We start from the raw sequence: 57671 nt of genomic DNA, 5'->3' as shown, positions 1-57671 counted from the left end.
ATCCCCAAATCTCTCGATTTAACCATAGTTTCTCGAATTGGATCAAGTTGACGTTTAAAAATATAATCAGCAATGGTTGAGGTATTTAACATTATTTCTATTGCTGCCGCCCTACCCTTACCTGTTTGTAAAGGAATCAAGCGCTGCCCAATAATTGCTTTTAGGTTTAAGGATAGATTCATATATACCTGATGATGTTTTTCTGCCGGAAATAGATTAACTATCCGCTCAATCGCTTGAATAGTATTTGTGGCATGGATGGTTGCTACACACAAATGACCAGTTTCGGCAAATTGTAATGCATATTCCATAGCCTCATGATCACGAATTTCTCCTATCAATACCACATTAGGAGCCTGACGCAAGGCTGATTTAATTGCATTTTGCCAAGAATCAGTATCCACACCCACTTCCCGTTGGGAAACAATACAGTTTTGGTGAAAATGGACAAACTCAACCGGATCTTCAATTGACAATATATGTCCATGAGAATTTTTATTGCGATAGTCAATCATCGCCGCGAGCGTAGTTGATTTTCCTGAACCAGTTTGACCAACCACCAAAACCAAACCTTTACGCTCCATTGCGATATCTGCCAACACTTGTGGCAATTTCAAATCGGTTAGAGTTGGAACTTTAGTATTAATCTTACGCAAGACCATCGCTGGCTTACCCTGCTCAAGATAGGCATTTACCCGAAATCGCCCCCCATCAGGATGAGCAATTGCAAAATTACACTCTTTTTCAGCTTCATATTGGCGTTTCTGCTTATCATTCATTATTGCATAAACGAGTAATTTAGCCTGATCAGGATTTAAGCGATCATTAAATTGGGGAGTTAATTTACCATCTACCTTAAATGCAGGTGGAAAACTAGAGATTATAAAAGTATCATCAGCACCAACTGCTATTGCCTGCTTTAATAAGTAAAGCATAAAAATCTTTGCGCTTTCCGCTTCTTTAATCATTCCAACTTCAACAGCCATAATTAACCTTTATATCTTATAAGTCAACAAATAAATCTTTTTGTACTGCATATGCAACAGCCGCATCGGTTGATACATCACCATTTTTCACTAGCCGAATTAATGACTGATCCATCGTCTGCATCCCATATTGCTGCCCAGTCTGAATTGCTGCATTTATCTGGGAAACCTTATTTTCACGAATCAGATTTTTGATTGCCGAATTAACGATCATAATCTCATGTGCTGCTACTCGCCCTGAGTCATCTTTTTTCTTAATCAGTAATTGCGATATAACAGCCTTTAGACTTTCAGACAACATCACACGAACCATCTCCTTTTCACCCGCCGGGAATACATCCACTACCCGATCAATAGTTTTTGCCGCTGATGAAGTATGTAATGTCCCAAAAACTAAATGCCCTGTTTCTGCGGCAGTTAACGCCAGTCGGATAGTTTCAAGATCACGCATTTCCCCAACGAGAACGCTATCTGGATCCTCACGCAGAGCAGATTTTAACGCATTGGCAAAACTATGAGTATGGGTGTTTAATTCGCGCTGATTAACTAAGCTACGCTTACTGGTATGGACAAACTCGACAGGATCTTCAACCGTCAAAATATGCTGATAGTCGGTTTCATTGATGTAATCAATCATCGCCGCAAGCGTAGTAGATTTACCCGATCCGGTAGGTCCTGTCACGAGTACTAGCCCTTTATTATAAGAAGCAATTTCCCGGAATATTTTAGGTGCATTCAGTTTTTCAAGAGAGAGTATTTTAGAAGGAATAGTCCTAAATACTGCACCAATCCCACGTGTTTGCATGAAAATATTTGCCCGGAACCGCGAAACATTAGGAATCTCAAAAGCAAAATCGACCTCCATATTCTGTTCAAATATCTTTCTGATATTATCATTCATAATATCATAAACCATATTTTTAACCTCATTTGCTTCAAGTGGTGGTAAGTTAACCTTGCGAATCTCACCATTGACCCGGAGCATTGGCGGTAACCCGCTACTCAAATGTAAGTCTGATGCCTTATTGCTAACACCAAATGTCAGTAACTCTGTAATGTCCATATAGATAATTCCCGAATCAAATAAACTAAACTATTATTACACATTATAAATCTTAAAAAACTTAATCTCTCCAATCGGGAAAGACTAACTCTCAGAAAAAATTGAATTGATTTTCATGAATGAAAAAACTGATTTGAATTATGAGGTATCCGCTCAAGATTATTATTTTTCAAGCACTCATTAATAAACTTCACAAACACAACATACCTTGGATCATTATCAGCAATATTCCGCATGAGATAATAATTAATTACCCCCGCATGCCAGTCCGGGATTAACCGTATAACCCTGCCCATTTCAAGCTCTTTTTGAATCATACTATATGGGATTCCTGCTATACCATTATTCTCAAGCACAAAGCTTTTGCATTCATTAAAATTAGCAAAAAATATTTTGGGTTTTAATTTAACAAAATATGTTTCTGCGGTTTTTTCATTATATATAGGAATATCCTGCACTACTACACCATCAGGAGCAATTTTGCCAACGATTATATGCTGATCATGGTCTTCAATATTACTCCATATTCCATATTTATCAGCATACTCTCGGGTACACACTACAATCACCTTATCTGATGCCAAAGATTTAAATCGCTGATTTTGCTGTTTTGGCTGATAATTGATTATAGCAATATCATAAAATTCTTTTTGCATATTAAACACTTGAAAACTATGCATAATATTTAGTTGTAATTCTGGGTACTCACTAAGAAAAGCACCAACTTTAGGTAATACCACGTCTGTGGTTAAAGCAAATGGTAACAAGACATTTAGCCTACCGCGCACCTGTTTATTATTACTTGAAACAGAAGCTAGCATTTCTGAAAGTCTGGCCTCATAATCCTTAAACTGGGCATAAATATTATGTCCAAGCATGGTTAAACCTATTTTATGCGTGCTCCGATTAAATAAGGCATCACCAAACTCTTCTTCAAGTGCTTGCATTTTTCTTGAAATAGTTGATTTTGGGATATTCAATACTTTTTCAGCAGCAAGGATACTACCTGCATCGACAACTTTTATAAATAACAAGATATCATCAATCATGGCAATTAGCTCTCAAATGTATTCTTTATCAATTCCAATACCGCTTTATTGCGTACATCTTCAGAATCAAACTTTGAAACAAGGTAGTAATTCATATAGCCAAGATGATAGTCAGGTAAAAGCCTTACCAATTCGCCACTTGCTAGTTCATCTTTAATATCATTTTCCATAAGCCCACTAATTGCCATATCTGCCAGCACCAAGTTTTTTGCTTCAATGAAGCTATTTAGATATAATTTATATTCAACTGGTAATTTGATCGTTGATCCTTCATTTTCGCGATATAGAAGTGGTATAAGATTATCTTCAAGAATCCTGACATTTCCAATCACCATATGATTGGCAAAATCATCTATCGATGAACACAAACCATTGACTTCTATATAACGCCGACTGCAAACAAGAATAACTTTACTGCTATAAACAAGAACGGCCGACTGATATTCTTTCTTATTGCCAAGACTAACAATTGCCATATCATAATTATAACGGTCTATATCAACATTACCAGCATAGTAGGTTAAATTAAGCTCCATTCCAGCCAGCTTATTTCCAAGCGTTGCCAGCTTGTGACTAAATTTAAAACTCACCATTCCAACGGGCAAAACAACGTTAATAATATTGTTATATCTTTTATTCTTGATCAGGCATTGTGCAATCATATCGCCAACTTCAGCCTCAACACTCTTGAAAACTAAAGTTAAATTACGCCCTTCATCAGTTAATTCAAGATTCCGTGAATCACGTTTGATTAGACGTAGCCGTAGCATTTCTTCTAACGCATTAATTTTCCGGGAAATTGTAGATGGAGAAGTCCCCAAGTTTTCAGCAGCTACCGAAACCTTGGTATATTCTGCTACTTTTAGAAAAAACAGAATGTCATCATACATGAGTAAAGAACCAAATAAATTAAATTATCCGTATATTCTAGCATAAAACCTTATTAAAAAAAGTACTTAGCTGCTAAAGTTTGGGTTTTTAATTAAATTTGGGAATAACTTTTGCAGATATGGGAAACAAGATTGATTTTTTATATGATAGTATAGTGTTTGGAAAATCTTTAATAGGAATTGGAAAATGAAAAATATCGTAAAATTCTATAACTCTATGATTAAATATTTTAGGCGGAAAGAACTAAGTCAGTTAGGAATAATGGAATACGACAATTAAAAAATAGAGTAAAAAATGAAAGCAATTACTACAGCTGCCATAGCGGAAGTTTATAACTGTCACATTCTTATAGAAGAATGGTTTAATGGCAGCAAAAATGCAACACCAGAACTATTGAATGAGCTTCTTGCCAAATTTTCAAATGATTTTTCAATGATAAATCCAAATGGGAGTCAGCTAACTTATAAAGACCTTGAATCATTTTTATCCCAAATGTATGGAGCAAGAGTTGGAGTAAAAATTGAGGTTACGGAGCCAATCATAATTCACGAAACTGAAAACATATGTATTTTACAATATGCTGAGATACAACATCTGCCAGATAAGGTATTACATCGCTTATCAACAGCGATTTTTATTAATGATGGTAAGAATAATGCACTATGGCGCCATTTACATGAAACATGGCACCATGCATAACTAAAAAACTACTTGGATGAATACTAAACCCTTTTGATAATTCCAATAGAAATAGTCCAGCTTAAAAGCCAGACTATTAATTATTGTAAATTGTAAGAATAAGCCGAAACTCTATTAATAAATACGTAATGGAAATTCGCCATAGAATTTATGATTTCTGTAATTCAGAATCTCCCTTTATTGCCCTTGGTGATGTTGAATTAGATGAAAGTTACTTTGGAGCAAGACGAGTACGTGGGAAACGTGGGCGTGGTGCCTACGGTAAAACAATAGTATTTGGATTACTAAAACGTGGTGGTAAAGTCTATACCGAAATAGTTCCTGATTGTAAAAGCAAGACACTACAGGATATTGTTAGAGGTAAGGTGTCGGCTGAATCGGTAATCCACACAGATGGCTGGCGTGGTTATGATGGCTTAGTAGATATAGGCTATGATAAACACTTCCGTGTTAATCATGGTAACAATGAGTTTGCTAATAAACAAACTCATATTAACGGTATAGAGAGCTTTTGGTCATTTGCCAAAACTAGGTTAGTAAAGTTTCACGGTATTACTAAAAGTACATTTAACTTACATCTAAAAGAGTGTGAGTTTAGGTTCAATTATCGAAATGATAATCTCTATGCTATAATACTAAAATTGGTTAGAAATAATCCGCTTTGATTGTCTAGCCCCTAATTATTTAATCCAAGATTAACCGAGGTGATTGTCTAGGCTAGAGTCATTCTCAGGCTTTTTTTCGTCTTAGCCAGTAGATGGTTGCAAGCCCACCAAATAATAATTGCATACTAAAGTCATCACCACCGCCAACAAAGCTACAGCCGCCACTACCTGAAGATGTGGACTGATTAGGCATGGTATATGATAATGGTATAGTAGCAATCGTTTGCCCAGCTTGATTGGTAACAGCCAAATCAGCAAAATAGGTATTTCCCGGCTGCATTGAATTAGTTAAAATAGTTACTGCACAGCTTAAACCAGTATTTAGGGCTAAACCACTAATACACGTTGAATTACTGCTAACGGAATAGTTTGTCGAGTTTACACCAGAGATCTGAATAGATCCTATAGCTACAGATTCACTATTATTATTTACCAGTGTTACAGAACTGCTTCCTAAACTAAAATTATCAAGCGCAGCAGGATTAGCAGTTAGCATCAGAACACTTTCATTAATGTATTGAAGTGCTGCAGCAGCATTTAACCTACCACTTGAAATACAGCCTGCAGCATTACAGCTATCAAAGGAGCTTGCCGAATTCTGTAGTATTTCCGTTATTTGTGCCGGAGCTAAACCAGGCTCAACCGCAAGCAAATCAGCTATAGCAGCAGCTACATGTGGTGCTGCCATCGAAGTTCCCTGTTTCCAACCATAGGTAAAACACGAGTTTCCGCTACAACCAACCGCATTTGAGCCATAACCTTCAGTTGAATCGTATGTAGTTGATAGAATTGCTTTTACTGGGTATTGCGTGGTGTAATTGCTATACTCTTCACCACCTGATGCAGCAATAGTTACATTACCCCAGTTACTATAAGAAGCCAGCTTCTGATTTGGTCCATTAGCTGCAACTGAAATCACATTTGCACAATTAGCTGGTACAGCACCACTAACGTTTAAAGAATCATTCCCAGCAGAAACAACCACGGATACACCAGCAGCAACTAATTGATTAATTACCTCCTGATAACTGTTTGGACACGTCCCATAGCCACCTAGGCTCAGATTAATAACTTTAGCTGGATGCGAATTAGTAATAGTAGGATGTAATCCACCTGCCCAGAGCATTCCATCTTGAATATCTACAGAACTTCCACCACATTTACCTAGGACACGTACCGGGACGACCTTGGCACTATACGCTCCACCTAGAATGCCCGTATTTACAAGGGCTGGATTTATTGGACCTTCAGCAACAACAGTTCCTGTAACGTGAGTACCATGCCAAGATGAATTGGTGATAGCCGGCAAACCATCAATACCCCGGCATTGCTGTTGCCAAGATGGAACGGCAGAATTATACTCAGTTAAAGTCATCCAGTCGCCCAAATCAAGTCCATTTGGAAATGGCGCTATCTGGGCCAGATTATCCGGGGTGCTAAACGGACATGTCCCCGCCCGGCGACAATCCGTAATAAAGGTATACCCATATGACTCACTAATTGAACTCAATGTAAGGAGGTTATTTATGATATTTGGATGAGGTACATAACCAGTATCAATAACTGCAACCACTACACCGTTACCGGAACTAGAAATAAAATTACTTCCATTATAAAAACTATCACCATAATAAGTAGTCAACGCACCAGGTACATTATTAGTACTCGTATACATATCCCATTGATAAATATTCGGTACACTAACCGTAGGGTGCATAATGAGATTTTCTTCAGCATATTCTACGTCAGACTGCTTATTAAGAATAGACAATAGATTATCTAACTTATCCTTAGAAAGTACTGTCCCAGTATCAAGAACCCGCCCACCAACAGCTGCTGCACGGATATCCTTTAATTCAAGACCAGTCAATAAATCAAGTTTTTGAATAGTTTTTGAGGTTAGCGGTTGCATCTGCAATCTTTGTAGTTGTTGCTTACTAATATTACCACTTTGAAAGCTTTTCTGGATGCTCTCACTCGGCTTAAATTTTATTATTATCTGAGTCCCAGCAAAAACAGGAAATATCGTAAAAGACCCTACAAGAGCAAGCAAAAATTTTTTCATTAAATACACCTCATACTTTATTACCATTTGGCTTAATTATTATTGCTAAAGCCCCAAGTTGGTCCCGCACCCATTGAAGTTTGAGAGCCAATAAAACCAAGATAAACTGTTTTACCATAATAAAAAGGCAGTCCATAAAGTCCGGAGCCTAGAGAAGACTGAATTCCCCAAAATGGCATTATTGAACTATATCCAGTTGGACTAGCAATATCAGCAGAAATTGCTATTGGTGTCCCACTACCATTGTAACTACTTGCTATAGACTGCCATTGGGTTGCAGCTGCTGGACAATAGACTAAATTATCAGGTTGACAAGTAGGAATGGCTGTGTCGTAAAATAACCAATGATTCGTACCGCTATCAAACATTGAGTCATATGTAACCCCCTGGGCTGTAACTGTAAACTTACCAATAAAATTGTTCGGATCCCCCAAAATACTATTAACACTTCCGGGTATGGCATTGTTACTTTCGGTATTCAAACCAAAAGTAAGAGTTCCAATAAGATTAGTATTACCATTTGCTGTTGCTGCTGGTAGTGAGATAATTTCACCATTATTATCATTCGCAAAATAACCAACTGGATTAACATTAAGATATTGTACTGGGATACCTTCAGTTATTGGAGTACAGTTGCCGTTATTACATACATAATCAGTATTGCTATCATTAGCAATATTGACTATTGGGTTTATCCCGATAATGCCTCTTGCTCCAGTATCAGAAAATATGACCTGTTGCCCTTCATTGCTACAACTAGCAGGCACACCAGACTGATCAGCACTATCATTTATTATCTGAACTGGAATATTTCCAGCTTTTTCCCCGGCAATATAAACATCTGCATAATTAGCAGTTGCAAAAGCATAACCGCTACCATAAAGATTACAGACTGATATCGGCAAGCCAGTTCCATTTTGCGTAATAGCTGGCAGATTAAGATTATTCATTTGTGAAGCATCAATTTTGAGCCCAACAGAACCAGTATCCATCAGGATATAATCCAATTTTTGACAGGTTGTGGTATTAGGAATACAAACAGTAACTGTAATATATGGTACATTTATACCTCTTCCATTATAGCCACTACCAGCTTTTACGGTTGTAACATTTGATGCTGTCGGAGTTGGTGCTGGAGTGGGACTGGAAGAACTAGTCCCACTATTACATGAAGATAGGTTAAGTGCTGTTGTTAGCGCCATAAGTAATTGTAAAAGCTTTTGCATAACAACTCCTATTTCAATAAGTCTTGAGGATTAAGCCCAGTTGGCAACAAAGATGGAATATATGCCAAGCCATGAAAATCACCGGTAACACCATATATATTAACTATAAGATCTTTGGCAGAAACATGACTACTCCGTAATCCCGACCCTGTTGATTTTGTTGTTTTAAATTCTGGAAAGTATTTACCAAATAACTGCTGTAAATCTGGGTTACGCATACCGACCCAACTAACAGCAAATACCTTTCCATTAGAAACATACTCTTTAACAGTAATACCGCCTGTAGCCTTAATTGTTGAAACTTGATATTTAAGTGGTTTACTTTCCCCATCCATTCCCTGACTAATCATTTTGGTGCTTGGGGTAGAAATTGAAGATGCCAAAGCTTTGTTATCGCTTTCTATACTGCCGGGATTTTCACCCAAAGTTGCATGAGCGGATAGTGGCACAATTGCCACCATTAGGATTACGAAAAACTGTTTCATATAATATACCCCTGAATTTAACATTACACATACTCAACCCGACTGAGAACCGATAAAAACACTTTTATAAGTTCTTTTAAATCTATGGAAGACACTTATGCTACCATAAACTCTCATTCTATTTGAGTATGCACAATAAAAAGTTAAAATATTAATTCAAGAGTCTCTATATCTAAACTAGGGTTTATAGGTAACTGAATATAAACCACGCGTTGTATTTGAATTATGCATATTCCAAGTTTCACCATTCGTAGAAGTCAAGACAAGTCCTTGCATTCCTACGATTACAAATTGATTACCCGCATAAATAATCGAACGCAAATTGGCAGACACTTCTGGTTTCATAACTTGTTGCCAATTTACTGCATCATTGGAAATCAAAATAGTACCACGCTCTCCTACAACAATATACTTCCCTGCCCCATAAGTAAAATCATATAGCCAGCTTTTAGTATTTGAGTTTTGAACATTCCATTTATGTCCATCGGCGGAACTGTAGATAGCCCCTTTAGACCCTACAGCGAGAAATTGATTATTTAGATAACGGACAGCACTAAACCACTGGGTCGTACCAGAACTTTCAGAATTCCAGTTAGACAGATCATTTGAACTTGCAATTACTCCATTTGCACCAGCAACAATATATTTCCCCGCACCGTAACAGATACTATTTAACCAATCTTTACCAGCAACTAAAGTTTTTTGCCAGTTATTTAGATCATTTGAATACATCACAGTACCGTTCATACCTGCTATAAGATACTTATTATTACCAAAATTTATATCATATAGCCAAGCCTTACTTGGGCTAGCAATATTTTGCCAGTTTATACCATCTGTAGAATATGCAATCTTACCGTCAATACCAACGGCAACGAGTTTTCCATTGATATAATCTACGGCATTATAAACATTAGCAGTACTAACTTTATCGCTAGTCCAAAACGTAGCATCGGCATCAGAAAGCTTTATAATACCGTTATCGCCGACTGCAACATAGTGTGGACCCTGACCAGATACATTTTCGATAGAAGCCGTAGTAAACCAGCCACAGGAGCTTATTGCCAGCATACTACCAGCAATAATTCCATATTTATAGAGATTTCGCTGCTTAAGCATGATCCAGATAGCGTTCCGCATCTAATGCTGCCATACAGCCTGAAGCTGCTGAAGTAACAGCCTGTTTATAAATCATATCCTGAACATCACCTGCCGCAAATACACCTTCAACAGAAGTAGAAGTTGCAAATCCATTACGTCCAGCTTTAGTTACGATATAACCATGATCAAGTTCAAGCTGACCAACAAATATGTCACTATTCGGATGATGTCCAATCGCGATAAATACTCCACTAAGAGCTATATCTTCGGTAGTTCCAGAGTTATGCTTAATCCTTACACCAGTAACGCCTTTACCATCACCAAGAACTTCATCTAATGTAGAATTAAGTTTTAATTCGATCTTACCGCTACTTACTCTTTCCATCAAGCGATCAATCAAGATTTTTTCTGACTTAAATGTATCGCGACGATGAATTAGAGTAACCTTATTACAAATATTTGCCAGATAAAGCGCTTCTTCAACTGCAGTATTACCGCCACCAACTACAGCCACTTCCTGATTTTTATAGAAAAAACCATCGCAAGTAGCACAGCCAGACACACCTTTGCCCATGAATTTCTGCTCAGACTCAAGCCCAAGATATTTGGCAGAAGCTCCGGTTGCAATAATCAAGGCATCACAAGTATATTCACCCATATCACCAATCAATCTGAATGGCTTATTCTTCAATTCTACAGTATGAATCTGATCAAAAATAATTTCAGTACCAAATTTGGTAGCATGATCAAGAAAACGCTGCATTAATTCTGGTCCCTGACACTCACCACCAACTTCAGCAGGCCAATTTTCAACTTCAGTGGTCGTCATTAATTGCCCACCTTGCTGCATCCCGGTAATAATAACTGGCTTTAAATTTGCCCGGGCCGCATAAATTGCTGCGGTATAGCCAGCAGGCCCCGAACCTAAGATAATTAGTGAGTGATGTATAACTGTCATTCCGTGTCTCCTTCTTTTTCCGGTAACGTAACATTAATTTCTAATAACTCAAGATTTTCACGCTTTTCAATATTAACCGACAATGCATCTTGATCTATCTTGATATATTTTGCAATTACAGCAACCAGCTCTTTTTGTAACTCTGGCAACCATTCAGGAGCCTCTGTCTGCTCATTACCATTAATAGTCGCTCGCTCGTGCGCCAAAATAATTTGTAAGCGTTCTTTAGCTACCGATGCCGACTGCTTCTTTTTACCAAAAATTAAATCCAGTAATGACATATCAGTTACCTCCAAAAAGACGTTTTAACAGCCCTTTCTTCTCGGCAGTCGTATAGCGCATTGGCTTATCTTCACCCAAAAAGCGCGCTACCAGATCAGTATAAGCTTCTGAAACATTAGTTCCTTTGAGGTTAATTGCTGGAGTGCCTGTATTTGACGCTTGCAAAACATCTTTTGACTCAGGAATAACACCAAGCACAGGAATACGTAAAATATCCTGAATATCCTGAATTGAAAGCATATCACCAGCTTCCACCCGATCCGGGTTATATCGGGTTATAACCAAATGTTCTTTAACTTTTTCTTTACCCTCAACTGCGCGCCTTGATTTTGAAGATAGAATCCCAAGAATCCGATCAGAATCACGCACTGAAGAAACTTCAGGATTAGTAACCACTAATGCCTCATCCGCAAAGTATAGTGCCATAAATGCACCTTTTTCAATCCCTGCCGGTGAATCACATACGATATAGTCAAAATCTTTGGCAAGATCATCAAGAACTTTTTGTACCCCTTCTTCAGTCAAGGCATCTTTATCTTTGGTTTGCGATGCAGCAAGAATAAATAAATTATCACAGTTCTTGTCTTTGATGAGTGCTTGATGCAGCGTCGCATCACCACTAATCACATTCACAAAATCATAAACTACACGGCGCTCACAACCCATAATCAAATCAAGGTTACGTAGCCCAATATCAAAATCAATCACAACCGTTTTGTAGCCACGTAATGCCAAGCCAGTTGCAAAGCTGGCTGACGTGGTAGTTTTACCAACGCCACCTTTTCCCGATGTTACCACAACAATTTTAGCCATAAATACTCCTGCCAAATAGCCTTTATTAATTTATGAAAAATCCAATGATTTTTCAACGAAGTTTCTTTCACCCAAAAAAATAAAATAACAATCTTATAAGGCCACTACATTTAACCGATCTTTATCATCAAGAAAAACTTGCGCCGGCTTATTTAATAAATGTTCTGGCAACTTTTCATCTAATGCCTTATATATTCCAGCAATAGATATAAGTTCCGGGTTAAATTTCTGTACAAAAATTCTAGCACTTTTATCGCCATAACGCCCTGCGACTAATCTACCCCTGGCATCTCCATAAACATGAATATTCCCACCAGAGATTATTTCTGCATTATGTGATACCAAGTTTAAAATAACAATATCACCATCATTTTCAATTTTTATCCCACTACGGATAGGTTCTTCAATCCGAAGTACCGGATTACTAACCGGGGTTGATTTTAAATTAAGTGAGAGCTCAACTACTGGAATATCTGCAATATTTTTCATTAATGCAAACTCATTTGCCAGAATAAATTTTAGCTCAAACATTAATTTCTCTGCATTTACCTTAATTAATCTTATTATCTCAGTTTGTTTTTCCGGACTAATTTTCCCATCAAACTCAATAACTAGATAACGACCAAAGGCATCAAGTTTACGTAAGTGTACCAACTTATCGTAGATTTGTTCTGCTGTAGCATCAGGAGATAATTTAAGAATGTAATAATCAAAACTGGCGAGATTTATTTTAACTGGTGGTGTCATGGGCATATTTTTTTAAGCGTCAGTTACAAAATATAAGTTATAATACATTCATGATTTTATCACACAATAACTTCCAGTCTATATTATTTCATTGTGCACAATAAAGAGTTTGACATTATTATAATTGGTGCGGGGGCCGCTGGTATGATGTGCGCCCACATAGCAGCATCAAAACACAAAAAAGTCCTGCTACTTGACCATAGCTCTAGACTTGCGGAAAAAATACGCATTTCTGGTGGTGGCAGGTGTAATTTTACCAATGTAAATACTAATCCCGAGTGTTACCTTTCACAAAATAAACATTTTGCCACCTCAGCCTTATCTAGATATACCCCATTTCACTTTACCGAAATACTTGATAAATACAATATTGGCTATCATGAAAAGACTCTTGGACAATTATTCTGTAATGAAAAATCTCAGGCGATTATAGACCTACTTGATCAACTATGTCAGGAAAATAACGTTACCAGACTAATGGAAACCTCAATTATCTCCCTAGATAAAATAAACGGCAGATTCAAACTTGAAACGAATAGAGGAATATTTAACTCTGAAACCCTAGTAGTTGCCTGTGGTGGTTTATCGATTCCACAAATAGGTGCAAGCGGGTTTGGCTATCAAATAGCAAAACAGTTTGGTCTAAAAATAATCGATACCAGACCAGCATTGGTTCCATTAACCCTAAATCAAGAAACGTTGGCATCATTTAGTCCCTTATCCGGTATTTCTTTTGATAGCATAACCAGCATTGGAAAAGTCAGCTTTCGCGAAAATAGTTTATTTACGCATAGAGGTCTTAGCGGTCCAGCAATTTTACAAATATCTTCTTATTGGCAACACGGAGAATCAATAAAGATAAATTTACTACCAGATAAAGCCATAAAATCTGAAATATTGGATAATCGCAGCAGTAACAAATTATTAAGAAACTTCCTGCATGATTTCTTTTCTGAACGCCTAACCGAGCGCATCTGCGAACTTTTAGGCATTAATAGGCAGTTAAGTCAACTAAGCAATAAGGATATTGATAAAATAACGTCTTTCATACATAATTTTGAAATCCTTCCAAATGGTAGCGAAGGATATAAAAAGGCTGAAGTAACCAAAGGTGGTGTAGATACCAAATTCCTTGATTCAAAATCAATGATGGCAAAAAATATTGATGGATTATATTTCATTGGTGAAGTGGTTGATGTGACAGGCTGGCTTGGTGGCTACAATTTTCAGTGGGCATGGTCATCTGCGCATGCAGCGGCCACGAGCATTTAAAATGATTATTTGAGGTAAATATGAAAATAATAACCGCCAACGTAAATGGCATCCGCTCAGCGCACAATAAAGGCTTTTTTGAATGGTTATCCACTGAGGATGCAGATATTATCTGCCTGCAAGAAATAAAAGCCGACATTGACTCCATTCCCAAAGAATTAATTAACTATAACAATTATATTTGCGAATTCTATCCAGCACAAAAAAAAGGATATAGTGGAGTTGCTATTCTCGCACGTACTAAACCAGACAATATCATCACAGGATTGGCGAACCAGGAAATTGATGATGAAGGTCGTTATCTAGAGTTTCAATATGGACAACTAAGTGTTATTTCCCTCTATATGCCATCAGGTTCAAGTGGAGAAGATAAGCAGCAAAAAAAATTCCGCTTTATGGATTATTATCTGCCAATTCTGAAAAAACAGCATTTGGACCGTGATTACATCATTACTGGAGACTGGAATATCGCCCATAATGAAATTGACTTAAAAAACTGGAAAGGAAATCTTAAGAATTCTGGTTTTTTACCTGAAGAACGAGCATGGATGACAGAACTATTAAAGAGTGGTTATACTGATTCATGGCGTCACCTCTACCCTGACGCTCCGGGTTATACCTGGTGGTCTAATCGTGGACAGGCATACACTAAAGATGTTGGTTGGCGGATTGATTATCAGATTATTACAGATCGGCTAAAAGATAAACTAAAATCGGCACAAATTTATAAGGATCAGAAATTTTCTGATCACGCGCCTCTGATTATGGAATATGACTTATGACAAAGATAAAAGCTGTAATCATGGATGGAGATGGCTCAACTATTACCCATGAGGGAATATTACCAAATAATTTGCGGGACTTGATTATAAATAATCCACAGATAAAATGGATAATGGCAACAGGTCGAAGCTTAGATTTATTAAGGCGGCTTCCAATTATTGATTACCTCAGTCGTGATGTACCTCATATTGTTGATGGTGGTGGTAGATTGGTATTACATGATGGCACAAGTGTTATCGACCATTTTTTAACTCCCGAAGAAATTAATCATTTATTTAACCAGCTTAACGTTGAAAGGATAGATTTCCTGTATTCATATCTGGATGAACAACGAAGCTATATTTTTAGTGAAAATGAACTGGAGCACTGGAGCAATCGTCCGCAATTTACTACAGCTCAGGCAACTGCTGACATAGAAGAATACCGCCAGTGGTCACTTGACAACCCACCAACAAAAATCTTCTTGCGCATAAAAGAAGATATTAACCTAGATGGTGTTAATTGGCATCAAAATGAAAGAAATATTGATGTTACGGCAAAAGGCGTAACAAAGGGAAGCACTTGTTTTAAACTTCTTGAAATGTTGGGACTAAAGGCAAATGAGACTGCCTTTGTTTTTAACGATCGTAACGATCTACCATTGATTGAACATCCAGAATTGCAAGACATTATAACCATCAAGGTTGGTGACTATTTACCAGAGACTAGTGCAAATTATCACGTAGCAACACCTCATGACGTGGCAGACGTTTTGATTAAAATTATAAATTGAAAGGCGTAACTCTTGTAGAGTTACACCTTTAGGAATAGGAAAATACATTTATGTATCTTCAACGCATGATTGTACCTGTATTTTAATTGCCTGACAACCGACCATTTTGGATGGTATGCAATTTAATTGTAAAAAAATTAACCAATAGAGATATTAAACAATTTAATTTCAAGAGTAATTATGACAAAACTACAATTTATCTACCAACAATCACAGTTATCAGATTATGCTAATGACATTATTAATCGCACAATAAAACTTGGCGCTAGTCAGGCACAGGTTGAATTAAGTGAAAGTATTTCTACCGACATTGAAGTTTTAGATCAAAAAATTGAGAATTTTGAAACCAGCCATGAAAGTCAAATGCTACTAACGGTTTATCTTGGTCAACAAAAAGGTCATATTGGTATAAGTAATATTGATACCAAGGATCTGGATACAATAATAAAACAGGCTCTCGAAATTGCAAAATACACGCAGGCAGACGCGGCAAATGGAATCCTTGATAAACAGTTTTTAACAAAAGAATTAATTACGGATCTAGATCTTTACATCCCTCATAATGAGAGTAATGAAACCCTCATTTCAACTGTCATGGATATTGAACAAAAGGCTTTAAACTCTGATAAACGCATAACCGCATCAGATGGGGCTTCTGTTTCATTGACAAGTTATAACTTTGTTACTGCCAATAGTAATGGTTTTAATTTGGGATATCAAACCAGTCGTTACTCAAACTCAGTAAGCCTGATTGGTAATACAAGTAATGGAATGCAGACGGACTACTGGTACAGTTCCTCAAGAAATTATACTAACCTCCTAACCTCGACTGAACTAGCCGATCATGCTACAAAACGACTATTACGTCGGCTTGATAAAGGTGAATTTAAAAAATCTACCTGTAAAGTAATTTTTGAAACTACTATTGCCAAATCAATTATCGGAGCATTGATTGCTGCACTTAGTGGTAATTCCCAATACCGAAAACTAAGCTTTTTAAATGATAGCCTTGGTAGTAAAGTTCTTCCTGAATGGTTAAGTATTGAAGAAGATCCTTTTATTCCGGAAGGACTATCTAGCTGTTATTTTGATAATGAAGGTGGGCAAGTCTATCGGCGGAGACTAGTTGATAATGGGCTTGTTAGTGGTTATCTTTTATCTGCCTATTCAGCGCGAAAGCTTAATATGCAACCAACAGGTAATGCTGGTGGTGCACATAACCTCAAAGTGTCAAGCAATTTCAATGGTGATCTTGCAGCACTTGCCAAAGAAATGTACTCTGGATTAATAATCATTGAAACCATTGGCCACGGTCTAAACTCGGTAACTGGAGATTATTCAGTCGGAGCTTCTGGACTGGTTATAATTGATGGCAAAATAAGTCATTTTACAGACAATCTAACGATTTCTGGAAATATGCGGGATATTTATAATAATATACTCTATATTGCAAATGATAGCTCACCGGGGAGTTTACTTTGCGGTTCAATGCTTATTGAGTCTAACTGCCTGCAAATCACAGGTAAGTAACAGTCTTGCAAAAATTAACAACTAGGCATAAATTGCATGAAAATAGAAAAAGGTTAGTATCTAGCCTAACCTTTTGATTGGATGAACAATTAACCTTTTAATGATTTTTTATTAGTTGCATAAATTTGTGCCATTAATGCCGATGCCTTGCGTGACTTGCTATCACTGCCGCGGCTGGTTAAAATAATTGGAACTCTTGCTCCCATAACAATTCCTGCAGCATCCATACCAGATAAATAAGTCATCTGTTTATATAAGAGATTACCTGATTCAATATCGGGAACAATAATAATATCAGCATCTCCAGCAACTGGAGAATCAATTTCCTTGACTTTTGCTGACTCAGATGATATTGCATTATCAAAAGCAAGCGGACCATCAATAATTGCACCACAGATTTGTTTTCGCTCTGCCATCTTACAAATAGCAGCAGCATCAACAGTTGATGGAATTTGTGGATTAACCGTTTCAACTGCGGAAACAATTGCTATCTTTGGTACACCTAAACCCATGCCTTTAAATAACTCAATTGAATTTAATACAATATCAACTTTGGTATCAAAATCTGGGAAAAGATTAATCGCTGCATCGCTTAAAAAAAGTGGTTTTGGATAGTTATCTGCATCAATTGCAAATACGTGACTCATCCGGCGATCTGTGCGAATTCCATACTCTTTATTTAATATTGCGTGCATTAACTCATCCGTATGAAGTTTTCCTTTCATTAACGCATCAACCTTGCCTTCTCTGGCTAGTCTAACAGCAACCTCAGCTGCCTCATGACTATGTTCGGTATTAACAATTTCAAACCCGTCAATGTCAATATTAAATTGATTAGCACAAGCTTTAATTTTGGCAACTGGTCCAACCAGAATAGGAATAATGCTACCATCTTCAGCAGCTTCAACCGCACCAAGCAAAGATAATTCGTCAACAGGGTGAACAATTGCAGTTTTAACAGCTTCCATACCTATTGACATTTTATGCAAAATTGCTAGTAAATGATTTTCCTCTTTCTTGAACATCACTTGAGGAATTTCTACTTTTTCGCGTCTTATTTTAACAGTTGGAACTTTAACAATTGCAGTACCACTAATTACTACTTTACCAGCCTGATTGGTACATTGACAGTCAAATTCAACAATATTTTTATCTTCGCGTTTGGATGCCGCAGTAATTTTTGCCAAAATCCGATCACCAAGGCGAACTGGATGTTCAAAGCGTAGATTCTGCCCAAGATAAATAGTTCCAGGACCAGGTAATTTTGTTCCTAATATCGTAGATAAAAAAGAAGCCACTCCCATACCATGAGCAATAACTTCCTTAAATACGCTATTTTTAGCATAATCTTCGTCCACATGCGCAGGATTAACATCACCAGATACTGCTGCAAACAAATTTATATCATTCTCGGTTATTGTATGTTCAAGCGTTGCCGAATCGCCAATATTAATCTCATTAAAAATTACATTCTCTATATATTCCATCTTAAACTCCAAATCTAAATTAAAACCTAGCCAATAATCGAGTAACCACCATCAATTAAAACCACCTGCCCCGTAATTTCTCGACCAGAATCTGCCGCCAGAAATGCAGCCAGATTACCAACCCCATCAATAGAAACTGGGTCTCGTAATGGTGCAACTTGAAGAGTATTACTAATTAACTGATCAAATCCCTTGATTCCTGATGCTGCGCGAGTCATAATTGGTCCAGGCGAAATCGCATTTACCCTGACACCAAACTGACCAAGCTCAGCAGCAAGATACCGTACAGTTGACTCAAGTGCTGCCTTGGCTATTCCCATTAGATTATAATCACGGATAACCTTCTCACTACCATAATAACTCATCGTCAAAATACTACCACCATCTTTCATTAGCGGAAGTGCCAGCCTTGTCATCTCAATCATTGAGTAGCATGAAACATCCATTGCGGACATAAAACCATCTTTAGAGGACTTATAAACTTCACTATGCAGATCTTCTTTTGGTGCAAAGGCGATTGAATGCAATAAGAAATCAAGTTTGCCAAACTCCTGCTCAATTTGCGAGAAAACTTTCTCCAAGTCTTCAGCCACCATAACATTACATGGCATAAACAATTCAGCTGCAAGTTCATTTGCCAGAGGTTCAACAAAAGGTTTTGCCTTCTCATTCAGATAAGTCACAGCCAATCCTGCTCCGGCTTCCCTAAATTTTTTGGCACACCCATAAGCAATACTATCTTTATTGGCAATTCCAATAACCAATCCCTTTTTACCGTTCAAGTCAACAATCACGTTTTTAGCTCCATACTTTCACAAAAAACAAAACGGGAAGATATTCCCGTTTTATAGATAAATACATAATCAGTTTAAGATCCTTTGTTCATGTCTATACAATTTATGGCTAATGCGTAAAAAGTACAACTAGAATTTCAATTAGCCTGATTATATCAAGTTTATTTATCAAGCAATTCAGGATTTTTCTCCTGCTTTGCTAGAGTCTTGGCAGTTACCATTACCCCAAGATAAACACAAATCGCCCATGTAAGAATCAGCATAATCATTCTCCAAGATTAATACATTGATTTTGAATTTTCTTCAATCCGCGCAGTAGTCAATTTACCACGCATGATCCGATATACCCACGAAGTGTATGTCAAAACTATCGGGGTAAAAATTAACGCTGCAACAAGCATTAATAATAATGTATGCTGCGACGAAGTTGCATCCCAAGCGGTTAAACTGCTTGCCGGACTCGAACTTGAAGGCATAATAAATGGAAACATTGATAAGCCAGCAGTCAAGATAATCCCAGCCATCCCAACACCACTAAAAATAAATGCAAGACCTGATTTATCTTTAGCATTAAGGATTAAAGACAATATTAGACCAGCAAAAGCAAGCACTGGAGCAAGCATCATCAGTGGATATTGCTGATAGTTATGTAACCAACCACCTTTTACAATCTCAACTGTTTTTAGTAACGGATCAGATGGACCATTCGGATCAAGGTTTGTTGCAACATAACCATTAATATGTCCAACAACTAAGCCACCTAGCGCAAATAATACTATTGCTAGAATTAAGAAAATTTTTGCAGCTTTCTTAGCCCTTACCTGCATTGCACCTTCAGTACGGATCGTCAGATATACGCCACCATGAGCAAGTGTCATACATAGTGATACAAGTCCACATAATAAAGCAAATGGTGAAAGTAGACCAAGGAATCCAAATAATGGATTAACTGCATCACTCACCAAGCGCATGTCATTATCAAAATGAAATGGAACACCTAGCATTACATTTCCGACTGCAACACCAAATAGTAACGGTGGCACAGCTGAGCCAACAAATAATACCCAGTCCCAAGTTTTACGCCAACTAGGATTCTCTATCTTAGAACGATAATCAAACGCTGGAGCACGTAAAAATAGTGTCCACAGCACCGCCAAAATTGCAATGTATAGAATAGAGAAAGATGTAGCATATACCAGTGGCCATGCAGCAAAAACCGCTCCACCACCAGTAATAAACCAAACCTGATTACCATCCCAATGAGGTGCTACTGAATTAATTGCAGCCCGACGTTCTGAATCCGTCTTACCAATAAAAGGTGATAATGCACCCACACCCATATCATGACCATCCATAATCATCAGACCAATCATGAGTACAGCTACTAAAACCCACCATATCAATTTTAAAATTGCATATTCCATGATTTATCCCCTTATGCCTGCTGCTCAAAATGATATTTACCAGTTCCCAAACTTGAAGGACCAAGCTTAGTATATTTAACCATTAGCCAAATTTCGATTACCGCCAACAAGGTATAGATAACCACAAACCCAGTCAAGGAGAAGATTAATTCGCCACTAGTCAAGCTTGAAGCAGATAAATGCGTTGGTAATATACCAAAAATTGTCCATGGCTGACGCCCATATTCAGCAACAAACCAACCAGCCCAGCAGGCAATCCATGGGGTTGGAATCCAGAATAATGCCCATTTAAGTAGCCAAGTTTTAGTTTCAAATAGTTTTCTATTGCCAAAAGAATACCAGCTTGCCAAAGCAAACAACATGAAGAACGAAGCACCCAAAAATACCATTATCCTAAAGCTATAATATAGTGGCAGTACATGTGGCACTGTGCTTTTAGCAGCTTCATCAATCATTTGTGGTGTAGCATTAGCAACATCGTTAGTATATTTTTTAAGAAGTAGTCCATACCCCAAATCCGCAGAATTAGCCTGAATCTGTGCAGCCATAGCTTGATCATGTGGGTTTTTACGGAAAGCTTCCAACATTACCAGCGCTTTTTGCCCACTTATGATCTTCTCGCGATTCTCAGCGACAATTTCTTCAACCCCTTTGATTGACCCTTGCAAATCATGATGAAGAATCAAACTGCCGACATAAGGAATCTTGATATTAAAATCATTGGTCCGTTTTTCCTGATCTGGTAAAGCTAATAGCGACCAAGGAGCAGGAGCTTCTTCCGTCTGCCATACACCTTCAATCGCAGCAAGTTTTGATGGTTGTGCTTTATAAACTTGAAGACCTGACTCATCACCCATGATTATTACGGCAATGGTTGCAAATAAACCAAAAATCGCAGCTATCTTAAACGAACGACGAGCAAAAGGCAGATCTTGTTTTTTCATTAAATAGAAGGAAGAAATCCCAAGTACGAAAACAGATGCAGTTACATAACCAGCACAAACAGTGTGGAAGAATTTGGCTTGTCCAACCGGATTAAATAATACGCTATAAAAACTATCAAGTTCCATCCGCATTGTAATTGGATTAAATATAGTACCAACTGGATTTTGCATCCAGCCATTTGCTACTAAGATCCATAGTGCAGAAAGATTAGAACCGATTGCTACCAGAATGGTAAAAAGTAAATGTTGCTTTTTCGATACCCGATCCCAGGCAAAAAAGAACATTCCAATAAAGGTAGATTCAAGGAAGAATGCCATCAAGCCTTCAATTGCCAATGGCACACCGAAAATATCACCAACATAGTGCGAATAATATGCCCAGTTGGTTCCAAACTGAAACTCCATGGTAAGACCAGTAGTTACTCCAATGGCAAAATTAATACCAAAGAGTTTACCCCAAAACTTGGTCATATCCTTGTAAATTTCTTTACCAGTAATTACGTATATCGTTTCCATAATTACCAATAGCCAAGTCATACCTAAAGTAAGTGGCACAAATATGAAATGATACATCGCTGTTATTGCAAATTGCAATCGCGATAAATCAACTAAAGTGTCCATGGTTTTCAACCTCAAAAAATGTGTAAAAGTTTAACCTGATTTACAAATTCAGGAGTTAAGCTCTGATTACTAAATCAGTGCTTACATTTCACAAAATGCGAAATATGTTATTATCCTAAAATATGCTGACCAGTTGTCTGATCATCAAGTTTTGGTGGATTACTAAATGAAACATACCACAACCCTGTCAGGAGAATGGCTTTCACCACTAACAGGCAGATAATTTCTTTCCAATATTGCTTAAACATAGGCGTTCTCCAATGCTCATACCAATATTTTAACATATTTCGCCACAATTACCACATTTTTTGTAGGGTTAATAACCCACTAATCTTGTCAGGTTAATACCCTAAAGACCTACTCAGGCTTATAGTCTTTTATCTGTTCTTTCAATAAATTACTAGTATGGAACGATACCACACGACGAGCACTAATAGGAAATTCTTCTTTAGTCTTTGGATTACGTCCAACACGGGGATTTTTATCCCGCAAAATAAAATTACCAAAACCCGACACTTTCACTTCATCACCATCTTCAAGACTTTTTGTCATCACATCAAAAAAATCCTCAACTAGCTTATACGCATCCTGTCTGGTTAACGTAGAATTATCAATCACCACTTGTATTAAATCATTTTTAGTCACAGTTTTAGACATATTCAACCCAATCATAAAATTAAAATCTTATTTAAAAGCTATATTTAACGTAGCTGCCCATTAAATTCGCTAGCTACCTTCTGTTTTATCAATTCAAGATAACTAACTATTTCTTCATCAGTAAGCGTATGATCACTCTGGAAAGTAAACTTTAATGCTACGCTCTTCTGATTATCTGGTAAATTTCCACCCGTAAATATATCAAATATTGTTGAAGATAGCAAATCATTTATCTGCAAGGCATTGATTGATTTCAGAATATCGCCAACATTTACGCTCTTATCAAGAATAAAGGCGAGATCACGATTAACTTTCTGAAATTTACTAACAGCGGATAAGCTATAGCTGATTTCTGGCTGAATAAGACTAGTATCAACCTCAAATATATAAGGCAATATATCAAGTCCTAATGGCTGACCCAGTTTTGGATGGAGTTGTCCTAGTACTCCAACATTGATGCCATTGATAATAATATTCGCTGTTCTACCCGGATGAAATAAAGGATTATCATTAAGAGTAGTAAAATCAAGCTTCCCATAAGCAGAAAAAAGATTCTCAACGATACTTTTTAAATCATAAAAATCAACTTGGCGTGATTTTTCAGACCAACCTGCATTATGCTTTCCATAAATCAGACCAGATAGATATAGTGGTTGCGCTTCAGCGGTTTCACCATGAAATACTCTAGCTAATTCAAACACGCGTAAGCTATCATAACCACGATTGATATTATGCTGTAAGGTTTTGACCACATCAGTGATCAAATTATTACGCATCACCGCCAAACCAGCAAGCGGGTTTTTAAGACAGATAAGATCATGCTTCTTATCGGCAAGTAGCTCAGCGTAAGATTCTTCAATAAAGGCATAACTGACAACTTCATTAAAGCCCATACTTACCAAAGCGTCTTTCCATAAAGTTAACTGATTCAACTTACTATCAACCGAATTAAAGCGGTGCGCAAGTATTGGCATTTTTGCTTGTATTCGGTCATAACCATAAACGCGAATTACTTCCTCGATTATATCTTCACGAATTTTTAAATCAAAACGATAAGCTGGTGGTGTAATAACCCTCTTGTCACCTTCAACTACCACTTGACAGCCTAAATCAGCAAGAATTTTATCTATTTCTACTGTAGCGATCTCTTCACCGATAAGTTTAAGCATATCAGCATAATCAATACTTATCTTTACTTGTGGTTGCGTAGCCTTGACAGAATGAATGGAACCAACAACTTCACCACCACAAATTTCCAGTACTAATTTAGCTGCCAGATTAATCGCATCGTGCTGAATATCCGGATTTACTCCACGCTCAAACCGATAAGCTGAATCAGAGCTAACGCCATAAGCTTTAGCCCGACCATGAATAGCTTCAGGCAAGAAAAATGCGCTTTCAAGAAGAATCTCAGTAGTTGCCTCAGTAACAGCTGAATCAAGCCCACCCATAACACCAGCAATTGCGACCGGATTATGACTACCATCAGTTATTACTAGATCGTCTTTAACTAAACTGGCATCAGTGCCATCAATAAGTTTTAGCTCTTCACCTGTTTTAGCTAGACAAAAACCGATCCCTGAATTTAGTTTACTCAGGTCAAAGGCATGCATTGGTTGCCCAAGTAGAATCATCACATAATTAGTAATATCAACTAATGGTGATTTTGGACGTAGGCCACTGCGTTCAAGAACTTTAACTAACCATGCCGGTGAAGCTTGTGCATTATTAACATTTTTAATTGCCAAACCAACATAATGTGGGCATTTATCACTAGCTTCCGGATTAAATGAAAAATTCTCCAACTTTTTAGCCAAGAAGTCTGAATATAATTCTTTATCTTTAAGCGTATAGCCAGTTAGTGCATGAATTTCACGCGCAAGCCCAGTATAAGATAAACAATCACCACGATTAGGCGTAATTTTAAATTCAATAATACTATCATTCAAATCCAAATATTCGCGAATATCTGTACCGGGAATAGCATCATTATTAAGTAACAGTAATCCATCAACACCATCGGGACAACCAATCTCATTGCCACTACAAAGCATCCCATATGACATCAAACCACGCATTTTGCGTTCAGCAATTTTAAAATTCTCAGGTAGTACTGCCCCAACCTTAGCACAAGGTACTTTAACACCAACTGCGACATTAGAAGCGCCACAAATAATTTGTAATGGTTCGCCACTACCAGCATCAACTTTACATAGAGATAACTTATCTGCATCCGGATGTTTCTCACAACTAATCACTTCACCGACTACAATACCACTAAATTCGGGAGCAACTGGCGTTTCATCCTCAACTTCAAGCCCAGCCATAGTAAGACGCTCAAGAACTACTTTTTTGTCTAGCTTGTCAGTAAAGAAGCCTTGTAAATAATTCCATGATATTTTCATTTAACACCCCTCAAACTGGCGCAAAAAGTCCAGATCATTTTCAAACATCAAACGCAAATCGGTAATTCCGTATTTAAGCATAGCTAATCGATCAATCCCAAAGCCAAACGCAAATCCTGAATACTGATGGCTATCTATCTTCATATATTTGAGAACTTCTGGATGAACCATACCACAGCCACCAACTTCAAGCCATTTCCCAGTTTTAGCAAAATAAATATCAACCTCAGCCGATGGCTCAGTAAATGGGAAGAATGACGCGCGAAATCTTACTTGGAGTTCACTATCTTCAAAGAAGGTGCGCATAAATTCAATAATAATCGCTTTCAAATTAGCAAAGCTGATCCCTTTATCTATCCAAAGTAACTCCATCTGATGAAACATTGGACTATGAGTTGCATCCATATCAACGCGAAAAACTCGCCCAGGAGCAACAATCTTGATGGGAGGCTCATTTTCTTCAGCAAAACGTACCTGAATCGGAGAAGTATGCGTACGCAAAACATGCCCACTACTTGTATAGAAAGTATCTTGCATTGCCCGAGCCGGATGATTATCAGGTATATTAAGTGCCTTGAAATTATAATAATCTGTTTCGATTTCAGGACCATCGGCGACAGTAAATCCAAGACTAGCAAAGATTGTAACTAATCGTTTTAATGTCAGCGTTACTGGATGCAAACTCCCAGAATTACTACCTCTTCCCGGCAAAGTTACATCAATTGACTCATTAGCTAATTTCGCCGCTAGTTCGCTATCAATGATCTGCTGCCGTCTTGCTGCTAGCGCCTCTTCAAATTCTGATTTAATTTTATTAACTAAGGCACCAAACGCCTTACGCTCTTCAGCGGCCATATCTTTTAACTGCTGCATAAAAGCTGTTATTGCACCACTTTTACCAACGTAACGCGATTTAAACTGTTCTAAATCGTGTAAAGAAGTAACTGTCTGCATTTCATTTAATGCAGTTTCTAATACCGAATTAAGCTGCTCCATATTTCTACCCATGGAAAATTAGATTAAAGTCCTGACTGAATTTTATGCTGTTTAATAATTTCTAAAGCATCCTGATAGTGAGGAACGAGATGAGGAATCAGTAAATCTCCTTGATGAATCAGCTGCATATCTTCATTTAACATCTCTGACTCAAACCAATCAATTAAACCATTCCACATTTTACCAACCAAAATTAACTTACAGTCGCTAATTTTTTTTACCTGCATTAGCTGAAGCACAGTTAAAATCTCTAATACTGTGCCAATTCCACCATAAAAAGCAACAAAACAATCGCTTACTGCCATAAAATGCTGCAACCGAGTAAAAAAAGTTTTATGCGGAAATACCTGATCCAAATATCCGTTATTTTTCTGCTCAAACGGAAGCTCAATATTAATTCCAACTGACTTTATCTGAGAATTAGATAACTTTCCTTCCATTGCCCCACGATTGCCAGCTTCCATAATTCCCGGACCACCACCAGTTACCACATTACATTCAAGGCGTGCCAAATTTTTGGCAAACTCAAATACATCCTGATAAATGGGAGAATTTTCCTGAATCCGCGCCGAACCAAAAATAGTAACGGTGTACTCTTCGTATCGCGGATAAAATTCAACTAAGTCATCCGTCAAATCCCAAACTTTTTCTAATGAATTAACAACCCGCTCTTGGACATTGCGATCATGAATCAATAATTCCCGCATATTAACCTAACAAAAAAAATGAGGGCTTTAATCAAGCCCCCATATTCATATTATGCACTACCGATTAAGCTAGTTTGCTTTTTGCAATTTCAACAAATTTAGCAAACGCTACTTTATCGTGGATCGCAAGATCAGACAATACTTTACGATCAACAGCAACTTCAGCTTTAGCCAAACCATTAATGAAACGGCTATAAGTTAAACCAAGTTCACGGCAACCAGCATTGATACGCGCAATCCATAAAGTACGGAATTGACGTTTTCTCTGACGACGATCACGGTAAGCATATTGACCAGCTTTCATTACCGCTTCTTTAGCTACACGGAAAACATTTCCGCGACGACCACGATAGCCTTTTGCTAAAGCAAGAATTTTTTTATGACGCGCACGCGCGATTACACCACGTTTTACTCTAGGCATTCTTCAACTCCTTTTATGCGTATGGTAACATACTACGTACATGACCCATATCGCTAGGATTAACCTGCACGGTACCACGTAACTGACGTTTGTTTTTAGTTGTTTTCTTAGTCAAAATATGACGTTTGAATGCTTTTGAGCGCTTGATACCGCCACTGCCTTGGACAATGAAACGTTTTTTCGCACCAGACTTTGATTTTAATTTAGGCATGTTAACCTTCTTTATGAATCTGATTTTTAATTAAGATAGTAGGTGCTCGATTCGAGTCTTTGGGAACCACACTATCCACCAATGAGGGACGAATTATAGCATATTACAATGATTTATTCAAATATTTTCTAACACCATCAACTGCTTCAATTATACCAAGATCATTCACTCGTGCCATAAGGCGCGCCTTATTCTGGCCTTCATTAGCCCTATCATTCATTTTATGCCATAAATGATAAACTGGAGCGGCAAAGCGTCCATCCTTGATTTTTATTCCTGCATGAAGTAAGCGCACCAAAAAATCAGCATCTTCATGCCCCAGCCACTAAAGCTTTCGTCAAAGCCATTAACCGTTAGATAATCTTTACGCCAAAGTGCCATATTACACCCTTTAGGTCGCCGCCAATTACTAGCATGTTTCTTACGCCATGCTGCATTAGTATCTAAGCGTAAAGCTGGTAGCCATTTATTGGTTTTACCACTTATTCTGTCCCAGATTGATTTAAAAATACAGTTACTCGCAATATTAATTAGCTTCCCAGATAGTGCTTTGTGGGTATATTTTTCACTTAATAGTACCCGGTTACCGCCAACAAAATAACCAGCTTCAGCAAGCCTAAATTGATTAAGGATAAAATCCTTGGCTACAAGGCAATCACCATCAATAAATACCAGATAATCACCGGAAGATTTACTCACTGCTAGATTACGAATTGCTGCCAACCGAAAGCCATTATCTTCATGCCAAACATGGATTAAGCGAAAAGGAAAATTTTGCTGAAACTGGGCGACCAATTGAGCGGTATCCTCTTTTGAACCATCATCAGCAACCAAGATTTCAACCTGATTCGCGGTAATATTTTCATCAAGTTCTTGAACCTGAATACTTTTTAAAACTAGCTCTAAGGTATCTGGACGATTATAGGTTGAGATTATTAAACTTAATTTCATTTTAGCAAACCCAACTTTGTTTTAAGGAAATACCCCAACTGGATCATAAAATTCATTACGCCATTACCCTGAATTATAAACTCACGGCGGATTTTTTCCAATACCGACAATTTTCGTTTGGTATGGCGATGTCCAAGTTGAGATGGAATATCCCAATCATGCTCAATAAGATAGGGATCACAACCGACCACATTTAGGCGATGCAGAGCATAATTGCCAAGAAAATCATCAACAGGCGCATTAATTAATGGTGACTTAGCCAATAATCGCTTGGCAGCCTCGGGCTTAATTATATAACATTGAGTTCCCATTGGATCGCGCCAGAATTTGACAAGTTTAAGATCAGAAAAATGCTGCCAGATAAACCATTTTCGCTTAAAAATCCCACTTAAACGCAAGATCTCATAATTTTGATAATTTTCAAGCAAAGATAAGGCTCTAGCAAAATTCTTTGTAAGAATAACATCATCTTCCATAATACAAACAGACTGATTTCCCGCGGCAATTTTTCGCCACAACTCCTGATGCGACATAAAGCAGCCAATCTCACCAGCCGTCATTTGCCGCCCAAACATTTTCTCACGATAGTCATAAGCATAATTATGATTTTGAGCTATATCTGGATTTCCACGCATTGCATCAAAAAACTCATAGCTAAGCTGGCAAGCTTCCAATTGCGCTGAAATTTGCTCGCGCCGATTTACCGCATCGGCTAATGATATTACATAAATTTTCATGCTATTTATTCAAACTATCAAAATATTTCATATATTCCGGACTCCATTTGTCATGCATACCAATAAAATTCTTACTATCAATAAATGGCGGATAACCAGCTTTCATGCTCAGTCGAATATAATGATGAATAAATGTATCTAGGCAAATATGTACCGTTTTCATATCGCCAACTTCAATTTCGCGTGATTTAGTCCGTAAATACAAATCAAAATCAGCCTGCTGTAAACGCTCATCCCATAAGCCAATTTTATCAATGGCACTGCGTTTCATCACAACGGTATTACCAACAAAGCCTTCTTTAATTTGATACTTGAATTTATCTAACCGATCATTAGAAAATTTATTCCAATCTGGATACATCAACTTATGCATCAAACTCAAAACCCATTTTGAGCGACCAAGTAGCCCAACAAAATTTTTGATTTTTTTCCAGCGCCGCTTTAAAGTCCTAGTAGCAAGGAAATTCTCAATCTGTTCAATACCACAAACTGTGGCTACTTCTAGACCATTATGCTCCATTGATGCTAAGATATTCTCATCCCAGTTTGGTGACACAATGACATCATTATTCATAAAAACCAGATTATCATACTTAGCAACGGCAATGCCCTGATTTTGTGAGTGTGGGTAAGAATAATTAGCTTCATTCCGAATTACTTTCACTCCAACTGATTCAAACCAATCTGCGCTACCATCAGTTGAAGCATTATCAATGATAATCAACTCAAATTTATTTTTGGTATATTGATTAAGCTTTTCCCAGAACAACTGGTTCATTGCCAACTGATTATAAACTGCGGTAATAATACTAATCATACGTTACTCGATACAAACATCTAATTTTTATTTAAACAAATATAAAACCCGTGAGCAAATTCACTACAGGATTTTTCAGAGATAAACTGATGAATACGTGCTGGTGAAAATGGATAACTATCTCCCAAATCCGTTATAGCATAAATGCAATCCCGATTAAAATAATTCATCAAATTTTCCGTTGTAGCTGAACTTGACATGGGAAAGAACTCCATATTTAGTGAAGTTACAGAAAGGTACTGATAAAGTGTTGAGCTACTACAAATACTAGCATCATGATAATTATTCACCATATATACTGCAAGCTTTTTTGCCTCATCAACATTTGAATAATCAAAAGACCAGAAACTTTGCCAGCCTGTACCCCATAATGGAAAGATTATAATACATAGTAAAAAGAACAATAAGAATATATTGTAAAAATTTCTGGAATACTTATTCATAATAACCTTTAATCGATTATTCGACAATAAGACTATTACTCCAATAAACATCATTACATTTAGATTAAGACCATAGTAGCTCTTATATGCATGCTGTAAGTCAAAATTACTAGTTGCCCACATGACTATTGTGACAATACTGGCAAGAAAAACCTCTGGAATCATTAAGGGTAGAAATAAGACGGGTAAATATAGACGCCACACCCCTGATGCAGGATTTAAAATACGCAGAAGGATTTCTTTTGGGTTTAGTAAAAGATTGTGCACAATCTCAGACTTACTTGAACCATACTCACTCCAAAACTGCAGAGTTGTTGGCATAAGCATTCCACTCTTATGAACAAAGTATGGCTGAACCCAAGCGATATTAATATAAAATACCATAACTGAAGCAAGTATAGCAACTATCGCAAACTTAAAGTCTTTACGATATAGCATTACTAGAGAAATTCCAAAAACAAAAAGGACGGCATCCTCTTTCGTACTAAGTGCAAAAATCACTATTAAGATAAAGGGCAAAAAAGTCCTCTTCGTGTAAAAGACCATCATCCAAACTAAAAATAAAGGTGTAAAAAGCTCAGGCAAAAAAGTACAATCCACTCCAGCTAATGGTGATGAAGCAAAAGAAATGGTAATAAGAAATGCATAAAAATCATTAAGTTTATACAGTTTGGCAAGGAACCAAATACCCAGAGCAGTACCCCAGATAGCTACAGCACCGATTATGAGAAGCGTTTCAGTAGTATGAAATAGCCAGTAAAAGGGCACAACTAGAAGCAATATATAATTCTGATGCGTGCCAAAATGATAGAAGCCAACAGCACCAGAGTAGCCAAAATTACCCGCCAACATAGCATTTAACATAGTCTGAAAAATAGCAATATCATCGGCTTTAAGCTGAAAGGCATAATATTTTGCAATAAATGAGTAAGTATAAGAAAAAATCAATGCTAAAAAAAATAACTTTAAGAATATCTTATTTATTGAGAAAATATCGATACTTGTATTCGGATCTGGATAAAGCTTCCAGAGAGTCCAGATTAAAGTAAAAGTAGCACCAACATACTGGAAATCACGAAAACCAAGATCCAAATGACAAAAATAGGAAATAATAGGAGGTAAAACAAATAAGAATGCCCACACTAGAACAAGTTGATTAATACCTGCCAGATTTAGACGCCTTGACAAAATACTACTCAACTTCAAGTAGCTTTATAAACTTGTTTAGAATTAATTCTGGCTTAATATTAGCAACGGTTTCTTCATCAAAAATATTAGTCAACGAGGAATTTGTGATGGGTAAGCGATATTCAGGCTCAAAATAGCCAAATAAGGCAACTCCTTTTAAACCATATGCCGAAGCAATATGCATTAATCCACCATCACAACCAAGGAAATACCCCGAAGAAGCAAGTAGTTGAGCAGTTTCTGCCAAACTAAGCATATTTACTTTATTGATTACTCGATCACCAAATACATCAATTAGTTTATCGGCATCGTTGACAGCATTAACATTGCCAGCTAGGATAATAGTCAGCTGTGGACATTTAATGAGAAGTTTATCTACTATTTCAATCCATTTATCATAAACCCTTCTTTTCTCATCTTCCCCACCAATAGCAATAATTAGCTGATTTTTTACTACTCCGCCTTTTATTCTTTTTAGCTCTGGACGTGCCATTAGATCAAGCTCTTTTTGCTCATAAGGATAGTTTAATAAAGCATTTACCCGGTGAAAGCTATAGAGTATCCAATTAAATTCAACTCCATCGAAATGCCCACGAAAATGACAATATGGTACTTTATTAAAGTATTTCTTCTTAGTTTTAAGTGAAATACTTTTTACAGAATCAAGGATGACTAAATCATAGTCGGCGGTTATTCTAACTGGATCAGTATAAACATGATTAAACCAGTCATCATCAGCAAATAATGGATAAACTTTTTCATCCAGAAGCACATCCAGCTGGTAACCTTTATCAATTAACAATTTCCGACCACTGAGTGCCATAACCGCATCACCAATATTTTTAATTGATGTAGCTATCCATAAAATTCGCCGGGTATTTTCCGGAATATTTCCACGCTCCAGAAATTTCTGCCCACTCATAATTAGGGAAAGCTCCCTACGGAATAAGCGCCAATTTTCATTAAGCATATGTCCAAAGCTTTCCATTTTTAACTGAAAGTCAGCCTTATGTGGTATTTGTGTCAGAAATTCTGGGGTATAACGTTTCTTGAATAATTTACACATATTATAATTTCATTTTTTTAAACTTATTTTCGGGGATCAGCTTGATGATTCGCATAATTATGCGCCAAAACCATGGAGTATAAATCACATTTTTCTTGGCATGGATTGCCTTTACTATATCATTTGCAACTTTTTCCGGCTTTGCCCATAATAGTCCTTTTTTAAATTCGGTAGTCATTTTGGTGTCAACAAAGCCGGGCATTATTGTCAATACATGCACATTATGCGGGTAAAGAGAATTTCTTAACCCTTGCAAATAGATATTTATCATTCCTTTTGCCGTACCATAAACATAATTACTCTGCCGTCCACGCTCACCAGCAACAGAACTAATTACTGCAATAGTTCCTTGTTGTTGTTCTTTCAATCTTTTAGCTACATTATGGCAAATTTCAATTATGCTTAAACCATTTACTTTTAGAGCACTGTTTGCATCTTGCCAGTTTTCTTCACAAGCTGACTGATTGGGTAGATTCCCATGCGCAATAAACACTAAATCTACTCGTCCAAGCTGGTCAAATGCTTGTTTAATTTTACCATTAAGAATTTCGCCAGTATCAACTAAAGCATCATAAGCGTCTGCGCTAACATTTATATCTGGATACTTAACTTTTAGGTCATTTATCTGTAATTCAAGCTGACTTTTTTCTCTGGCAAATAGATAAAAATTACAGCGCTCAAGTGCTAATTTATCAATTACACTTCTTGCTATCGTAGAGTTTGAACCAAAAACTATCACATTTTGCATATCAGTTAATTCCCATACAAACGACGCCATAAATTAGAACTAAATAGCGGATCAATATATTTTATAAACTCATTAAGCTGTGGATAACCAGCTTCAAAGACTTCTCTTGATTGTGTTGCATCTTTGGCAGCATAAATAGCCCCACCATGAGTAAGCACAATATCATCCAAAGATCTAAATAAATCAAGTGTGCTATTTCCTCTATTAGCAAAATCCAGCGCAAGTGCCAGCCCTGGACGTGGAAATGACATCATCCCCCCAGAACTAATTGAGCCAAACGTTTTTAGTACCGCCAAAAAGGAACCATTACCACTAATACTAATCCGGCGAAGAATTTCACGCATTGCATCACTAGCAGCATTAGGAATTACACATTGATATTGGTAGAAGCCCTTTCTCCCATATATTCGATTCCAGTTAAGTAGCTTGTCCAAGGGGTAAAAAAATGGATCATAATGAACTAACTGCGGAGATTTTGCTACTGGTCGATTATAATATAGTGTATTGAATGCCTTGAGGGTTAAACCATTAATTAATGATTTTGTCGGAGTAAATGGAAAAGTACGCTTATTATAATTAATTGCTGGCAGTCGCTCTAAATAACCAGCATGTTCGCCAGTATAATAAACTCCTCGCCCCAAACTCCTTCCTGATGCCAGACAATCAATCCATGCAACAGTATAGGTACTTTGCCTTTCCAACTCAGCATTTAGCTCCATATAGTGCTCTAAATTTCTGAATTTATAGGCTTTAGTTACAATAGCATGATTATTTACTGTAAGAAGATTCAATTTTACTCGTAGAATAATTCCAGTTAGCCCCATGCCACCTATTGTTGCATAGAAATAATGACTGTTTAACTCTCTGGAACACTGATAAATTAGACCATCGCTACGTAAAAGAGTAAAGCTATCTACAAAACAGCCAAAACTACCAACCTTATGGTGATTTTTACCATGAACATCGTTAGCAACTGCGCCTCCGACCGTTATATACTTGGTTCCCGGTGTAACCGGTAAAAACCAGCCACAGGGAACAATCAAATTCAAAATCTGTTCAAGTAAAACACCACTTTCTAATTCAAGTACTCCATTGGCACGATCAAAATGAATAAAATGATCCAAATGCAATGTATTTAATATGATCCCATTATCATTATAAGCTTCATCACCATATGAACGCAAATTACCTTTTGCCAGATACTGTAATTCTCTTTGCAGAAAGGAGTAATTAGCAGAAGGAAAGTCAATTTGAGCGGGCTTAGATGCTTTGATTCTACCCCAAGAATACTGCTCAATCATAACTTAGCCATTAGAAAAATTGTAATATAGGTCGTAATCCACAAGACTACAGTTATAATCAGATGTTTATCATCCAGCAAATCATTGGCAGTATCCTGCCCCTTATCGTGACTATACAACAAATAAATATAACGAAAAATGCCATAAATTACAAAAAGAATAGTATAAATAAGATACTGTTGCCCCTTACCTATAACAACAAATAAAGCATAACTGATTACCGAAGAAGTAGCTGTAATGGCGAGAAAAATATCCAGCATTTTGGGTTCATAATGCTCAAGAACACTGCGCCTCAAATTTAGTGATATATTATCCACCTCACATTGTAATAATTCCGACCTACGCTTGGCAAAACCTAAGAATAATGTTAGCATAATTACACAAAGTATTAACCACTCAGATAGTGGGATACCAATTCCAAGCGTCCCCATAAAAACCCGTAACAAAAAACCAAATGAAATAATAAATACGTCCAATATTACGATATGCTTACCAATTTTTGAGTAGTAAACATTGAGAATCAAGTAACTTGCCACAATCAATAATGCTAGCTTACTAATAAGTAAAGAACCCAATAAGGTAAAAATGGCTAAAACCAGATAAATCTTTCTGGCAGTTTTTATACTTATCACACCCGAAGCTAATGGTCGATTTCTTTTCCTAGGATGACTACGATCAGCCTCTACATCAAGGATATCATTCAAAATATATACTGAACTCGCCGCAGCACAAAAAACAATAAATCCTAATATTGCTTTTAGCAAATATCCATCAGTGAAGTGGAAGCCAAAGGCAACACCAGCAAAGCAGAACATATTCTTTACCCACTGGTATGGACGGAATAATTTTAAGTATTGTTTCATGTTAGAATTTTATAAAACTAGACAATTAAAGCACGGCGGCATCACCCACCATCCATAAGAGATAAAAACCAAAATGCAAAATAACTGTAAGGAGTAAAACAATATACCGCAGCGACTGACTACGACTAGTAATTAAGGAGATTACCAGATAAAAGGTAAACAACGATAATGAATAACGGGTATATGACCATAATGTCCCTGCGGCAATAGGTGCAGCCAGACACAAAGCAGAAAAAATAGCATACTCATACATTTTTTTATAAAACAGATAAGGAACCCAAATTAGTGATAAAATCAAAAACCACTTGGCATAAGTCTGCCCGGACATAAAGGTTGTAGTTATTGCATCTAGTGGATGATTAAGCCAATCAACAGCAAGATGTCCCCAAGCCTTCTGAATATGATAAAAGGCAAGTGGATCACCAATATGTAGATATAAATATAGCATAAAAGCAAGTAGGCCACTACTAATCAGTAAACATTGAAAAATTAATGCAAAATTACGGCGTTGACTTACAAAAAAAGCGTCATATAAATAAATAACCAGATAAATTATGCCAAAGAACCGTGTAGCTGAAAGAAAAGCACCACAGGAAGCAGCTAGCCAGAAGTTTCCTTTCTTCAAATTATAAAATGCCAAAAGTGAAAATAGCATAAATAAAGTATCGGAGTAGGCAGCAGAAACAAATATATTAAATGGGCTTATTGCAAAGATAAAAGCACCAAAAAGTGCTTGAGGGCGTGAAACATAATCAAATAGGATTAAATAGAAAATCCAGATACAAAGAAGAAAAGCGATCTGATTGACTATGATACCACTTAATTCAGGACTAAACCCAAACAAACAAAAAAACTTTGCAAAAATTGGCAATAAAGGAAAAAATGCCCAATCAGCCTGCCCTACCATCCCAACAGGACTAGTTAACGGTGTCAGCATATAACCATTTTTGATAATACTAATATACCAAACACTATCCCACTGATTAATAAGCTCAAGAAAACCTTTGCCGGGGTGTAACTTCTTGGTAATTCTCACAATTATATTATTTTCCAAAGCAAAAGCAAGGCGAGTAATAATAAAAATGGCTAAGGATTCATAAAATATTCTAGCTGAAAGTTTCATTTATTTATGCCGAAAAATAATATAAGTTCCAACCGGGAATTTACTTTGCCCGGTAAAGGTAAACTCTGAACATTGGATATAATTTGCCAATATGCCCATATTAGCAGGCTGGTTAAATCGTTCTTTATCTGCCAATAGAAATAAATTTTTTGGTGAAATATAATTCATTCTAGCTAATATAGATTGGTTCCATTCAGGACTTACATTAAAATGCCATGGAGTAACCGCAGCCCGTCCACCAGCTAGATAAATCATGGAAGGAAGTCCATAAAAGCTCAAAATATAATCACCGTTTTTAAAACCACACTTAGCAAAAGATGATTTTAATAAATTAATGTCATCGAATGCCCCACTATCAATATATATGACACCGTGACCAACATTATAAGGAATATTTTGCCTAAATAGATTATTATATCCTGCATTATAATAACTAATTCCAGCCAATAATAGCAAAAATAACATAACATTAAGACACAATATAAATCTTACAATTCTATCTATTTCATTCAAAATCGGAATTATATTTATTAAAAATGCTAGAATAATTAATGGAAATGAAAATACAGTATGATAAAAAACTGGAGTTGCAGTACCAAAAGATACTGAGTAGGCAAGTAGCAAGAGGAGGATTGTTAGCTGTATTCTTGCCTTAGCCAAAAAACCAATTAATTTACCTGAGCATTTCTCTAACTGACTATATTCATATAATATTATTAAAAAAATACAATCAATAAACGCTCTATTCAATATTGCAAGGATAGTAGTTACTTCTCCATCACCCCCCCAGCAATAAATCGAATGGCAGCAACCAAGATGATTATAGATATAAAAATCACCAACCTAACATTATTATTTTTTATAAATAAGCGATACTTAGTAGAAAGATAAAAAAGAATAAATAGAATTATTGAGTCAAGTAGAGTATTTGTAATATCCCGCAAATTATCAACAATAACATTTAAAGAATGATTTTCACCCGCTGCATATTTCATTCCAATTCTAAGAATATCAAGATAACTCATTAATGGAGCATTTACTGCAAATAAAGTGATAAAAAAAGAAGCCAGACCAAGGATGAAAAAAACATGAAATATAAAGTTTTTTCTTGTTATATATATTGCTATTAAAACCACCATAAGATTAAATGCAAAAGTTGGCAATCTTAACAATAATAACCCACCAGTCAGGTATCCCAAGGTAATGCATATAATATAAAAAACATTATTGGATAATTTTCTATTAAATAAGCAAATAACTAAAGCTGCCTGAATAACTGCAATAGTTCTAACAGGAATATTATAATCAGGATTCATGTTATGAATATAAATAAGGCTACCAGCAATTATCAACAGAGCATATAAGAGTAAAGATATTACTTTATTGCGCGAGATGCATATCATAACGTGCGCATTAATAAACCACGAAGCTGCTACGAGTAGAGCTCCACATGAAACTAGGTTTAATAAAATGGTAACTAATCTAAAATAGGCAATATTACCGTCAGATAAGGAATACATACTACTGGTAAAAAGATATGCCAGATTATAATTTATTTGAATATCTTTAGGGTATGCTGCACTTAGTAGTGAATAACCATCATCAGTAAAAACTATGCCATGGAACGCAGCATAAGCTGTAAAGAATATGCACCCAAGAATTATACCCCCACCCAATAAAGGTGATATCTTCTTAACCATTTATTTATTATCCCCAGTTCTACGCATAGTAAGGTAAACTGAAATTACCAACAACCAGAGAAATAATGCTTTTGACCCCTCAAATAAATCATCAACTGAATTTTTACCTAATACAACAATCAAAATAGATATATAGCTGCAAGCCTGATAACTATATTTTCTACAGGCAAAATATATAGTTTTTAATAAAAAGTAGAGAAATAAAAATAAACCTGGAAATCCAATAGCAAGTGCCATATCAATGAAGACATTATGTGCATGAAAAGCAATAAATGGATTAATTCTAAGAGCATCAGGATCAACTGGAAAGTTTTTCACATAAAACTCATGTAGTTGCCCAAGTCCCAAACCAACCCCATATATTGGCGAATACCATAGTTTTGGTAACCAGTATTCAAAAACTAGAAATCTTTCATGAATATGCAAATTATAGTGAAGCACTCGAGTTACCAGGAAAAATGTGGCAGCAAGTAAAAGAACACTAGCAACCATTGCCATAAAGACATAGATAAGCCTAAATCGATACAAGCTTATTGCATATACAACTAAAACTAGTATCAAAACAAACCAGAAAGCCCCATCATGATAAAATAGATTAGAGCATACCACTACAATAAACGTCAGCAGTTTAATAAATCTGGCTGATGAAAAGTATAAAACATAGACAAGGCATGAAAGGCTAACCGTTGAGAGGTAGATTCGACTACCATCTTTAGCTGCATAAATAACCAACCGGGTTAGCACATTATCAAATGGAGCATTACAAATTATCAAAACAACTAAAAGAAGAATGCTAAGCCTTACCATCCAGCCATTTAAAGTATCGACAAACCGCTTAGTATCTATACTAGACAACTCATTAAGAGCAATATAGATAAATAATGGGGAAAAAGTTGCTATTAATTGCCGGGTAGATAAAATTTTATCAACGCTAAGGAAAGTGGCTACTATGCACCAACAAAAATAAAACAGATAATATCTAAACCAACTATCTTGAAAATATCCCTTACTAAAGCTAGCTATACCAATTAAGGCAATAATATATAATAAAAAATACAATACTGAATGATTGAGCTGATCAAAAGGAATAATTACAAAAATTAGTCCTAAAATAATATAAATAAATCCCTCAATATCAATTTTGCCGCGCATCACGCAACTCCACTAATGAGCCAAGAACATCAAGGTAGCTGATATCATAAATATTTCGATTGGCTGACTGCAATGACCTTTGTAATGGTGTCCAAGCATGCCAAATCTTACTATCCTGCTGATCAAATAATACTACACATTTTAGACCAAGACCAGCAGCAATATGTACAAGTCCACCATCGACTCCGATAAAAAACTCATACCTTGCAATCTGGTTTGCCAATTCATTAATATCACTTGACATTATTAAACTAACTTCCAACTCAAATCCGAGACTAGCAATGACTTTAGTAACCCGTTCTTTATCATCTGGCATTAAAACTAAGCCTAGTTTAACACGCCATGAAGACAGTTGCTTTAATAAGGCGTAGATCATACTATCATTCATGTAGCGAGTAAACTCTTTTTTACCTGAGACATTTAGTACGATTGAATTTCTTTCCCTATTTTCTAGCAATTGCATGTCTTCAAGATAAAATTTTGCATATTGCGGATACGGATACCTTTTTGGAACTGTTATTGCGGCAAGGAAAAAATCCAAAAATTGATGTAACCTAACAACTTCGTGCTGTTGTGTATTTTCTTTATAAAAAATGAATTTACCTGTTAACCTTTTGTTAAGCATCCATAAGTTTGCTTTAAAACTGGATGTAATCAACTTACGCGCATAAATTTGTCCGCTAGTAAGTTTAGCGATATATTGATAAGCGCGGATGCAGCCATTTAATTGCAATATATAATCATAACTTCCTGATGAATTGATCTGAGAAATCACAGCTCTATAGTTCTTGGCAAGCTCTTTAGTTCCCTGCCGATGATCTAATACGTATATATTAGCTAGGAATGGATTATATTTGAATGCAGGATAGTTTTGCTGATTACACAAAACATCAATTTTGACATGATCAATTGAAGATACTAAAGACTCAATAAATGCAGATGTTACGACCGCATCGCCTAATACGTCGGTACGCGAAATTAAAATCCGCATTTTAACGAATCAGTTTAAAATGCTTTTTAGCTAAATCAATTCCACCAAACAACTTTTCAATTTTCATCATCAATCGATGCTTTTTATCCCGCTTTGAAAGCTGATAATCTGGATTTGGAGTAAATATTTGCTCGGCTTCATTTTCTAGCCACTCACTAGCAATAAGTGGATGTGAACCCACAAATTGCTTTATAGTATCAGGGTCAATATCACCATAACCCAAAAACTCTTTTGGCGTTTTTCCCCAGTAGCGCTCAACACGTTTCTGCTTTTCATTCATTTTAACCACCGAACGAATGTGCCCGTAATGATAAAGATGACAACCCACAGCGGCAGCATTTGGATAGCGACCTCGACGATTTTCATTCATAATTAGCCAAAATAAGCCATCTGGTGCCCAACTACGAACAGAGTTACGAATAATCCGTGGAGCTTTGCGATACCAACGCGGTGAATAAGCATAAGTTTGCGGCGAACCATAAAAATGATAATAGTCAAAAACTAACGCCTCGACTTCCTTATCATCTTTATATTTCTCCATTACTGAACGAATTAACCCATAATCTTTCTCATGAATTACTTCATCACCTTCAAGGTAAAATGCCCAATCGCCAGTGCAGTTAAATTGTGCTATCATCTTCTGCTGTGCATAAGTATAGCCGCGATCCTGCATATTCTCATTCCAAGTAGTCAGAATTATTTTAAGCTTCGGATCATCAATGGCTTTCACTCTTTCGTAGGTGTCATCATCGCTATTTCCCAACGCAACAACGACCTCATCACAAACTGCTAATAATGATTTCAAGCTCTCAATATAAGGATAGCCTAAAATTGTGCCATTACGCAGAAAAGTAAAGCCACTAACTTTCATATTATTTTTTCTTTTTAGGTGCAACAATCATTATTGCGTTACGCCCTTCTACCTTTGGTATAGACTCAACTACTACCACATCAAGTAGATCTTGCTGTGCACGCTCAAGATAACGTAAACCAAGCTCTTGATGTGCCATTTCCCGACCACGGAATTGAACAATAAATTTAACCTTATCACCGTCTTCAAGAAATCTTTTAGCATTTTTTAACTTAATTTCATAATCATGATCATCAGTTACCGGACGCAATTTAATTTCTTTAACATGAACTTGCTTCTGCTTTTGTTTAGCTGCATGGGCTTTTTTTTGCTCATGATACTTAAATTTGCCGAAATCCATGATTTTGCATACTGGAGGATTGGCATTTGGCGATATTTCAACTAGGTCAAGTTCAAGCTCTTCAGCCTTAGCCATTGCCTCAGCTATTGAAACTACTCCTAACTGCTCTCCGGTATCATCAATAATTAAGCGCACTTCAGATACAGTAATGGCTTCATTTATTCTTGCTTGTTTTTCAGTACTTATGGTTAGACTCCCAATATAAATTCACGTGATTATAACTCATATTATTTAGAAAATTCAGTTCTTTTTATCAATTTTTTTTGTGCAGAACACAATTTTAATACGCTCCATGTCTTAATACAAGTGTTTGAAATGTTTTTATCAGAATTACGACATCCGCCCAGAGCGTCCAATTCCTTACATACCAAGTATCAAGCCGACAACGATCAGCAAATGAAGTTTCACTCCGCCCACTGATTTGCCAAAGCCCGGTAATCCCAGGGCGAACCTGCTGATAATAAAAAAGTCCTTCGTGATAGTCCTTTATTTCTGAGGGAATAAGCGGACGTGGTCCAACCATACTCATCTGTCCTAAAAAAACATTTAGCACCTGGGGTAATTCATCCAAGCTGGTTTTGCGTAGAAATTTACCTATCTTGGTAATCCGTGGGTCATTCTTTAATTTAAAATTATTAAGAACATACTCCTGATAAATCGGATGATTCTCTGTCTGCCATTTTTTCATAATAGCCTCGGCATCAACCGACATTGTTCTAAACTTAAAACACTTAAACAGTTTACCATCCGCACCAACTCTTATTTGAGAAAAAATTGGTTTATTTTTATCCTCGATATAGATTAGAAATGAAACAAGAATCAGAATTACTGCAAATACTGGAAATACAATTATAGCCAAAATCAGGTCAAAACAGTATTTAATAAAACGATTGAATCTACTTGAGAGATTATTTTCAAGACGCATTAAAATTTGCTCATTGCCAAAAAATGGGTTTACTTCAATACCATACAAAGGCAAACCTTTTATTTCAGGAATAATAACCACTGATAAAAAATACTGTTGTAAATGATTAATCAATTTTGTATGCGCCGCCAAAGATTTATTACTCAAACATAAAACAATCTCTGAATCCTTGGGCTTGGTAAATAACTGGTGGATATCAATAATCGGTAACTCAGAATTACCAATTTTTACGCTTCTAGTCTGAAATTTCAGATCAACAAGGGCTTTTACATCATAACCAAGTAAACGCGATGGCTGAAGAAGCTTATACGCGGCAAAAGCCTCTTCATTTACACCAACAATATATACATTACGCTGCCATAATCGCAAATAAGACAAACCAAGCTTAATACTACTTCGAATGATAGGAATAGTTAAAAACAAGCTACTCCAGAAAAATATAAATAAAGTATTTGCATTCCCATGATTATTTTTGATAAATAAAATTGGTAAATTTATGAGGAACAATGTAATTAGTGCTCGATAAGTTAGTCGCAAGTCTTCCCAATTCGGCCTACGTTTAAAATATAACTGGCGATGCCACATTAGCATGATAAGCATGAGTAGATCGAGAGCTTTAAGCCATGGCCAGTGATGGAGATTAAGCTGATGATAGCTAGTACCATGATAAAAATTGGTAAACTGGGTTGCCCAGTAATAGCTTATAAAAACAGCAATTATATCTGCTGCGATTACCGAATATTTCTGAATATGAGTTTTTTTTATCATGACTTACCAGACAAAAATTCATCATACTTAGAATGGACAAAGTCTTTAAATTCTGAGCAAAAACGCGCTACTGAGAACTGCTCTGCGTTTGCTCTACAAATAGCAGGTTCAATTTCTGGCAATTCTTCAAATCTAGCTAGGGCATCAACAATGGCATTCACTGACTGCTCAGTAAAAAACACTCCACTTCTTGATGATACTGGAGCATCAATAACTGTTTCGGCACTACCACCCCGCTTATATGCAATTACTGGAGTTCCACATGCCTGCGCTTCAACTGGAATGATACCAAAATCCTCCTCAGCAGCAAAAACAAAAGCCCTAGCTTTTCGCATTAGAGAAATTAGCTCATCATCTTCCACAAAACCAAGATATTCAATATTTGTTGAAGAGTTGGCTATTTCTTTAATTTTCGAAGCATCCGGACCAGTTCCAACTATTTTCAATTTGCGCTCTGGCATCGCTTTAAAGGACTCAGCAATCAAAACTATTTTCTTATATGGTACAAATCGAGATGCAGTCAAATAATAATCTTCACGTACGCCTTCATATAAAGCAAATTTGCTAATATCTACTGGTGGATAAATTACCTGAGCTTCCCGCCGATATGTTTTCCAAATACGGCTTGCAATAAATTTTGAATTAGCAATAAAATAATCAACCCCGTTTGCCGTCCGATAATCCCATAAGCGAATTTTATGCAATAAATACCGAGTCAACCAAGACTTAACACCCCTAGTTAAATTAGCCTCTTCCAGATACTGATGCTGCATATCCCAAGCGTAACGGATTGGCGAATGACAATAACAGATATGTAATTGGTGCGGGGATGTCAAAATACCTTTGGCAACGGCATGCGAACTACTAATTACAAGATCATACGACCTTAAATCCAATTGCTCTATGGCAAGTGGCATTAGTGGTAAATAATGCCGATGTTTCGTTCTGGCAAACGGCATTTTCTGGATAAAGGACGTCTTAACGGGTTTATTCTGGATAAAATCGCGCTTATTCTCGGGAAGAAAATCTATTAAACTAAATAAATCAGCTTCCGAAAAACAGTTAATTATCCGTTCAAGAACCTTCTCTGCACCCGCATAAGTATAAAGCCAGTCATGAACTATTGCTACTTTCATTCGTTTCTTTTAGAGTAATAATTGAATCTAACATGATTTTAGCAAATTTTGCCCACTTATAGTTATAAGACTGCTGAATAACCTTTATGGCTTGGCTAGAATAGTATGCATCGCTTTGTAAATGAAGTAGATGATTTACCAAGCCATCAGCATTCTCTGGATTAAAATAGAGACCAGCTTCCCCACAAATTTCACGCATAACGGGAATATTTGAAACTATTACCGGACAGCCTAATCCCATTGCTTCTACTACAGGAATACCAAATCCTTCATATAAAGAAGGAAAGATCAACCCTAGCGCATTTTGATACAGATTCACCAGCTCACTATCTGCTACATAGCCCAAATGAATTATATTCTCCGCATCTGGAAGCCTAACACCTCCCAAGTTAGAAAAAACACCGCCAACAATAACCAGTTTAATTTCTGACAATAAGGGATTATCGGCAAATTGACGTGCAACTAGTTCAATATTTTTGCGCTTTGAATTGGAACCAATCATCAAAAAGAACTTTTTCCCCTTGAGCTGATTCCCTATTTTAAAATTGTTAACAGAGGATTTACAGGAAGATAAACTAGGTGCATTACCAAGTACTGTAATTTTATCTGGACTAACTCTTAAGAGCCTCGCAATTTCACATTGCGAAAAATGAGAAACAGTATACCATTTTTTACAGCTTAGCTTATTGCTAACCATTTGCAGCCGATACCATAGCTTAAACCACCACTTTTGACTATCAAGCTTAGTCATAAATATGGCATCATGTAATACAAGATATTTATTTGACTTAAAAATAGGTGAGGAGTTACATAAATTTATTAGCGGATTACCACGAGAATACCAAGGTAACCCAAGCTGCTCCCATAAATGTCCAGATAGCTTACCATATTTCTCTAGTTTTATATTTTGATAGCTGGCTAGATCATATCCACTATAAACAGGAGTATTTGGCAGTAAACCAATAAGCTTAATTTCGGGATAACATACTAGTAACTTATCTAACTCCTTAGTAATTTCATAAGCAAAGCGCTGGACTCCAGTAATTCGCTGAGTAAGAAAGCGCATATTGAGATAAAAAGTGAACCTTCCTTCAGTCATAAATGGTATCCAAAATAGCCAAACTGCAAAATTTCTCTTTTAAATACTGTTGTCCGTTATCTACCAAAGATCGTGCCAAGCTTGCATCTTGCAGAAGTAAAATAACAGCATTACAAAATTCATTAATCGAATCAGCAATAAGACAATGCGCACGATGAGATAGCCCTGTACCACTAGCACCTACAGTTGTAGAAACCACCGGAATACCATTAATTATGCCATCCAAAGTTTTTAATTTAACCCCTGCACCATTTTGCATAGGATTAACAAAAACTTTTGCCATCTGGTAAATTGCTGCCATATCCTCCACATTAAAATAAACATTTATGTGTTTATCTTTTTGAATAATATCTTGCAACCATTTTGTATCACTTCCAGCAGTACTGCCAGCAATTATAAATTTATAATCGCTTATAGAAGACTTAATACGCCCATGAATATTCTCTAAATACCAAATCAGAGCTTCTTTATTATATAGCGTAAAGAGATTACCGACAAATAACACTATCGGATGAGGCTTATTGCTATTTTTAAATGAAACAAACTTACTAGTATCCAGATAGGTAGGTAGGAAATATATTTTTTTTCCATAACTAGCTGAGAAAAATTTATATTCTTCAGAGGATATACATAAGACCTTTTCCGTTTTAGCTATTAGCCACTTTTCACGAAATTTAATTTTTAAATTATCATATAACCTTAATAGCTTCATCAAGAGATTTTTTTCAAGGGGGATTTTTTGCATTGAATATGCATATTCATAATTATGCATTCTATAAAAGAATCGGGCACTAGTTAAATTAACATTTTCTAAGATTGAGTCAGCATGAAACCCATGAATTAAAATATAATCATATTGTTGTTCTGGTTTAAAATCTGCTAAACAACGATAAAGCATGGAGTAATTTGGCTTATAATAGAATAAATATAGCAGGCTTAGGAACTTATTCTTTTTTATTTGCAGAAAGTGAATTTCATTTATTCCTGCATATTTTTTTAAATGTGAATCAGCAGCGGACGATTGCTTCTCATAATCGCAATACAGTAAATCAACACATATATTTAATTCCACAGAAGCAAGCTGAATTAATGAATTATAAATATCCAGCTTACCACCATGAGTTGAAGGATAACAAGCAAATGGACATACTACAAGCAACCGTTTACTCACCTTGATCCCACATACTGATTTAGCTTATGAAAGAGCTTAAAATTAAATCTAAGTAATATAATCATTATTTTCCGTTTGAGCTTCAAAGTAACTTTGAGCCTAAATAATTTCTTGTGTAGCAAGAAAAACTGCTGTGATTGTGTAGAGTCTTTATTTTGCATAATATATATATAAGCAAGATCCGCAATAAAAACCTCAAATTCACTGTTATGATTAGAATTAAACTGAACTAGTCGCTCACAAATTAATGGAAAAACCTCAATATGCAAAATATTTCCACTAGTAATTGCAGATGAATTTGTTTTTTCATAATAGTAATAACTTGAATTAATATACCCTGTCTTCTGGCTTGCCAATAATACTCTTGGGATAAGCTCTAAGTCTTCATGATAAATACCATGAAAAAAATTAAATCCGTTCTCTTGCCAAAACTGTCGTCTATATATTTTATTACAGGCAATAACATTACCAATATAACGATTACCATAATTATTTTCAGGAATAACTGAACGAATAAGCTCAAAGCCTGAATATTTCTCAATAAAGTCACAGCAAACTATATCACAGTTGTCTTTAATAGCAGCAGCGTACATTATTTGATATAAATTAAAATCCACCCAATCGTCACTATCAACAAAAGAGATGTAGTTACCACAAGCTTTAGTAACTCCAAAGTTTCTGGTAGAACTTAACCCCCCATTTGGTTTAATAAAAGATTTTACTTGTTTGGGATAATTAGAAACATATTCATCAATAATTTGTTGACTATAATCAGGACTTGAATCATTAACTACTATTATCTCAATATCTGCTAGTGTTTGGTTTACTAACGAATCAAGACACCTTCTTAAATAGTTTTCTGTGTTATATACGGGGACTATTACTGAAATTACACACATAATTATTTATTGTTAACTAACTTATAATCAGATACTTTTTGCTGCAAGGCAGTTATACTTTTGGTTATTAATTCATTATACTGTGTGTTTTGAAACCCCCATATGGTTGAATCAAGGCTTTCTTTATGACCAACGAGATATGGTAAAGTCGTAATTACTTTAATATCATAGCTTTCAATAAATTTATCTATAGTATTAGTATGGGGATCCCTCAATCTTTCATCCCAGTTTAAAATAATATCAAACACAGATTTATGATAAATATTAAATACCATACTAATGAGTTTATTGATAAAAATATACTCTATTCCATCGTGTTCATCAATCTCTAGGATTTTAGTATCCGGGTGTAAATCTGCAAGTAATCCAGAAAAAACCCCCCAATTGTCATGAGTATTTAGATATCCCAAAATTTGCTTTAATTTATCTGCAAAATCACTGTAGAACTCTACATCATCTTCACAAATAATAACATATTCAAGATTTTGCTCCTTGGCTCGCTTAATTAATGATTTAAAGCTTAAACCACAACCTACCCAGCCTAAATTATGTCGTAATCCATTATATATTTGCGCCCCATATTTATTATCTTTAATAAAATCTTTTCTCCGCGCTAAAGATTCGGGTAAACTTAAACAATAAAAGTTCTTATCAAAAATAATTTGATTACCACAATGCTGCCAGAACTCATCAAATGTAATCAAATCAACACTTAATAAATAGCGATAAAAATAGAATGTAAACTGATTTTGGAGCTTAGTTAATTTTTCTTTATTAGCAGCTATTTTTTCGTGCCTCAATTGCTCATTCTTCAGCCAAAAACCAATTTTATCAACCATTTTAGCAGCATCGCCAATCTCAACAAAATCAATAATTTCTTCAAGTTCCTGATGATACATCTGATCAACACTTTTTTCTGAAATGATCAGCCGATCTAGGGCGAGGCTTTCATAAAGCCTAGTTGTTTCAAGTAATGCACCTTCATAGTAATGAATATTAATAATAATCTTTGCTTTTAATAGTTCCTTATACAACTCTACCCCAAATACTTCTTTTACTATTTTAACAGAATAATACTGCTGAATCATTTCAAGAAAATATTGGCGGCGAGAATTATTAGGGTCGCCATAAAATACAACATCATACTCTTCTTCAACTGAGTTCGCTAAATTAAGGTAAGTGGAATAATTATTAAAATAATAAATCGGGAGATAGTATACTTTACTAAATGGTATTTTATTAGCCAATAAGAAATCCACATTTATTAATGAATAATCAAATATAGCTTTTGCTGAATTTAATAGCTCAAAATATTTATCTGTGAACCATCTTGAGTTAACTGATTGCTCCAACTGGAAAGCAATATAAAATTCAGGAAGTTCATCAAAAATTTGCGGGCAAATAACATAATGTAATTTATAACTATAGCCATTTTCAGGCTTTCTGAGAATAATATCAGCTTCTATACCAATATTACTTAAATTATGCTTTATTAAATTCGCAATATATAAACAATGTAATGTGGTAAGTATTACTACAGAACCAGAATTTTTCTGAAATAACAAGCTCTCTTCATAAATTTTTTCTTCCATGTGCAGGTAATCCAAATAACTTTGAATCCCTGAAACAATACCTTTTTCATTAATTAAATTTTTTAATTTTTCTATGCTCTGCTGTTTATTGGGAGTTTTTATAAATCGATAAATATGTGCAATATACTTTCTTATTGTATGCAACATAGCCTTAGTCATGTAATTACCTTTTCTTCTTTCAGGAAGGAGTCAAAATCGTTAGATTATTCTGGATAATAAAGATTTAATTTTGCGAAGTGGAGCTGTAAGTTTCCAGCTTAAAGAATTATGTAATTCATCAATATATTCTTGTTTAGCTTTAACTATTTGACTCTTTTCAGCTACTTGGATGTTTAATACATCTATTTCTTGTATTTTTTCCTGCAATATTTCTGTCTTATAATGCAGTATTTCAGAATTTTTTATTACAGTTAATTCAACGTAAACCAATAAACGTGAAAAGTTATTCCCATACTCTGTTACATAATAAACTAGAATTGGATCATTATGAAGAAATAAATACACGCTTCCAGAAATATTATCAGCATTATTGTAGCATGGTTTAATATCATGATACTTCCCATGCTGATCAACCAGCCGAACGTTAATGATATTAGCCTTAACTGGAAAATTAGTTAAATCAAGCCGTAAATGATCGATATTTGGAATACTGGATAAATCAAATTCATATTGTGCTTTGAGATTATCAGTAAAATAATAATGTTGACTATCTTTTAGGTTAATTGTATTATTTTGATAATAGAATAACTGCATATATGAGCCATCCGGGAATAAATCAATTTTGGATACTTTGGTTTTATTCTCTTGTTCCAAAATATTTTGTTTTACCTGAAGTAAAGCCTCTTCCGGGGTTAAATTAACCGACAACGCCTGATAAGTTGCCTCCAAATAAGCATAACCATAACGACGATCTGGCTCAAGGTATGCTCCCTCTGCCCACTCATTCCACGCATTTATAAATACAAATCTCTGTTCCTCACAGCGCTCTTCTTTGGTTTTATTACAAACCCCAGCCAACCATAATTTATATAGCTCAGGATTGGAGCCGTGATAAGTATGCCCTCGTCCAGGTTTACGAGCCTCATTATCCCATGATGGCATAACTCCTCGCATACGAGGAAAATCTATTGATTTATCCAATTCATTAACTACTATTTGTGGATAATCAAATATTGTGCCATTATAGATATCATTATACATGACTTGATCTCCAGTAATTTCTTTTTGTAGTACCTTATGCGGCGGAAACTCAAGATTATCATCAAAGCCAAATTTTCTGGCATCAATACCATCCCCAGTGAGCACTGCGGTCAAGTAAACTTCTCCAATATTTTTTTCTAAACATAGCTCGCGGAATGACTTGACAAAACTCTCAACATCAGGAAGTAGAGAAATACGATAAATAATTACTAATGGTTTATCATTTATTCGTATATAGCGCTCATCAGCCAAATAAGGTTTTAACTCATAAACTAAATCATGAACATAAGTGGACGAATATGATTGCTTTTGTAATATTTCATGATCCAACCCATCCCAACGTTTAGTCCAGTTTTCATTTGCATAACAAAGGCAAAAAGGCATATCGAGATCTTTAGACTCAAGAAATTTATTTAATGGCTTTTCAAGCAAGCGTTTACGATCATCAAATATATAAAAATGAAAGCAAAAACCATAAATGCCATATTGTTTAGCTAGATCAACTTGGCGCTCTATAACGCCATCGGTTAAAAGATTATAGTAACCTAGTTCTCCCGGCAGACGTGGTTGATAATGATTTTCAAATTGAGGAATAGCCTTGGATACATTTGTCCACTCGGTGAAACCTTTCCCCCACCAAGTATCATTTTCTATAAAAGAATGAAACTGTGGTAAATAAAAAGCAATTAACTTAACATCATTTGGTTTAAAGTTATACGGTAACCGTTTAACAAATTCTACATAATATTGATCGTCACGATTTTGTGTGACCCCTTTTAAGTATTCAAAATACTGCATAAATATCCTGAAAATATTAGATCAAAGTTATGGCTTCTTTAATTTGTGTGGTAGAAATATCCTCGGTTCGCGGTAAATAGATTACTTCACAAAACTCTTTTAGAAAATCAAATTTACCACGCCAATCATCCCCAATCACAAATATATCCACATTTAGTTCATTGATATCATTAATTTTCTGTTCCCAGCACCTTTCTGCTATTACCTGATCAACAAAACGTATTGACTCAAGTATAATTTTCCTATGTTCATATGGAAAAATAGAAGACTTTCCTTTTATCTGATTAAACTCATCAGTCGATAATCCAACAATCAAATAATCACCTAGTGCTTTAGCCCGTCTAAGCAAATTAATATGCCCAATATGAGTTAAATCAAATGTTCCATAGGTTAAAATCTTTTTCACAATTAATTACCACCCAATAAAGACTCTTTCAAATCTGCAATAATTTTATCACTAGGTAGAAGCTCGATTGAGGCGTTATAAAGTTCTTGGCTAAAGCTATTGCGCTTAGATTCTAAATCATCTGAATTATTTAAAATATCTAAAATAACATTACCAACTGCATCAATACTATTAACTACATACCACGCTTGCTGAAATTTAGCATAATAACTGTTAAATCCAACGCTCTGCTGGCTATCAATCCTAATAATTGGTTTTTTAGTTAGCAGATACTCAAATAAAAAAGCAATGCCATCGGCTACAAGCAAATCAGAGTGATGAAATAAATGAATATACTCAGCCCCAGCATCAATATAGCAATTTGGTAACTGGGCAAGTTTACTAAAAAACCCATCATATTCAGACAAAGTCATTTTATTATTTGTAATTAATGCCGTTTTCATTGCTGGATGTGGTCTAAAAACAATATCATACTCTGGATGTGCAACGGCAAACTCCAAAATATCCATATAGTTTTTATGAAACGTAGCAAACCCCAGCCAAGTTTCCAAGCTATGATGTGGGCACCATAGAATTTTTAATTTAGGGATTCGGTTGTCAATGCTAACTGGCCAAGGTAAATGCTCAGTAGAATTTAATTGGTTATCTATATATTCAAACTTAGTATTTCCTACAACCACGGAATTATAGTTCTTGACCAAATTATAGCTACCATAGCACTCATGTAAATGCTGGCTATCACTATACAACCTCCAAGCATAATTATGCAGCTTCTGATTATAAAAAACTTCTTCTGTATTAAGCGTATGTATAGCGTATGGGATATAACATATTCTACGTTGTTTTAATTGCTCGGTTCTGAAAATAGATGGCACCAAATGCTCCCACGGAGCCTGCCTAAAAATAACATCAGGATTAAGCATTTCTATTATATTATCAGGAATTGCTTCCTCATTCTCAAAGTATAGAATATTTGTATATTGTTTAGTTTGAAAGTAATTAAGCGATTTATTCTCAAACCCACCATCTTCAGAATAACGTGATGGAATTATAAAAAGTATAGGTATAAAGTCTTTATCATTCAACATCTTTAAATATATAGTTTCTAATGCATACCAAAATTCGGAGCTTTGCACCAAAAATAGTACTTTAATCTTACTTTTACTATGAACATAATTAGAAGAGGTACTATTGATTAGTAAATGAGGAATTTTATTTATAGAATTCCTCATTTCATTAATTTCATCCCAAATAGGCTGAATCAACCTATTCCTAATTTTTTTTAATATAGATTTCACTGCGATAACCCGGACAAATACCTAAGTGGTGCAAAAATAAAACCTTCAGACATATTTCTATTAGAGATAACTGTTATTTTCTTCATTGGCCAACGCTGATCCAATTCAATCCTATTACCAGTAGAAAAATCAGCCAAGCCTGCAAGATAAACATACTCACCGGCTTTAAGACTTAGATTAAACTCAAATTCAAGGACGTTTACCCCTTCTTTTAATTCAAACATACTACCTATTGAATTTAAAGTATTATCCCCCCAAATAGCAAGTCCGCTGATATTTCGAATACTCATGCCAACAACAGTTTGCTGTAGTGCCTCTTTTGATAAAATAATTATTTTTAACTTAGTCACTAGTCCTGCTTCAAGAACAATATTTTCAGAAAACTCTTTACCATCCTGAATAAAATAAACTTCACGAAGTATTGCCGCATGCGTTCCGATCCTGTGCTCAGCTAACTCTTGGTTTGGTTCAGTTAAAAAATCATATTCATCATACTTCATTGGGGTTTTTATAATATCATTACCCTTGATTTCAGACTTATTAGTACGAATATACTCTTCATAAGTATAAATTAATTTCTTTACATCATAGGATTCGGAGTGAATACCACCCTGATATAAAAAAACTGCATAATTGCAGTATTCAATAATTGACTGTGCGGAGTGAGATACAAATAGGATAGTTACTCCTTTTCGTCTAAACTCTTTAATTTTCTGTAAACATTTAAACTGAAACATAAAGTCACCAGTACTTAATGCTTCATCTACAATTAATATCTCAGGCTCTACATTAATAGCTACTGAAAATGCAAGTCTAGCAAACATTCCTGATGAGTAAGATTTAACTGGCTGATGAATGAAATCACCTATATCTGCAAATTCAAGTATATTCTGTACTCTGGCATCCATTTCTAACTTGCTAAAGCCCATTAGATTACCTTGAAAATAAATATTCTCAAGTCCAGTATATTCAGGATTAAACCCGGCGCCTAACTCTAGTAAAGCAGAGACTCGTCCATTAACAGTAACTCTACCTCCAGTTGGGGTTAAAACACCAGTAATTATTTTCAATAAAGTTGATTTACCAGCTCCATTACGCCCAACGATACCTACACAATCACCTTTTTTCACCTCAAATGAAATACCATTTAAGGCATAAAAATCCTTATGGTATTTCTTTTTAAATGGATTTAGTGCCTCTTTTAACCGATCAATCGGAGCATTATAAAGTTTATAAACTTTAGATAAATTTTCTACTTTTATTGCAATATCATTAGTCATAGAACGCTCAATATCCTACAATACATCAGCAAAATGCGGACGAAGTTTATTAAATGTCCGATTTCCAAGCCAATAGCAACAAAGTGTGAAAGCCCAAAAATAAATCATCTGATTATAATGTAGCCAGAATGCTTGTTGGTTAATTAGAGTTTCTCGAAAACCAATCACCAAATATGCAAATGGATTTAGTTTAATTATATATGTAAGCTTACCATGTAGCATGGCAGGGTTCCACATAACCGGAGTCGCCCAAAATAACACCTGAAAAACCACGGCAAGAATCTGTCCTACGTCAGGCAAAAATGGCATTACCGCAGAAAATAACAGGCTCAAACTAAGGCTAATCGCAATAGTACACAAAAAGAAATAAATCAATTGCAGCCAAATTAAGTTTGGATAGTAACCATATAAAAAACACACCAAAATTAAGAATATCCAGAATGCCAAATTCACTATAATTGCTGAGCCAATCTTTACCAATGGAAGTAACTTAACCTCAAATACTATCTTCTTGACAAGAAAACTTTGACTAGTTATGGCATTACTGGCACTCATAATTGCATCATTAAGTAGAAACCAAGGAACCATTCCTGCTAGAAGCCACAGGAGAAATGGAACATCAGATACCGCTTGCGCCCGAAAACCTTTGGTAAAAACAAACCAGTAAACTGCAACCATCACTAAGGGTTGAATAAATGCCCAAACGATTCCCAAATGATTACCCAAATAGCGATTTTTAAAGTCTGACTTTATCAGATTTAAAAGCATTTTACGATTTTTTATTGCGAGTAATGCTATTTTCATAAAAATTAATTATTTCCGATCATTCTGGTTAACCTACCACCGATAAGCCAAGCAATAACCCCACAAGCCAAGCCAAATGCGGCTATAGAACCAAATAAATGTTGGTATTTTTCAAAACTAGCGATCTGTTCACTAGCAGAATAAACAACATCTATTTTACCTTTCCCGGCATTATTAGCAACTAGTGAAGCAACATATGAACCTAGCTTTATCCCTAAGGCACTAGTGATAAACCATGTCCCCATGGCAAAACCACGCATCCGATCTGGGACAAGCTGTGCCATTAATGATACGCCTAACGCACTGATTAGCAACTCAGAAGAAGCAAAAAATACTGAAATTGAAAGTATTTCCCAAGCAAAACTAATTTTGTCACTTGGATTAGTAAATAAACAGACTAAAAATAATAGTCCGTAGGCAGAAGCACTTAAGAAAAGCCCAATAGCAAATTTTTGTGGCAAAGCCAAATCACGCTTACCCAATCTGCGATACATAGCGGCAAAAATTGGCGACAAAAGAATAATCCCACTTGTCCCCAAAAATCCTGGTACTGTTTGTGGGTTTATATCCCAACCTAAAAAATTAAGATTCACGTGATGTTTATTAAATAGCATAAATGAAGTATTTTTTTGCTGGTAGATAACAAAAAACACGACTGCATAGAATAGTAAGACTACAGCAACAATCATTTTTTGTTTTTGTGAGCGACTTTCTTCTTTTATAATTTGCCAAATAAATAGCGTAAAAATGATTACTGAAGCAATTGTTAATAACCAGTTAATAAGACCATCATTTTCAAGCATAACCGTTACAAATACTATCCCCACAATTACAGACAGTATAAAAGGAGCTATTTTTTTTACATTTAAAGGAATAAGCCCGATACGATTATCCACTTCACGAATAACATAATAATGTTTGATGTTATAGATAATCCCTAACAAAAGTCCAATAGAGCAAACCAATAGTGCTACTGTATAACCAACATTCTTAGCTAATAAAGGGATAAGAATTGAGGCGCAAAATGACCCCATATTGATAGACATATAAAAGTAGGTATAGGTTGAATCAAGCTTACTTTTATCTGAACCATAAATCGCAGCAATAAGATTGGTTGGCGCAGGTTTAAATAGACATGAACCAATGATAATGAAGGCAAGTGCTGGATATACCAGATGAGGGCTTAAACTACTTCCAATCGCTAAAGACGCATAGCCTAAACATAGTAACGCCGCTCCAACAAACATGGTCCTTTTGATACCAAGTACATTGTCTGCCACATAGCCACCAACAGCATTAAAAACATAGGTAAGTGCAGCAAATCCCCCCATCAGGACTGTTGCCTGAGACTCCGAAAAGCCAAGTTTTGAGATATAAAAATAAATCGAGATATAATTAAAGCCGTAATAGCCAAAACGCTCAAAGAACTCTAGAAAACACAGGATAAAAAAAGGCTGTTTAAGAAAATTTCCTGACTGACTATTAGACATTTACCCCACCCCATGATTAGTTTTAATCAAACTAAATTATAGCATAGCTTTATCAAGGGTTAAGAGATAAAAGCAGAATTTAGGTTAGTAGGCTCCAGTTCTTTTTAAAACTACGCCAAAAGTTTTTATTATTATAACAATATCATACCATAAAGACCAGTTTTTAACATACCACTCGTCTAGTCTAACCCGGTTTTTATAACCAACATCATTTCTTCCACTTACTTGCCATAATCCAGTTATACCAGGTAATACCAATTGATAATAATAGTAACCATCCTCATAACGCTCTATCTCCCGATCAATTATTGGTCGCGGACCAACAAGGCTCATTTCTCCACGTAAGACATTAAATAGCTGTGGCAACTCATCAAGGCTAGTTTTACGTAAAAATTTACCAATTGCTGTAACTCGTGGGTCGTTTTTCAGCTTAAAGTCTTTTTCCCATTCCAATCTTGCA

At 35.8% G+C, this 57671-nt stretch carries 57 protein-coding genes and 1 pseudogene (2 of these 58 cut by a window edge); 6 read left to right on the top strand and 52 right to left on the bottom strand.

The genetic code is table 11. The features are described from left to right. The 4 genes from CUN60_RS04835 to CUN60_RS04820 all read right to left on the bottom strand — a co-directional run. Nucleotides 1-986 carry the 5' portion of a PilT/PilU family type 4a pilus ATPase gene (locus tag CUN60_RS04835; protein ID WP_279639057.1) on the bottom strand. Its footprint begins 187 nt before the window's first position, so the window shows 986 of its 1173 coding nt (coding positions 1-986); the start codon lies at nt 984-986; its stop codon lies off the left edge, out of view. Nucleotides 987-1002: 16 nt separating this feature from the next. Next, the gene (locus CUN60_RS04830) at nt 1003-2055 is read right to left on the bottom strand and encodes a type IV pilus twitching motility protein PilT (RefSeq protein ID WP_482762618.1); all 1053 of its coding nucleotides are present in this window, start codon (nt 2053-2055) and stop codon (nt 1003-1005) included. A gap of 107 nt (nt 2056-2162) precedes the next feature. After that, nucleotides 2163-3098 carry a LysR family transcriptional regulator gene (locus CUN60_RS04825; protein ID WP_102950941.1) on the bottom strand — a complete coding sequence of 312 codons (936 nt, stop codon included), beginning with the start codon at nt 3096-3098 and terminating at the stop codon, nt 2163-2165. A 5-nt stretch (nt 3099-3103) separates the two neighbouring features. Further along, the gene (locus CUN60_RS04820; protein ID WP_102950940.1) at nt 3104-3988 is read right to left on the bottom strand and encodes a LysR family transcriptional regulator; all 885 of its coding nucleotides are present in this window, start codon (nt 3986-3988) and stop codon (nt 3104-3106) included. A gap of 295 nt (nt 3989-4283) precedes the next feature. Between CUN60_RS04820 and CUN60_RS04815 the strand changes: the two genes are divergently transcribed. Both CUN60_RS04815 and CUN60_RS04810 read left to right on the top strand, forming a co-directional pair. Next, complete coding sequence (locus CUN60_RS04815) at nt 4284-4688, top strand: DUF4440 domain-containing protein (RefSeq protein WP_102950939.1); 405 nt, start codon at nt 4284-4286, stop codon at nt 4686-4688. 98 nt (nt 4689-4786) lie between these two features. Beyond that, nucleotides 4787-5353: pseudogene (locus CUN60_RS04810) on the top strand (IS1595 family transposase); the annotation flags it as partial. A 64-nt stretch (nt 5354-5417) separates the two neighbouring features. On the opposite strand, the gene CUN60_RS04805 reads toward CUN60_RS04810, so the two are convergent. The 8 genes from CUN60_RS04805 to minC form a co-directional block, all read right to left on the bottom strand. Further along, on the bottom strand, nt 5418-7418 hold the full coding sequence (locus tag CUN60_RS04805; RefSeq protein ID WP_158649293.1) for a S8 family serine peptidase: 2001 nt from the start codon (nt 7416-7418) through the stop codon (nt 5418-5420). Between the two features lie 32 nt (nt 7419-7450). Beyond that, on the bottom strand, nt 7451-8644 hold the full coding sequence (locus CUN60_RS04800; protein WP_102950937.1) for a DUF3443 family protein: 1194 nt from the start codon (nt 8642-8644) through the stop codon (nt 7451-7453). Nucleotides 8645-8652: 8 nt separating this feature from the next. Next, on the bottom strand, nt 8653-9129 hold the full coding sequence (locus CUN60_RS04795) for a DUF2844 domain-containing protein (protein WP_158649292.1): 477 nt from the start codon (nt 9127-9129) through the stop codon (nt 8653-8655). A gap of 177 nt (nt 9130-9306) precedes the next feature. Beyond that, a complete protein-coding gene (locus tag CUN60_RS04790) occupies nt 9307-10269 on the bottom strand; it encodes a WD40/YVTN/BNR-like repeat-containing protein (RefSeq protein WP_158649291.1) in 963 nt (320 codons plus the stop codon). Beyond that, entirely contained in the window at nt 10241-11188 is a 948-nt protein-coding gene (gene trxB / locus CUN60_RS04785) for a thioredoxin-disulfide reductase (RefSeq protein ID WP_102950934.1), read from the bottom strand. The genes CUN60_RS04790 and trxB overlap by 29 nt, the downstream gene beginning before the upstream one ends. Further along, nucleotides 11185-11469 carry a cell division topological specificity factor MinE gene (gene minE / locus CUN60_RS04780; RefSeq protein ID WP_102950933.1) on the bottom strand — a complete coding sequence of 95 codons (285 nt, stop codon included), beginning with the start codon at nt 11467-11469 and terminating at the stop codon, nt 11185-11187. Before minE ends, trxB begins: the two co-directional genes overlap by 4 nt. 1 nt (nt 11470) lies before the next feature. Then, the gene (minD, locus tag CUN60_RS04775; protein ID WP_102950932.1) at nt 11471-12283 is read right to left on the bottom strand and encodes a septum site-determining protein MinD; all 813 of its coding nucleotides are present in this window, start codon (nt 12281-12283) and stop codon (nt 11471-11473) included. 93 nt (nt 12284-12376) lie between these two features. Next, complete coding sequence (gene minC / locus CUN60_RS04770; protein WP_158649290.1) at nt 12377-13030, bottom strand: septum site-determining protein MinC; 654 nt, start codon at nt 13028-13030, stop codon at nt 12377-12379. Nucleotides 13031-13123: 93 nt separating this feature from the next. Here minC and CUN60_RS04765 point away from each other — a divergent pair, with 93 nt between their 5' ends. The 4 genes from CUN60_RS04765 to CUN60_RS04750 all read left to right on the top strand — a co-directional run bounded on the left by CUN60_RS04765 (nt 13124) and on the right by CUN60_RS04750 (nt 17387). Beyond that, on the top strand, nt 13124-14302 hold the full coding sequence (locus tag CUN60_RS04765; protein ID WP_279639056.1) for a BaiN/RdsA family NAD(P)/FAD-dependent oxidoreductase: 1179 nt from the start codon (nt 13124-13126) through the stop codon (nt 14300-14302). A gap of 20 nt (nt 14303-14322) precedes the next feature. Continuing rightward, the gene (locus CUN60_RS04760) at nt 14323-15084 is read left to right on the top strand and encodes an exodeoxyribonuclease III (RefSeq protein WP_102950929.1); all 762 of its coding nucleotides are present in this window, start codon (nt 14323-14325) and stop codon (nt 15082-15084) included. Further along, nucleotides 15081-15857 (top strand): HAD hydrolase family protein, encoded by a 777-nt coding sequence (locus CUN60_RS04755; RefSeq protein WP_102950928.1) that lies wholly within the window; start codon nt 15081-15083, stop codon nt 15855-15857. Before CUN60_RS04760 ends, CUN60_RS04755 begins: the two co-directional genes overlap by 4 nt. 180 nt (nt 15858-16037) lie before the next feature. Beyond that, nucleotides 16038-17387 (top strand): metallopeptidase TldD-related protein, encoded by a 1350-nt coding sequence (locus tag CUN60_RS04750; protein WP_102950927.1) that lies wholly within the window; start codon nt 16038-16040, stop codon nt 17385-17387. Nucleotides 17388-17476: 89 nt separating this feature from the next. Here CUN60_RS04750 and CUN60_RS04745 read toward each other — a convergent pair whose 3' ends face one another. The 40 genes from CUN60_RS04745 to wbaP (CUN60_RS04555) form a co-directional block, all read right to left on the bottom strand. After that, a complete protein-coding gene (locus CUN60_RS04745; RefSeq protein WP_102950926.1) occupies nt 17477-18874 on the bottom strand; it encodes a bifunctional enoyl-CoA hydratase/phosphate acetyltransferase in 1398 nt (465 codons plus the stop codon). Between the two features lie 26 nt (nt 18875-18900). Next, nucleotides 18901-19668: an enoyl-ACP reductase FabI gene (gene fabI, locus CUN60_RS04740; protein ID WP_102950925.1), complete on the bottom strand. Its 768-nt coding sequence runs from the start codon at nt 19666-19668 to the stop codon at nt 18901-18903. Between the two features lie 278 nt (nt 19669-19946). Next, nucleotides 19947-21092 (bottom strand): cytochrome d ubiquinol oxidase subunit II, encoded by a 1146-nt coding sequence (gene cydB / locus CUN60_RS04735; RefSeq protein ID WP_102950924.1) that lies wholly within the window; start codon nt 21090-21092, stop codon nt 19947-19949. Between the two features lie 11 nt (nt 21093-21103). After that, the gene (locus CUN60_RS04730; protein WP_102950923.1) at nt 21104-22657 is read right to left on the bottom strand and encodes a cytochrome ubiquinol oxidase subunit I; all 1554 of its coding nucleotides are present in this window, start codon (nt 22655-22657) and stop codon (nt 21104-21106) included. Nucleotides 22658-22767: 110 nt separating this feature from the next. Next, a complete protein-coding gene (locus tag CUN60_RS12890; RefSeq protein WP_158649289.1) occupies nt 22768-22905 on the bottom strand; it encodes a hypothetical protein in 138 nt (45 codons plus the stop codon). A 109-nt stretch (nt 22906-23014) separates the two neighbouring features. Then, nucleotides 23015-23314: an integration host factor subunit alpha gene (locus CUN60_RS04725; RefSeq protein ID WP_102950922.1), complete on the bottom strand. Its 300-nt coding sequence runs from the start codon at nt 23312-23314 to the stop codon at nt 23015-23017. A 44-nt stretch (nt 23315-23358) separates the two neighbouring features. Then, a complete protein-coding gene (pheT, locus tag CUN60_RS04720) occupies nt 23359-25719 on the bottom strand; it encodes a phenylalanine--tRNA ligase subunit beta (RefSeq protein ID WP_102950921.1) in 2361 nt (786 codons plus the stop codon). After that, nucleotides 25720-26715 carry a phenylalanine--tRNA ligase subunit alpha gene (gene pheS, locus CUN60_RS04715; RefSeq protein WP_102950920.1) on the bottom strand — a complete coding sequence of 332 codons (996 nt, stop codon included), beginning with the start codon at nt 26713-26715 and terminating at the stop codon, nt 25720-25722. It lies immediately after the preceding gene. Nucleotides 26716-26738: 23 nt separating this feature from the next. Then, entirely contained in the window at nt 26739-27422 is a 684-nt protein-coding gene (locus CUN60_RS04710; protein ID WP_102950919.1) for an LOG family protein, read from the bottom strand. 64 nt (nt 27423-27486) lie between these two features. Next, on the bottom strand, nt 27487-27843 hold the full coding sequence (gene rplT / locus CUN60_RS04705; protein WP_102950918.1) for a 50S ribosomal protein L20: 357 nt from the start codon (nt 27841-27843) through the stop codon (nt 27487-27489). 13 nt (nt 27844-27856) lie between these two features. After that, nucleotides 27857-28054, bottom strand: a complete 198-nt coding sequence (gene rpmI, locus CUN60_RS04700; protein ID WP_102950917.1) for a 50S ribosomal protein L35 — start codon at nt 28052-28054, stop codon at nt 27857-27859. Nucleotides 28055-28157: 103 nt separating this feature from the next. Then, a complete protein-coding gene (locus tag CUN60_RS04695; RefSeq protein ID WP_102950916.1) occupies nt 28158-28349 on the bottom strand; it encodes a hypothetical protein in 192 nt (63 codons plus the stop codon). Further along, nucleotides 28325-29005, bottom strand: coding sequence for a glycosyltransferase (locus CUN60_RS04690; RefSeq protein WP_102950915.1), 681 nt, complete (start codon nt 29003-29005; stop codon nt 28325-28327). Before CUN60_RS04690 ends, CUN60_RS04695 begins: the two co-directional genes overlap by 25 nt. Then, nucleotides 29002-29742, bottom strand: a complete 741-nt coding sequence (locus CUN60_RS04685; RefSeq protein WP_102950914.1) for a glycosyltransferase family 25 protein — start codon at nt 29740-29742, stop codon at nt 29002-29004. Before CUN60_RS04685 ends, CUN60_RS04690 begins: the two co-directional genes overlap by 4 nt. A gap of 1 nt (nt 29743) precedes the next feature. Beyond that, entirely contained in the window at nt 29744-30559 is an 816-nt protein-coding gene (locus tag CUN60_RS04680; RefSeq protein WP_102950913.1) for a glycosyltransferase family 2 protein, read from the bottom strand. A gap of 20 nt (nt 30560-30579) precedes the next feature. After that, nucleotides 30580-32202, bottom strand: coding sequence for a DUF2079 domain-containing protein (locus CUN60_RS04675; RefSeq protein WP_158649288.1), 1623 nt, complete (start codon nt 32200-32202; stop codon nt 30580-30582). Then, a complete protein-coding gene (locus CUN60_RS04670) occupies nt 32195-33256 on the bottom strand; it encodes a glycosyltransferase family 9 protein (protein ID WP_102950911.1) in 1062 nt (353 codons plus the stop codon). The genes CUN60_RS04675 and CUN60_RS04670 overlap by 8 nt, the downstream gene beginning before the upstream one ends. Before the next feature lies 1 nt (nt 33257). Continuing rightward, entirely contained in the window at nt 33258-34004 is a 747-nt protein-coding gene (locus CUN60_RS04665; protein WP_158649287.1) for an SDR family oxidoreductase, read from the bottom strand. Nucleotides 34005-34009: 5 nt separating this feature from the next. Beyond that, nucleotides 34010-35305, bottom strand: a complete 1296-nt coding sequence (locus tag CUN60_RS04660) for an FAD-binding oxidoreductase (protein WP_102950909.1) — start codon at nt 35303-35305, stop codon at nt 34010-34012. Next, a complete protein-coding gene (locus tag CUN60_RS04655; RefSeq protein ID WP_102950908.1) occupies nt 35302-36168 on the bottom strand; it encodes a decaprenyl-phosphate phosphoribosyltransferase in 867 nt (288 codons plus the stop codon). The genes CUN60_RS04660 and CUN60_RS04655 overlap by 4 nt, the downstream gene beginning before the upstream one ends. Nucleotides 36169-36193: 25 nt before the next feature. Further along, a complete protein-coding gene (locus tag CUN60_RS04650) occupies nt 36194-37291 on the bottom strand; it encodes a mannosyltransferase family protein (RefSeq protein ID WP_102950907.1) in 1098 nt (365 codons plus the stop codon). Then, entirely contained in the window at nt 37292-37951 is a 660-nt protein-coding gene (locus CUN60_RS04645) for a hypothetical protein (RefSeq protein ID WP_158649286.1), read from the bottom strand. It abuts the gene before it with no gap. A gap of 107 nt (nt 37952-38058) precedes the next feature. Then, nucleotides 38059-38991: a hypothetical protein gene (locus tag CUN60_RS04640; protein WP_102950905.1), complete on the bottom strand. Its 933-nt coding sequence runs from the start codon at nt 38989-38991 to the stop codon at nt 38059-38061. Continuing rightward, the gene (locus CUN60_RS04635; RefSeq protein ID WP_102950904.1) at nt 38992-40143 is read right to left on the bottom strand and encodes a hypothetical protein; all 1152 of its coding nucleotides are present in this window, start codon (nt 40141-40143) and stop codon (nt 38992-38994) included. Beyond that, nucleotides 40127-41134: a glycosyltransferase family 9 protein gene (locus tag CUN60_RS04630; RefSeq protein ID WP_102950903.1), complete on the bottom strand. Its 1008-nt coding sequence runs from the start codon at nt 41132-41134 to the stop codon at nt 40127-40129. Before CUN60_RS04630 ends, CUN60_RS04635 begins: the two co-directional genes overlap by 17 nt. A 1-nt stretch (nt 41135) precedes the next feature. Beyond that, nucleotides 41136-42005 carry a glycosyltransferase family protein gene (locus CUN60_RS04625; protein WP_102950902.1) on the bottom strand — a complete coding sequence of 290 codons (870 nt, stop codon included), beginning with the start codon at nt 42003-42005 and terminating at the stop codon, nt 41136-41138. A 1-nt stretch (nt 42006) separates the two neighbouring features. Next, the gene (gene infC, locus CUN60_RS04620) at nt 42007-42531 is read right to left on the bottom strand and encodes a translation initiation factor IF-3 (RefSeq protein ID WP_102950901.1); all 525 of its coding nucleotides are present in this window, start codon (nt 42529-42531) and stop codon (nt 42007-42009) included. A gap of 94 nt (nt 42532-42625) precedes the next feature. After that, entirely contained in the window at nt 42626-44038 is a 1413-nt protein-coding gene (gene wbaP / locus CUN60_RS04615; protein ID WP_102950900.1) for an undecaprenyl-phosphate galactose phosphotransferase WbaP, read from the bottom strand. Continuing rightward, on the bottom strand, nt 44035-45174 hold the full coding sequence (locus CUN60_RS04610) for a glycosyltransferase family 4 protein (RefSeq protein ID WP_102950899.1): 1140 nt from the start codon (nt 45172-45174) through the stop codon (nt 44035-44037). The genes wbaP (CUN60_RS04615) and CUN60_RS04610 overlap by 4 nt, the downstream gene beginning before the upstream one ends. Next, nucleotides 45152-46273 (bottom strand): glycosyltransferase family 4 protein, encoded by a 1122-nt coding sequence (locus CUN60_RS04605; RefSeq protein ID WP_102950898.1) that lies wholly within the window; start codon nt 46271-46273, stop codon nt 45152-45154. Before CUN60_RS04605 ends, CUN60_RS04610 begins: the two co-directional genes overlap by 23 nt. Next, nucleotides 46266-47444, bottom strand: coding sequence for a glycosyltransferase family 4 protein (locus CUN60_RS04600; protein WP_102950897.1), 1179 nt, complete (start codon nt 47442-47444; stop codon nt 46266-46268). Before CUN60_RS04600 ends, CUN60_RS04605 begins: the two co-directional genes overlap by 8 nt. Then, nucleotides 47441-48343, bottom strand: a complete 903-nt coding sequence (locus tag CUN60_RS04595) for a glycosyltransferase (protein ID WP_102950896.1) — start codon at nt 48341-48343, stop codon at nt 47441-47443. Before CUN60_RS04595 ends, CUN60_RS04600 begins: the two co-directional genes overlap by 4 nt. Before the next feature lie 2 nt (nt 48344-48345). Beyond that, nucleotides 48346-50094 carry a glycosyltransferase family 25 protein gene (locus CUN60_RS04590; RefSeq protein ID WP_102950895.1) on the bottom strand — a complete coding sequence of 583 codons (1749 nt, stop codon included), beginning with the start codon at nt 50092-50094 and terminating at the stop codon, nt 48346-48348. Between the two features lie 39 nt (nt 50095-50133). Further along, entirely contained in the window at nt 50134-51933 is a 1800-nt protein-coding gene (locus CUN60_RS04585) for a glycosyltransferase WbsX family protein (protein WP_102950894.1), read from the bottom strand. Between the two features lie 16 nt (nt 51934-51949). Continuing rightward, nucleotides 51950-52339: a glycerol-3-phosphate cytidylyltransferase gene (tagD, locus tag CUN60_RS04580; RefSeq protein WP_102950893.1), complete on the bottom strand. Its 390-nt coding sequence runs from the start codon at nt 52337-52339 to the stop codon at nt 51950-51952. Nucleotides 52340-52341: 2 nt separating this feature from the next. After that, the gene (locus tag CUN60_RS04575; protein ID WP_158649285.1) at nt 52342-53427 is read right to left on the bottom strand and encodes a CDP-glycerol glycerophosphotransferase family protein; all 1086 of its coding nucleotides are present in this window, start codon (nt 53425-53427) and stop codon (nt 52342-52344) included. A 206-nt stretch (nt 53428-53633) separates the two neighbouring features. Continuing rightward, nucleotides 53634-54917, bottom strand: coding sequence for an ABC transporter ATP-binding protein (locus tag CUN60_RS04570; RefSeq protein ID WP_102950891.1), 1284 nt, complete (start codon nt 54915-54917; stop codon nt 53634-53636). A gap of 15 nt (nt 54918-54932) precedes the next feature. Beyond that, nucleotides 54933-55721: an ABC transporter permease gene (locus tag CUN60_RS04565; RefSeq protein ID WP_102950890.1), complete on the bottom strand. Its 789-nt coding sequence runs from the start codon at nt 55719-55721 to the stop codon at nt 54933-54935. 5 nt (nt 55722-55726) lie between these two features. Continuing rightward, on the bottom strand, nt 55727-57211 hold the full coding sequence (locus CUN60_RS04560) for a peptide MFS transporter (protein ID WP_102950889.1): 1485 nt from the start codon (nt 57209-57211) through the stop codon (nt 55727-55729). A gap of 84 nt (nt 57212-57295) precedes the next feature. Next, a protein-coding gene (gene wbaP / locus CUN60_RS04555) for an undecaprenyl-phosphate galactose phosphotransferase WbaP (RefSeq protein ID WP_102950888.1) crosses the window boundary here: on the bottom strand, nt 57296-57671 show its end. Its footprint extends 1037 nt past the window's final position; the window shows 376 of its 1413 coding nt (coding positions 1038-1413); its start codon lies beyond the right edge, outside the window; the stop codon is at nt 57296-57298.

Source organism: Aquella oligotrophica (assembly GCF_002892535.1).
GTDB lineage: Bacteria > Pseudomonadota > Gammaproteobacteria > Burkholderiales > UBA11063 > Aquella > Aquella oligotrophica.
This window is presented reverse-complemented; position numbering and strand designations above follow the sequence as displayed.

What these genes read in the sequence shown, in the direction of transcription:
- pheS (WP_102950920.1), bottom strand. Translation starts at nt 26,715, where the DNA reads ATGGAGCAGCTTAATTCGGTATTAGAAACTGCATTAAATGAAATGCAG.
- CUN60_RS04800 (WP_102950937.1), bottom strand. Translation starts at nt 8,644, where the DNA reads ATGCAAAAGCTTTTACAATTACTTATGGCGCTAACAACAGCACTTAAC.
- CUN60_RS04610 (WP_102950899.1), bottom strand. Translation starts at nt 45,174, where the DNA reads ATGAAAGTAGCAATAGTTCATGACTGGCTTTATACTTATGCGGGTGCA.
- CUN60_RS04640 (WP_102950905.1), bottom strand. Translation starts at nt 38,991, where the DNA reads ATGGTTAAGAAGATATCACCTTTATTGGGTGGGGGTATAATTCTTGGG.
- wbaP (WP_102950900.1), bottom strand. Translation starts at nt 44,038, where the DNA reads ATGATAAAAAAAACTCATATTCAGAAATATTCGGTAATCGCAGCAGAT.
- CUN60_RS12890 (WP_158649289.1), bottom strand. Translation starts at nt 22,905, where the DNA reads ATGTTTAAGCAATATTGGAAAGAAATTATCTGCCTGTTAGTGGTGAAA.
- CUN60_RS04650 (WP_102950907.1), bottom strand. Translation starts at nt 37,291, where the DNA reads ATGAAACTTTCAGCTAGAATATTTTATGAATCCTTAGCCATTTTTATT.
- CUN60_RS04625 (WP_102950902.1), bottom strand. Translation starts at nt 42,005, where the DNA reads ATGAAAGTTAGTGGCTTTACTTTTCTGCGTAATGGCACAATTTTAGGC.
- rplT (WP_102950918.1), bottom strand. Translation starts at nt 27,843, where the DNA reads ATGCCTAGAGTAAAACGTGGTGTAATCGCGCGTGCGCGTCATAAAAAA.
- CUN60_RS04670 (WP_102950911.1), bottom strand. Translation starts at nt 33,256, where the DNA reads ATGTGTAAATTATTCAAGAAACGTTATACCCCAGAATTTCTGACACAA.
- CUN60_RS04745 (WP_102950926.1), bottom strand. Translation starts at nt 18,874, where the DNA reads ATGGAATATATAGAGAATGTAATTTTTAATGAGATTAATATTGGCGAT.
- CUN60_RS04630 (WP_102950903.1), bottom strand. Translation starts at nt 41,134, where the DNA reads ATGCGGATTTTAATTTCGCGTACCGACGTATTAGGCGATGCGGTCGTA.
- CUN60_RS04575 (WP_158649285.1), bottom strand. Translation starts at nt 53,427, where the DNA reads ATGTTGAATGATAAAGACTTTATACCTATACTTTTTATAATTCCATCA.
- CUN60_RS04595 (WP_102950896.1), bottom strand. Translation starts at nt 48,343, where the DNA reads ATGTGTGTAATTTCAGTAATAGTCCCCGTATATAACACAGAAAACTAT.
- CUN60_RS04570 (WP_102950891.1), bottom strand. Translation starts at nt 54,917, where the DNA reads ATGACTAATGATATTGCAATAAAAGTAGAAAATTTATCTAAAGTTTAT.
- CUN60_RS04795 (WP_158649292.1), bottom strand. Translation starts at nt 9,129, where the DNA reads ATGAAACAGTTTTTCGTAATCCTAATGGTGGCAATTGTGCCACTATCC.
- pheT (WP_102950921.1), bottom strand. Translation starts at nt 25,719, where the DNA reads ATGAAAATATCATGGAATTATTTACAAGGCTTCTTTACTGACAAGCTA.
- CUN60_RS04710 (WP_102950919.1), bottom strand. Translation starts at nt 27,422, where the DNA reads ATGCGGGAATTATTGATTCATGATCGCAATGTCCAAGAGCGGGTTGTT.
- CUN60_RS04680 (WP_102950913.1), bottom strand. Translation starts at nt 30,559, where the DNA reads ATGATTAGTATTATTACCGCAGTTTATAATCAGTTGGCAATGAACCAG.
- CUN60_RS04605 (WP_102950898.1), bottom strand. Translation starts at nt 46,273, where the DNA reads ATGACTGAAGGAAGGTTCACTTTTTATCTCAATATGCGCTTTCTTACT.
- CUN60_RS04730 (WP_102950923.1), bottom strand. Translation starts at nt 22,657, where the DNA reads ATGGACACTTTAGTTGATTTATCGCGATTGCAATTTGCAATAACAGCG.
- CUN60_RS04755 (WP_102950928.1), top strand. Translation starts at nt 15,081, where the DNA reads ATGACAAAGATAAAAGCTGTAATCATGGATGGAGATGGCTCAACTATT.
- CUN60_RS04660 (WP_102950909.1), bottom strand. Translation starts at nt 35,305, where the DNA reads ATGATTGAGCAGTATTCTTGGGGTAGAATCAAAGCATCTAAGCCCGCT.
- CUN60_RS04665 (WP_158649287.1), bottom strand. Translation starts at nt 34,004, where the DNA reads ATGCAAAATGTGATAGTTTTTGGTTCAAACTCTACGATAGCAAGAAGT.
- trxB (WP_102950934.1), bottom strand. Translation starts at nt 11,188, where the DNA reads ATGACAGTTATACATCACTCACTAATTATCTTAGGTTCGGGGCCTGCT.
- minD (WP_102950932.1), bottom strand. Translation starts at nt 12,283, where the DNA reads ATGGCTAAAATTGTTGTGGTAACATCGGGAAAAGGTGGCGTTGGTAAA.
- CUN60_RS04685 (WP_102950914.1), bottom strand. Translation starts at nt 29,742, where the DNA reads ATGAAAATTTATGTAATATCATTAGCCGATGCGGTAAATCGGCGCGAG.
- CUN60_RS04585 (WP_102950894.1), bottom strand. Translation starts at nt 51,933, where the DNA reads ATGCAGTATTTTGAATACTTAAAAGGGGTCACACAAAATCGTGACGAT.
- minC (WP_158649290.1), bottom strand. Translation starts at nt 13,030, where the DNA reads ATGACACCACCAGTTAAAATAAATCTCGCCAGTTTTGATTATTACATT.
- CUN60_RS04655 (WP_102950908.1), bottom strand. Translation starts at nt 36,168, where the DNA reads ATGAAACAATACTTAAAATTATTCCGTCCATACCAGTGGGTAAAGAAT.
- CUN60_RS04760 (WP_102950929.1), top strand. Translation starts at nt 14,323, where the DNA reads ATGAAAATAATAACCGCCAACGTAAATGGCATCCGCTCAGCGCACAAT.
- cydB (WP_102950924.1), bottom strand. Translation starts at nt 21,092, where the DNA reads ATGGAATATGCAATTTTAAAATTGATATGGTGGGTTTTAGTAGCTGTA.
- CUN60_RS04815 (WP_102950939.1), top strand. Translation starts at nt 4,284, where the DNA reads ATGAAAGCAATTACTACAGCTGCCATAGCGGAAGTTTATAACTGTCAC.
- CUN60_RS04635 (WP_102950904.1), bottom strand. Translation starts at nt 40,143, where the DNA reads ATGCGCGGCAAAATTGATATTGAGGGATTTATTTATATTATTTTAGGA.
- CUN60_RS04565 (WP_102950890.1), bottom strand. Translation starts at nt 55,721, where the DNA reads ATGAAAATAGCATTACTCGCAATAAAAAATCGTAAAATGCTTTTAAAT.
- CUN60_RS04560 (WP_102950889.1), bottom strand. Translation starts at nt 57,211, where the DNA reads ATGTCTAATAGTCAGTCAGGAAATTTTCTTAAACAGCCTTTTTTTATC.
- CUN60_RS04690 (WP_102950915.1), bottom strand. Translation starts at nt 29,005, where the DNA reads ATGAAATTAAGTTTAATAATCTCAACCTATAATCGTCCAGATACCTTA.
- CUN60_RS04820 (WP_102950940.1), bottom strand. Translation starts at nt 3,988, where the DNA reads ATGTATGATGACATTCTGTTTTTTCTAAAAGTAGCAGAATATACCAAG.
- minE (WP_102950933.1), bottom strand. Translation starts at nt 11,469, where the DNA reads ATGTCATTACTGGATTTAATTTTTGGTAAAAAGAAGCAGTCGGCATCG.
- CUN60_RS04790 (WP_158649291.1), bottom strand. Translation starts at nt 10,269, where the DNA reads ATGCGGAACGCTATCTGGATCATGCTTAAGCAGCGAAATCTCTATAAA.
- CUN60_RS04725 (WP_102950922.1), bottom strand. Translation starts at nt 23,314, where the DNA reads ATGTCTAAAACTGTGACTAAAAATGATTTAATACAAGTGGTGATTGAT.
- rpmI (WP_102950917.1), bottom strand. Translation starts at nt 28,054, where the DNA reads ATGCCTAAATTAAAATCAAAGTCTGGTGCGAAAAAACGTTTCATTGTC.
- CUN60_RS04590 (WP_102950895.1), bottom strand. Translation starts at nt 50,094, where the DNA reads ATGACTAAGGCTATGTTGCATACAATAAGAAAGTATATTGCACATATT.
- CUN60_RS04805 (WP_158649293.1), bottom strand. Translation starts at nt 7,418, where the DNA reads ATGAAAAAATTTTTGCTTGCTCTTGTAGGGTCTTTTACGATATTTCCT.
- CUN60_RS04825 (WP_102950941.1), bottom strand. Translation starts at nt 3,098, where the DNA reads ATGATTGATGATATCTTGTTATTTATAAAAGTTGTCGATGCAGGTAGT.
- CUN60_RS04750 (WP_102950927.1), top strand. Translation starts at nt 16,038, where the DNA reads ATGACAAAACTACAATTTATCTACCAACAATCACAGTTATCAGATTAT.